This is a genomic window from Polynucleobacter sp. Nonnen-W13 (genome assembly GCF_018881735.1).
In the GTDB taxonomy this organism is placed as follows: Bacteria; Pseudomonadota; Gammaproteobacteria; order Burkholderiales; family Burkholderiaceae; genus Polynucleobacter.
In genome coordinates, this window is sequence record NZ_JACVPU010000002.1 from 399,818 (window position 1) to 456,219 (window position 56,402).

The following is a 56,402-nucleotide window of genomic DNA, read 5'->3' on the forward strand; positions in this document are numbered from 1 at the left end:
TTTTGTTTTGGGCAGAACTGAAGCTACTGCTAGGGCCGCTGAAGCTCCACAAATACCAACGGATCCACCCGCAATCAACCCAAAGTCTGTAGACAGCTTTAAGAATTTAGCCAGAAAGAATCCCAAGACTACCGTGGCAGCAACTGCAAACATCACCATTAATCCGGTATTCAAACCGATTGCACCAATATCGGCAAATGTAATCCGAATACCTAGAAACGCAACGCCCAAACGCAGGATCGTTTTGGCACAAAAATCAATCCCTGGCTTTACTGCCTCATTGAGGTATAGAAAATGAAGTGATAAACCAATCAGTAGCGCATATAACAACTGTGGGCCACCATAGTTCTCAGAAAGAAAACTGGTCGACATGGCAATAACCAAGCAAACCAAAAGTCCTGGAATATTCTTCCGAGTGGTGATCAACATAAAGCTAAGCGACTAACTCACTGAAATACTCATGTTGAGTAGTATTTAAAGTCGAGACACGCCACTCTAGAGGCTCATCCTGAATGCCCAGCGCCACCCTTCTGATCACCAGCACGGGAGAGTCTGGATTTAATCCAAGCCATTCAGCATGTTGCTTACCCGCTAAGCCAGCACGCAAACGCTCACTACTTCGCACAACGGTTTGACCGTATTCCATTTGATACATTTGGTAGATGCTACCTTTTCGATCAATAAAGTCCGCACGGGTTAATTCCTTGAACCGCTTTTTATCTAGGGTGATCTGATCAATCATGACGCACTGCCCTTCCAATGACAGGCGATTGGTAATTCTCCAAACGGGTGCGCCCTCTTTTATCGCCAGCTTACTCGCCTCTTCCTTATTGGCAGTAGCGCTATTTAAGGAGACTAGCTCAACTTTCGGATAAACCTTTTTCTCAGCATCGTGTTTAACAATGTGGAAAAAATAATATAAAAGTCTTTTGAGATCATGCTCAACAACATAGGTGCCCCTGCCTTGGCGTCGGACAACGATGCCCTCGGCAACCAACTCATCCACCGCTTTGCGCAGGGTACCTATAGATACATCTAATTCTTTTGATAAATCCTTTTCAGCAGGTAATGCCTGCCCCATAGGATATCGACCCCTGACCAAATCCTCGGTGATCTTTAGCTTGACTTCCTCGTAAGCGGTCAGGTTTCTCATACTGCAGTCTTATGCTGATTCGTATAAACGAGTCAATACAAACTCACGGTGACCGAGAATTTCAGAAGCTGTCAACTCACCATCGGCTGTACGCTTCAAGCAATCCAACAACTTATCTCCCGCCTGATCCATATTCTCTTCGCGACGCAATAAGCCAGACACATCAACGTCGATATGCTCACCCATAGTACGAACAGTCTTTGGATTAGCGCAAATCTTAATGACTGGAAGAATTGCATTACCGATCACATTACCCTGACCTGTTGGAAAGAAGTGGGCGGTAAAACCAGCTGCTGCGCACAAGGTGACCATTTCAGCGGCGGCTGATGATGAGTCCATAAAATGCAAACCAGGAATCTTTGGCTCTTCACCCTTATCCAGCACGCTATCCACAATACATTTTTTACCAATTTTTTGGATATTGCCCAAGGCCTTTTCTTCGATGGTTGTTAAACCACCTGCAATATTGCCTTTGGTTGGCTGAGAGTCAGACAGATCGCTCGTCTTATGACGCTCAATCACATCCTGGTAGCGATCAAACATCTCGCGGAACTTTTTCTTAACCTCAGGAGTACGGCAACGCGCTTCAACCAAATGCTCGCCACCAGTTAACTCAGTAGTTTCACCAAACACCATGGTTGAACCAATTGCATACAACTTATCAAAAGCATCGCCTACGGTTGGGTTTGCACCACATCCAGAAGTTGTATCGGATTCACCGCATTTGGTGGAAACCCATAGCTCAGATAATGGAGCAGAAACACGTTTTTGCTTAGATGCATGCTTCATCATGTTGTAAGCAGCTTTACTTGCGGAAGCAATGGTTGCTGTGTCTCCATTGCCTTCAATCCAGAATCCCTCAACTGGCTTGCCTGATGCCTTAATGCCATCAACGATAATTTTGGTCCACTGCGGCTCAATACCGATTACCACTACAGCAGCTACGTTCGGATTGGAACCTGTACCAATTAAGGTGCGAAAGTGTAAATCCAAGTCAGCTCCGAACTGTAAACGACCATAGGAGTGAGGGATCGCCATCGTTCCTTTGATATTGTTTGCTACTGCTTCACAGGCTGCATTGGATAAGTCATCCAAAGGCAAAATCAATACGTGATTACGAATACCCATGCGGCCGTTTTCACGGCGATAACCTAAGAAGGTCGCGTCTTTCAAATTAGTCATTTTTTATATCTTTCTCAATGAATAGGTAGGTCAGGTGCCGGATTACCAGCGCTTAGTTTTTACGTTTTGGACGTGAAGGTGCTCGCCTTTTTTGATTGGGGCTACTACCTTGCCAATATCAACGCCGTATTTCATTACCGTGTCACCTGGTTTGAAATCGTTCAATGAAATTTTATGACCAATAGGAATATCACTTTCAGACTTAATATTCAAAGTAAGGTCGCCATCCATGACCCAACCAATTAAGTCAGTTCCGGCCTTTACACCCTCAACTACTACTACACCTACGCCATCTGCTGGCTCATGCACGACAAAGTGGATCATTACTATCTCCTCAATAATCTCGTTTATAAAAAACTACTCAGTCCATGACTGGCGGATGCCAGTCTGAATTTCTTCCACAACCACATCTGAAACTGTGACACCACCCTTAAATCCTGCAGCACGCTGCTGAAAACGACGTTGCCCAGGAAGACGAATTCCTGCGTCGGCACTTAGAACATTGATGAAATCTTGAATGCGACTGGCAAAAACAGATTTACCTGCCAAGCCAGTATCCATAGTCAATATCAGCTGACCAATGCGCGGACGATTGCCTTGAGGATCAAAAAAGGAATCTGCCTCATAAGAAAAGCGGCTCCCTGAAAGTCCGACAACTAGTAATTCAACAATGAGAGCAAGCAAAGCCCCTTTATCACCACCCAAAGGAAGCATCAAACCCTTTAAGCCTTCTTGTGGATCAGTAGTTGGCTTGCCATCCGCAGTCAATGCCCACCCTTCTGGAATCGCTTGACCATTTTTTGCAGCAACCAGGAGTTTTCCGCGAGCTACAGCAGAAAGTGACATATCTATAACTAAAGGGTCGCTGCTAGCGGTGGGGAAAGCTGCGGCTAGAGGGTTGGTTCCAAAGATTGCTTTTGTACCGCCAACCATCGGCATTGCAGCTGGAGTGTTTCCAAATAGAAGAGAGGCATAACCTGCTCGGGCTGCAGCCTCAACATAATGCCCGGCAACGCCAAAATGATGGCTATTAGTTACAGCTACTAAACCAAGACCATTTTTGGAGGCTAGATTGACTGATAGGTCAGTTGCAAAACGAAGTGCAGGGGAAGCTAGGCCATCACTTGCATCGACCAAAGCAGCTGCCGTTTTAAATGGGCGGACCCTTAACTTGGGGTCTAGCTCGATTCGGCCATTTTTCGCATGCGCAGCATATTGTGAAACTCTCGCCAAACCATGCGAAGCCAAACCATCTAACTCCGCCAGCGCCAGAAACTGTGCAGTCTCATAAGCTGCTTTTGAATTGATCCCAGCAGCTTTGAGCCCTGAGTTTGCTAGCGCAAGAATCTCTGGATAGCTCAGATTCATGAATGCTCTCCACGAATAGGGTCGCTCAAAAGCAGGGTTTTCAGGGCTTGACTAGATCTAGCTTTAGGGAACAAAATAACTGACATATCTGAATCATATAGATGATTTAGATATCTTGCAATACCCAATTCGTGGTGCAGCGCAAGAAGTAGCTCGAAGCGCTGCAGGATGGATGGAGGAGGCGGAAGTAATGAATAAGCATATAACTATTAAATAGTAGACGAGTATATTTTTTTCATAGCTAACTAGCTAAGATATAAAGATTAAATTACCACTGGAGATCACCGATGTTTGAGAATAAAAAATATAATTTAAGTAGACGTTTAGTATTACTTGCAGGCGCACTTACCCTTGCATTACCTCAATTAGCAACAGCACAGTCCTGGCCAACAAAGCCAATTAAGTTAATTATTCCTTTTGCAGCTGGCGGAACCACTGATATTCTTGGCCGACTCTTAGCCCAACAGTTGACGAAAGATCTAGGACAAAACGTCATTGTTGAAAATAAAGGTGGCGCTGGTGGAAATATCGCTGCTGAATTTGTAGCTCAAGCTCCTGCAGATGGTTACACCATCATGCTGGCCTCAGGAAGTATGTTGACCGTGAATCCGAGTTTGTATAAAAAATTGCCGGTTAACTACAGCAAAGATTTTGTGAACATTACCAACGTTGCTAGCGGTCCAATGCTGCTATCTGTCAGCAGCAAAATCCCCGTTAAGAATTTAAATGAATTTATTACCTATGCAAAAACCAAGGATCTGAATTTTGGATCTGCTGGCATCGGCAGTCAGGTTCATATGGCCGCTGAAAACTTAACCTATTCCGCCAACATTCCGGCGACCCATGTACCTTACAAGGGTGAATCTGCTGCTATCAATGACTTAGTGTCAGGGCAAATAGACTTTATGGTTGGGAACCTCACAGCTGCAACGGGTTTTGCAAAAGCAGGTCAAATTAAGCCGATTGCCGTAACTAGCGCTAAACGCGTCAAGCAACTTCCCGATGTTCCAACAGTTGCCGAAAGTGGCATCCCTGGATTTGAAAGCACCGGTTGGTTTGGTTTGATTGCACCGGCCAATACTCCTAAGGTCATTACAGACAAAATCTATGACGCCACCGTTAAGGCAGTGAAGTCAGATGCCATGCAAAAGAGCTTGGAACTTAATGGCTTAAGCCCAGTGGTGAATTCTCAGAAAGACTTTGATGCCCAGATAAAAGCTGAATCAGCTAACTGGGAAAAAGTGATTAAAGGTCGCAATATTAGCGCCCAGTAGTAATTCAAAATGGCTGCAATTTATTGCAGCCATTTTTTTATCTGCAATTTCTTCGCCTTACTCCTTTGAGGACATGCTATGAAATCTACATTATCTTTCGCAATACGCCAAATCTTAACTGCAGCCGCATCTGTTTCTTGCATCATTTCAGCTCCTGCATTTGCTCAAAACTATCCTATTAAGCCCATTACCATCGTCGTGCCATATGTTGCTGGTGGAGATGCAGACCAGTCCGCAAGAAATTTAGCAGCCGTGGCGCAAAACTCTTTAAAGCAATCTATTGTTGTAATGAATAAAGGCGGAGCAAGTGGAGCCATTGGCTCGCAATTTGTTAAAGATGCAGCGCCTGATGGTTACACACTTCTGTTGGCACGGGTTGGTTCGCAAGCAGTGCTGCCAGCGATGAAATCTGATTTGAGTTACAAGTGGAATGACTTTACATTTATTGGCTTGCTGGAGTTAAATCCGGTTGTTTGTGTAGTGCACCCTGACTCACCCTACAAAACATTTGAAGAACTCACCAAGACAATTGTTAGTCAACCTGGAAAGCTCAATTACAGCTCCTCAGGGCCCGGCACTATCCTCAATTTTGCCCCACAGCTCATGTTGCAAACACTTAAATTAAAGCCTGATGCCGCAGTTAATATTAGCTACAAAGGTGGATCAGAAGCCGTGCTTGCTGTTTTAAGTCGTGAAGTAGACTTTAGTTGCGGGAACCTAACATCAGCTCTCACTCAAATTAATGCAGGAAAACTACGAGCTCTTGTTGTAACGACTCCTGAGCGGGTTAAAGAAATCCCTAACGTGCCCACCGCAAAAGAAGCGGGCATGACCTCGCTTGAAACCATCGTCGGATGGAGTGCGCTGTATGGCCCACCAAAAATGCCTCCTGAAATTGTTACCAAATGGACTGAGGTATTAGCCCTCGCAGAGAAAGATGCAGGTTGGCAGGCTGGTAATGTCCGTTATGGTGGTATTCCTCGAATCCTTTCGCCAGCCGATACAGAAAGATTTGCAGCTTCACAATACGCCTCGTATTCGCGCCTAAGCAATCAATTGGGCATCAAATAATTTTTGGACATATGATGAAAAATAATCAAAGTGGCGCCAGTGTTTTAGTTAAATCGCTTCAAATTGCGGGCGTCAAAAAAATATTTACCCTTTCAGGCAACCACATCATGCCTGTTTATGACGCAATTTTTGATTCGGATATTGACCTAATTCATACTAGGCATGAAGCAGCTGCAGTTCATATGGCAGATGCCTGGGCTAGATTGACAGGGGATGTTGGCATTGCCTTGGTCACTGGTGGGCCTGGCCATGCTAATGCAATTTCAGCCTTATACACAGCAAGCATGTCTGAATCACCAGTTGTTCTGCTATCAGGCCACGCCCCTATCAATCAATTAGGGAAAGGGGCATTTCAAGAGATGGCGCAGGCTGATATTGCAGCACCCCTCACCAAGGCTTCATGGGCTTGCCAGAAGACGGAAGATATTGCCTCAGACATAGCCAAAGCAATTCAAATTGCCAGGTCTGGTAGGCCTGGTCCAGTGCATCTTAGCCTACCAACTGATGTGCTGGAGTCACAATCGATAGAGGGCATCGCATTACCAAAGCTCTCAGACTTTAAAGCAAAGAAAATGGAAGTACCAGCTGCTGATATTTCTCAAATCATCACTAAGTTACAGAAAGCAAAAAAACCATTGGTGCTTACTGGACCGATGATGCAGTCAAAGACAGGCAGAGCGACACTCCTGGCATTAGAAAATGCATTGGGAGTTCCAGTGATCGGCATGGAAAGTCCACGCGGCATTGGCGACCCTGGCCTCGGGGCATTCTCGGAAATATTAAGCCAAGCAGATTGCATCTTATTACTTGGCAAGAAATTAGACTTCACGCTCAAGTTTGGTCAAAGCCCAGGCATCAACAAGGATTGCATCTTCCTTCAAGTGGATCCCGAGAAAGAAGAAATCGATAGAGTAAAGCGAGCATTGGGTGAGCGCTTAATAGGCTCCACGATCTGCAGCGTACCTGAAACCATCGAAGCAATTCTAAATTTCCCAGCATTACAAGCTGCCGCGCTGTCGGAATGGAATGCAGTTGTGAAATCCGCAATTAACCATCGCCCAACAGCCTGGGCAAGCTTAAGCTCTGAATCTGGAAAAATTCATCCTGTACAAGCATTTACACCCCTGCAAGTCATCTTAGATAGCAATCCAGACTCCGTATTAATTTGTGATGGTGGAGAAATTGGTCAGTGGGCTCAGGCCTGTCTAAGGGCTCCAAATAGAGTTCTTAATGGAGTTGCAGGATCGATTGGTGCAGGACTTCCTTTTGCTGTAGCTGCAAGCGTGGCTAAACCAAATGTTCCCATTATTGCGGTTATTGGTGATGGCACCTTTGGATTTCATAGCGCTGAAATTGATACCGCCGTTCGCTATCGACTGCCCTTCACCCTCGTAATAGGCAATGATGCAAAGTGGAATGCGGAGTACCAGATACAAGTTCGAGAATATGGAGAAGATAGAACCATCGGTTGTGAGTTACTACCTTCTCGCTATGAAAAAGTCTGTGAAGCTTTCGGGGGTTTTGGTGAATTAGTAATGGATGCGGATGAGATTCTTCCCGCAGCGCAAAGAGCCATGGAAAGCAAACTACCCGCCTGCATTAATGTCATGATTAATGGGCTAGCGGCACCCAATATTAAGCAGATTTAACTTGCAGTCAATAGACCCGTTTATTCGTCAGTGCCAAGAAATCATTGGCACTGACTATGTCTATATCTCCGATGCTGATAAAGAGCCTTATCTAATTGACTGGGGTAAGCGCTTTGTTGGCTCAGCTAAAGCGGTTCTCAAACCCAAGAGTACGCAAGAGGTTGCAGCCCTAGTAAAACTATGCCAAACGCATGACATCTCGATCGTTCCCCAAGGTGGGAACACTGGGCTATGCGGAGGGGCAACTCCAGACAACAGCGGAAATTCTGTTGTCATCAGCACTGCAAGGCTGAATGCAATTCGAAATATAGATCTAGAGAACTCCGCCATTACAGTCGAGGCGGGCGTAATTCTATCCCATGCTCAAGAGGCGTCTGTTGCGGCTGGCAAATTATTTCCACTGAGCCTAGCCGCCGAAGGAAGTTGTACCATTGGTGGAAATCTTGCAACCAACGCAGGCGGCATTCAAGTATTGCACTATGGAAATATGCGAGACCTTACTTTAGGTCTAGAGGTGGTTACACCTAGCGGAGAAATCTTTAATGGTCTTCGTAGCTTACGAAAAGATAACACTGGCTACGCCCTTAAAGATTTGTACGTTGGCTCAGAAGGCACCTTGGGAATCATCACTGCAGCAACTTTAAAACTGTATCCCCTGCCCCGCTCTAAGGCGACAGCTCTAGTTGGCCTAACGAGTATTGAATCTGCCATAGAATTTATTGAACTTTCCAGAGTGGCATGCAATGCAAACCTCACTGCATTTGAATTGATATCGACTCGAGCATTGAGTCTCATTCCCAAGACCACAAAAAACTTTGACTCGCTTCTAAATACCGCATCAGGCTGGGCAGTATTACTCGAATTCTCCAGTATGGAGGATGGTGTCAAATCCCAATCTCATATGGAGACACTGCTATCAGAAGCCTTTGAGTCAGACCTCATCACTGATGCAATCATTGCAAACTCGATACAGCAAAGCAAAGACTTGTGGTCTATTAGAGAGAGCATTCCCGAGGCGCAACTAAGGCTTGGGACTATTATTAAGCACGATATTTCCCTGCCAATTTCCGCGCTTCCTAGCTTTATAGCAAGTACAGGAATGCAGCTTGAGAAGCATTACCCCAACGCACACACCATCATTTTTGGTCACTTAGGGGATGGTAATTTACATTACAATCTCGCACCCAACTCCCCCGAACTGTCAGGATGGATTGAGGAAAATCGCACATCAATCAATCAACTAATACACGACGAAGTCTATCGATATTCTGGATCATTTTCCGCTGAACATGGTATCGGGCAATCAAAAAAAGATGAATTACCGCTCAGGAAAAGTGTCGTGGAAATTGAACTCATGCGAACTATCAAAAAAGCACTCGATCCAAAAAATATAATGAATCCAGGGAAAATTCTTTAGATAATCTGCTTAATTAATAACATCGAACCAGCAAACACTAATATTGACCCATAGGCGATACGCATAGAGGCATTGCTCAGCTTGGTGTGAACATGGGAGCCCGCCCAAATTCCCAAGAAAGTCACCGGCAATAAGCAAACCGCAAGACCAATTACATCCCAGCTCAAGATGAGTCCCGTAACTAGCATCAAGGTAAGCCGTAAAAAAGTCAGCATAAAAATAGCAAATGCCATAGTTGCACGAAGTACCTTGGGGTTGTTAATTCTTAAGCCAAGATAAGAGACGTATACCGGTCCGCCAGTAGCAAAAAGCGCAGTGAATACACCGCCAAAGAATCCAAATGGCATAGCCCACCATTTATTAATCGGATCGCGAGACTCGATATTCCTCTGAACCAAAACACGAATACCGTTAATAGCTGCAAATGTCCCAAGAATTAACAGTAAGGGTTCGCTTGGCGCCTTTATCAATAAAAAGATACCCAATACCATTCCTATTAAGCTAAAAGGAAAGAGCCATTTCAATTCTTGAATATTCGCATCACCGGATGACTTCCTGCCGACATAAAGTGAGGCGCAGATATCAATGATGACCATCATTGGAACCACAACCTTGAGAGGATACATCTGAACCAATAATGGCACAGATACTATTGATGAGCCAAATCCAGAAATTCCAAAGATGAAAAATCCGCAAAGAACTATTAAAGCTGCTAGCACAAATGAGGCTGGCTCAATCAATTCAAAAATATTAAGCCTCTACCAAAATAGTCTCACCAGGTTTAATCATCGTGAATTGAACTGGCCTATTTTTAATTTCTAAACCATCTTTACCTAGATGAGCAGCGGTAAAGTACGACTCCTCCAAAGAGCCGGGCTGAGGAAAATCATCACGATAATGAGCGCCTCTCGAGTTTTCTCGAGCAAGGGCAGCCTCTGTTACTGACTTACTCACTAAGATCAGGTTACTTAAATTCATCCAATCTTGCCAAGTAATGCTGTATTCCCTTTGGATATTGCCAACTCCCATTTGATGCAGTTGCCTATCTAGCTCATCGAGCTTCACGCGAGCACGTAACAAACTTTCCCTGGTTCTGGAGATACCCACGTCATCCCACATACATTCAGCTAGAGCATCACGAATCGATTCAATATCGCCCGCCGGTCTCTCTAATGGAGCCTCATGCGCCTTGATACTGGCGCGCACTTCTTCCATATTGCACTCTTGCAAATTCTGAGATACGACCCACTTCGCCATTTCTTCGCCGGCAATACCGCCAAATACAGTAGAGTTGGCCACACCATTTCCACCTAAACGATTAGCTCCGTGGACCCCTCCAGTATCTTCACCTGCTGCAAATAAACCTGGTAACTCGGTGCTGCAGTCCGCCTTAAAAATTAATCCGCCCATCATGTAATGCGCAGTTGGGACCACCTCTACTAGATCTCCCGCCAAATCAAAGCCACTGTCGGCACATCGCTCGACCATACCTTTGAATTGCTTGCGCACATTATCAGGACCAAGGTGGCTCATCTGAATGTAGACGCCGCCATTCGGGGTAGCTCTACCTGCCCTAATTTCAGAATTAATCGATCGCGAAACGATATCTCGAGTAGCGCGTTCATTACGAGGATCGTAGTTGCCCATAAAGCGCTCTTGATTGCCATTGAGCAAATATCCGCCTGCACCACGCAATCCTTCCTCAAGTACGGTTCCCGTCATCCTAGTGCCCGGCCCTGCTAATAATCCGGTAGGATGAAATTGCACCATCTCCATGTCGCGTAAAGTAAGGCCCGCACGAAGTGCCATAGCTAGGCCGTCACAACTCTTATCACCCGAAGGTGTGTGGTACTTGTACATTGTTGGTCCGCCACCTGTAGCCAACAGCACTGCTTTAGCTCGTACCAGTGTGAACTGACCAGTCGTCATATTAAGCATTAATACGCCAGCAAGTGACTTTCCATCAGCACTATGAATTAACTCGACTGCCCTATGCTCCTCAAGACGATGAATTCCTCTTGACCATACCTGCTCAGCCAGTCGACTGATAATTTCAATACCAGTCAAATCTCCCTTATGAACTGTTCGGTCAAATGTTTGTCCAGCAAACGCTTTTTGATGAACTGTGCCATCCGGATTGCGGTCAAAGAAACAGCCGAGCTCATTCTCAAGCTCACGAATACGTTCAACCGCCTTATTTACCAATGTCCAAGCCAACTCTTGATCCGACAACCATTTACCACCTTCGATTGTGTCCATAAAATGACGTTCAACAGAGTCGCCCTCTGCTAGTGCCACGTTATAACCACCTTGCACCATGCGAGTACAACCACATTTACCCAGCAGTCCCTTTACGGCAATGGTGATATGAAGATTTGGATTGGTTTGGTGTGCGTGCAGAGCCGCAAAAAGTCCTGCACCGCCAGAACCGAGAATGAGAATATCTGTTTCAAGCGTGGCGATATTCATAAGGAAATTCCTAAGCTCTTTAATACAGCCTCTTTATTGCGTGCAACATCACTTTTCACTTCTTGATAAATGCTGCCGCCATGACTATCCATTGCCACTAGTAAAGGGCCAAAGTCTTTGATCTTGAAACGCCAAAGAGACTCTGGATTGAGATCATCCATATCCACATCTTCAATTTGCTCAATCCACGTTGTCTCTAACGCCGCTGTACCCCCAATAATTGCAAGATATACGCCGCCAATTTCCTGAAAGGCTGCTGCAGAGTCTTCGCGCATACCGCCCTTACCTACAATCATTCGCACACCATTCTCGGTCATCAATGGACGAGTAAAACGCTCCATACGATCTGAGGTGGTTGTACCAATACAGATTGCTTGATACCCGGCTGGAAATTCTTCACTTACCGCTACCTTGCGCACATTCGGGGCCGTATGAATTACTGCATGACCATTAAGATCAAAGCGAGTCTTTCGACCCTTATCAAACATATGGATTTGCGTAGCATCCCGAATACCAAATAAGGTGTTTTGCAGAGTCACCGTGTCATTAATACGCAGCTTACGAATATCCGATTCACTAACGGGAGTTGGAAGGTTATAGTGGGCCATCTTGATTCCTAGAATCCGTAAGTCACACCATTAGGCGTGAAGGTTGCTCGCGCTCTACGCGCTGAGTGACACTGCATATTGACGGCTACTGGATTTAAGGTGATATGGGTATGGGCAAGTTCTACATGAACTGCAAAAGCCGTACCGTCGCCACCCAAGCCTTGGGGGCCAATACCCAATTTATTCACGGCAGCAGTTAATTCTTGCTCTAACTTAGCACCCTCTTCGTCGCTACAGATGCTACCTAATGCTCTTGTAGCGGCACGCTTGGCCATCGCAACACATTGCTCAGAGGTACCACCGATGCCAACACCAACAATCGTTGGCGGACAAGTTTTGCCTCCCGCAGACACAACGCTCTCGATCACAAAGGCTTTAACGCCATTAATTCCATCAGCAGGAATGGCCATCTTCAAAAAAGAATTGTTTTCTGAACCACTCCCTTTGGGAACCATCTCGATTTCAAGCATCTCATCATCATCACAAAAATCGATGCTGATTGCCGGCATATCAATGCCGCAGGATGTGTGATTATTCTTACGCGTAATCGGATGCACTACAGAGGAGCGCAATGGGTACTCAGTAGTTGCACGTTCGCAACCTTTACGAATCGCTGCCTTGAGTTCCATACCATCTAGTTGCACATTACGGCCAATCTTGACCTTATAAATTGGCAAACCAGTATCTTGGCAGAGTAGATTGTCCTCGCGCTCCGCAACGGTAATGTTCGTGATCATCGTTTTGAGAACCACCTGAGCACGTGCATCTGATTCACCCTGATTTAAGCGCTCAATGCCGGCTTTAACATCATCTGGAAGCACCTTTAAGGCGCGAATATAGAGCTCCTTGCAAGCCTCTTCAACTGCTTTCATTTGTAACTGCATAAATTACCCAATCAATTTGCCAAATACAAAAATAGAAGGCCGCAAGTAATACCGAACAAAATGGCTGCTTGGGTCCAAGCCTTACGCAAACCACGCCATGGACCAAACTCAATCATGATGAGCCGAATTCCGCCTACCAAATGGATCGCCAGCAAAATAACTAGCGCCCACTCACCGAATTTAAAAACCCAAAAGTCCGTTAGGCCTAGATAGCGCTCAAACCCACTAGCACCGCGCAAAGACTGCGAAAGCATCAAGAAATGCAAGGGGATGAAGCAAGCGAGTAGAAGCCCTGAGAAGCGATGGCATGCATAAGCAAAGTAAGAGAGGTGAGACTTTGCGCGTAAATCGAGCTTTGGTCTTGAGCTCATAGCGCACCTCCGGTGTAGACACCAACTACCGCGGTGGTTCCCAGAACAAGTATGAGGACTGCCAAGAGTGAAGATAGGGCTTTAGAAATAAATCCCTTAGAAAACGTTTCTTCAAGAATATTGGCCAAGCCAATAGGGGCATGTACAAAGCAGGCTAAAACAAAAATCTCATAAAAAATAGCAAAAGCAATATTGCCCTGAGTGCGCCCCAGAATCTCCTCAGCAGTTAAGCCGCCACGTATTGCATAGAAAATAATGACCAGGTGGATGCTGACGCAGATACCCAAAACCATGGCACTGATTCTTTGGGCATACCAAAGCTTTGCCTGCATTACAGCTTGACTCATAACTTGCCCCACTTGCTTCCTCGCACAGCAGCTCTTGCTACTAACTTTTTTAAACCAGCAATACTGGCTGTAGGTTCAAGCTTCTTAGGGCAACGCTCTGTGCAGGATCCCTGCGTATGGCATGCGTGGCAACCTTCATCGCCAGCAACGGCACGTAGGCGATCCAATTGCTGCACATCACGCACATCATTCGTTAAGGTCCAAGCACGATTCAAGGCGGCTGGGCCGAGATAGTTAGGGCGGCTCTGAACAACCTCGCAAGAGGAATAACAAACACCACAACCAATACACTCAATACCAGCATTGGCTAATTGACGTTCAGGTGACTGCGGCTCAACTCTTGCAAAATCATCGTGACGGGTTTTATCCCCTTTAAAAAAACCAACCGCACCCTTCCATTTATCAAAGAACTCTCGCATATCAGTAGCAAGGTCTTTAATGACTGGCAGATTATTCAGGGGGGCAATCTCTAGGGAATCCCCTTCAACAATCTGGGAAACGTGAGTACGACAGGTCCAGCGAGCAACGCCATTCACTGTCATGGCGCAAGAACCACACATACCTACTCGACAAGCGAATCGGTAGCTGAGGGTTGGATCTAGCTTGCGCTGAATAAAGGTAACGACATCCAGTACCGTTTGATTTGGATTGCGAGGCACCAAATACTCAACAAACTCACCCTCTTGAGCACCGCGCCAGACTTTTACTTTGAGATCTGAATTAGACATGGGGTCAATTATATCGATAGATAGTAAAAAATAAATCGAATATAATTTTCTTTCAGATAAAAAAATACTTTATATTAAATTCCATGTCCAGCATAAAAGTACTCAAGAATTTTTTAGCTATTTCTCGCCATAAGAGCGTGGCAGCCGCCGCACGCGAAATAGGCCTTACGGCTGCTGCTGCAGGACAGCAATTACAGCAACTAGAGGCCGATATTGGAGTAGAGTTATTTGATAGAACCAAACGCTCCATGACCCTTAATCACCATGGTAGATCCTTGGTTGAACCAATTCAGGAAATCATTGCGCGCTATGAGATGCTAGGATCGGGCCTTAAGTCTGAACTCAGTGGCACTATTGTCCTGGGCGCACTAGTCTCAACCTTAATGGGCGCCTTTGGAAATACCTTAAATGAGCTCAAGCAGAACTACCCAGAACTTGAAATTAAACTCATTGCCGGTCTTTCTAGCAACTTTCTAGAGCAAATAATTGAAGGTAGTTTAGATGCAGCAATAGTGACTGAGTCACCCTATGCATTACCCCAGAATGTTCAATGGACCGAGCTTTATACAGAGCCCATGATTGTGATTTACCCCGCAAGAAAAAATAAAAAAGGGTTTGCGCCAAAAGAGCTGGCTAGCGAATTTCCGTTTATCCGTTTTGAGCGAAACACTTGGACTGGCCATCTCGTAGATCAAACTATTCGGGCAAATAAATTAAACATTAAAGAGGGCATGGAGCTCAATTCAGTAGAGGCGATCATTGAGCTTGTAAGGCAGGGGCTTGGGTATTCCATTGTTCCCAAGCTAGCTAACGTCTCTTGGGAAAACGACCGCCAACTAAAGATATCCGAACTACCTGGAAAAACAATTTACCGAAAAGTTGGCTTATTAGAGCGAAAAAATAATAGTCGCAAAAATATTACTCAAGCAATCAAGCAGCACTTTTTATCCGGTCTATAGCGCCTCTCTGTAGAGAGCAGCAGCATCTGCAAGTTGAATTTCTCGTGGGCTATTCATCAAAAGACGGGTTTGCAACATAGCATCTTTCGCCAGTTGATCTATGTCCTTTTCAGCAATCCCAACATCTCTTAAGCGCGTATGTAGTCCCAATTCTCCAGCCAGAGAGCCCAGATAATCTACCAGTTGCTCGGCTTGTTGCATGGTTGAGCCTTGCAAACCAGGCTTGATAATCTGCCCAAGCTCGGCATACATCGCATGCGCCACCTTTAAATTGAAGCGCATCACTGGGGCCAGCACCAGAGAATTCGAGAGTCCATGGGGCACATGAAATCTTGCCCCTATTGGATAAGCCAAAGCATGTACTCCAGCGACTGGTGCATTGGTAAATGCCATTCCACCTAAACATGCTCCGAGCAGCATATTTTCCCGAGCTTCAATATCTCCCCCAGTGAAGACTGCACGATGCAGGTTTTTCGACAGCAATTGCAGCGCTTCTTTTGCAAGGCAATCGGCTATCGGATTTTTTAAATGCTTCGTTGTAAATGCCTCAATTGCATGCACCATCGCATCAATTCCAGTTGCTGCAGTGACATGCGCAGGAAGACCCAATGTTAATTCAGCATCTAAAAGCGCAAGGTCCGGCAATAGATGTGGAGACAGGACACCCTTCTTTTCACTCTCACTTACTGTCACTACCGAACTTTTAGTCACCTCTGATCCGGTGCCTGCGGTGGTAGGTACCAATATCAAAGGTAGCCTTGGCCCCTTAGCATTGCCGATACCGTAGATATCAGCTAACTTCTCATGGCCCAGTGATAGCAATGCAACTAGTTTTGCCACATCCATTGAACTTCCACCGCCAAAGCCCACAATGCAATCAACCTGATAGTCTTGCGCCGCCTTGACTGCCGCCTCAATGATTGAAACTGATGGATCAGCCTGAACTTCTGAAAAAATATGCACCGGAATATGCAGCGCCTCAAATTGAGGCAGCGCTTTTTCCAACAATCCTGCAGCAAGAACACCGGGGTCCGTAACAATCAAGACTTTGCTAGCGCCCTGTTTTCGAGTCATTTTTGCCAACTCGGTAGACCCTCCCCGCTGAACTAAGATGGACCGAGTCGAATGAAAATCAAATTGCATACGCAATCCTTTGGTAATAATTTAAAGCAATCAGCAGTGTTATTAGAATGGCTTCAGCAAAACCTTTGCAGCAGCAGTCTTACCAGCATGCAAATCCATAAATGCTTGGGGGCCATCATCTAAAGATCGCTTTTCTACCCAAGACAAATCTCCGAAAGCATTACGAGCCAGCAAATTGACTGTGGCCTGCAAATCAACCGTTGAGTAGGTATAAGTTCCTAATAGCGTAATCTCTGCGAGAGTTAATTTACGCATATCAATTTCGCTTGACCAGTCCTGTAGGCCGACATGCATGATCACGCCGCCAGGCTTGATAGCAGCCATAGCAGTATTGCGAGTGACAGCAGCACCAACACAGTCCATCACAAATTCATAGGCATTCTCAGTTATCTTCTCTTCAACTGGGTTGTAGGTTTTACAAGCAGCGTGGAGTTCAACTGCTTTTCTTCGTAATGGATTTACTTCAGCGACAGTCAAATCACCGACCCCGTAGTGCTTTAGAAGCAAGGCCGCCAACATACCAATCGCTCCACCGCCGATGATTAAGACGCGGCACTCCTGAATTGGTCGCTCAAGCGCACGCATCGATAAATTAATCGCATGAACCGCTGTTGCTGCTGGCTCAGTAAGCGCTGCTGCATCCAAAGAAAGGCCCTCTGGAATAGCAATCAAGGTACTTGCCGGAATACTCATGTACTCCGCAAATGCTCCCGGCCTAGTCATCCCCACCATCGTGCGGTTGGCACATAAATTATTTCTACCCTGCAAACAAAACTCACAAGAGCCACAGGTAATGAGCGGATTTCCTGTCACTCTTTGACCAGTAGAAAATAATGGGGTGCAAGCCTCTGCTATTGTTCCAGCAAATTCGTGCCCCAACACAAGGCCTGGCTTTCTTCTGGGGTCATGCCCATGAAAAGCATGCATATCACTACCGCAAATTCCAACCGACTCAATTTTTAAAATAACTTCTCCATCAGCCAAGATGGGATGTGGTCGATCTAAGATTTGCATCTCATTAGGTTGCGTATAAACCAAGGCTTTCATAGCTCTCTCCTTAGGATGCGGTGTAACCACCATCCAGCATGATAGTTTGACCAGTGATGTATGAGGATGCGTCGCTGGCTAAAAATATTGCCAAGCCATCGACATCTTTAATTTCCCCATTGCGACCAATAGCCGTTTTACTTGCGTGCATTTTGACTAGCTCTGGATCACCAAAGACTGGCGCAGTTAATGCGGTTGGGAAAAAACCGGGGCCAATAGCATTACAAGTAATACCAAATTTTGACCACTCCTGCGCAATCGCACGAGTCAACTGCACTATTCCACCCTTGCCTGCACCATAGGGAGCACTGTTTCCAAATGCTCTAAAGCTTTGCAGAGAGGCAATATTAATAATGCGCCCCCACTGCTGGGTTTTCATTTGGGGAGCTAAGGCCTGCGTCAAAAAAAATGGGGCGCCTAGGTGGACATTCAATTGCTCTTGCCAGCTTTTCGGAGAGACCACTGCAAATGGCTCGCGCAAATTCATACCAGCAGCGTTCACTAAAATATCGACCTTGCCCAACTTATTCAATACCTTCTGGGATAACTCTGTCGACTCCTCAAGCACACTGAGGTCAGCTCCAAACCAAGTCACCTCAACACCTTGCTTACCAAGACGCTTAGCAGCTGCAAGCAACTGCCCTTCTCTACGAGCTGCGATAGCAATCTTGGCACCAGCCAGACCGAGTGCCAAGGCGATACCCTCACCCAATCCACTACTACCGCCTGTAATGAGGGCAGTTTTTCCCTGCAAACTAAAGAGCTGATTGATCTTCATACTCATACTTCCACCGGTGTTCCAAGATCAAACGTTTCATTCGGGAAATACTTTTCCAAACGATCGTCGGCAGTCCGGGCATGTGCCTCCATGCCCTCTAGACGACTGATCCTAGCAGTCACCAAGGCCATCTCCTTGCTACCTTCGCGAGTCATCTTCTGCCAGGTGAGGGTTTTCATAAACTTATGAACCGATAGTCCACCCGAGTATCTAGCGGCACCTTTAGTAGGTAGAACATGATTTGGTCCACTAGTCTTGTCACCAAATGCGACGGTGGTCTCTTCACCCAAAAATAGCGATCCATAACAAGTCAAGTTACTTAACCACCAATCTAAATCTTTTGCATGTACCTCTAAATGCTCGCTGGCATATTTGTCCGATACCTGAGCCACCTCTTCGCGAGAACTGCAGACGATCACCTCGCCATAGTCACGCCAAGCACAAGCTGCCGCATCTTTTGCGGTAGGCGGCAATAAATCAATCATTTGCGGCACCAATTGCATCACTTCATGCGCTAGTTTTTCTGAAGTTGTAAATAGCCAAGCAGGGGATTCATGGCCATGTTCTGCTTGCCCCACGAGATCGCTGGCAACAATCTTAGGATCAGCCGTTTCGTCAGCAATAATGCCTATCTCAGATGGGCCAGCAAAAACATCAATACCCACCTTACCGAAAAGCGTACGTTTGGCTTCTGCAACAAATTTATTCCCAGGGCCTACAACAACGTCAGCAGGCTTTCCAGTGAATAGCCCGTAAGCCATAGTAGCAATCGCCTGAACGCCCCCTAAAGTCATAATTACATTGGCACCGGCGGCCTTAAAGGCATAAAGCACATAGGGGTGCATCCCCCCTCCACGAAATGGACTGGAGCAGGCAATAATATTTTTTACACCAGCAGCTTTTGCAGTAGCAACCGTCATATAGGCTGATGCGATATGGGCATATCGACCAGAAGGCGCATAGCATCCAACCACATTTACCGGCAACACCACTTGACCAGCTGTAACACCAGGATGCAAGGTTGTTGAAAAATTCTGAATACTATTTTTTTGAGCAATCGCGAAGTCGTAAACCTGCTTCACCGCAAAATCAATATCTTTCTTAACGTGATCAGGGACTTGTGACAGAGCTGCATTGATAGCTTCATCAGACATCACTATTTCACCAGACCATTTATCGAGCTTGGAGGCATATTCTTTAACGGCTATCTCACCACTCTTCTCAATATTCGCCAGCATTTCAGTCACTACTTGCTGCGCAGTGGATGTTTCAGTTTCTGGCGTCTTCGCAGCTTTTTTTAAATAGTTTGTAGACATTTTTTAACCTTCATTTTGTAAGCGCTTACAGATTGTTTTCTAAAAAATGAGGTTTCCCCCATTTTTTAGATTTACCAACTAACTACTACTTACTGTTATTTGCAAACTCTCGGAGTTTCTTGTCTGCGTTGACCATTTTCATAAACTCGTCAGTAATATATTCATTAGCTGGCGGAATAGTTTGAATGGCTCCAGTAGATTGCATAAATGCGGCTATGGAATTAAACCAACCGTCAACTTGTGAGGGCCCTTTAGAGCTGTCCATAATCTTCATTTCACCAGCAAGATCAAAAGTTGGACGAGTATCGAACTCTTTCTTCATTGATGCTTCAGAAATCGTTACGCCACCCTGCTCATAAAACTTTTTCATCATGGCAATAGCCTGTGGCTTATTAGCATTCATCCACTTCCAGGTACGCAAATAAATTGCCAAGAATTTAGCCACATTTTGTGGATTTTCTTTTGCATAATCACCACGCACAATCAAGGCTCCGGGTACGATTGCCCCGCCGTCTTTGCCGCTACAAATTACCTTAGCACCAGCCTTTTCTTCTAAGGTATAGATATTAGGTGCCCATACGCCACCAAAATCTGCGTTACCTGATGACATCGCAGAAATAATCTCGCCCTGGCCCATATTTTTAATGGTGACATCGGTTTTAGATAAACCATACTTCTTCAAGCAAGATTGGACAGCATAATCACCAGTCGAGTTGCCTGTAAGAACAATCGTCTGTCCTTTGAGTGACTGCGGATTCGCAGCAAAGGCTTCAGCAGCTTTTGGAGTTGCTAATAAAGCATTCCCCATGGACTCGTCATTAGAAAGTCCAATAGTCTTAATTCCGAAGCGCACATAGCCCAATACCGCCGGCACTGATCCAGTACCCCCTACATCCCAAGACTTTGAGGCGGAAGCAGCAATTTGAGGCACTCCGGCTGGAAAAGTACTGAATTCAGGCTTGAGGCCTAGCTCAGCCCACCAATTTTTCTCAGTTGCCACATAAAATGGCAACGCCCAATAAAGCGCAGGCTGATAACTCACCTTAATTTCCGTTAAGGCAGGCTTTGCTTGCGCCTGTACATGACTAATACTGACTGCCGTTAGGACAGTTACCCCCAAGATACTTGCTAATGTTTTTTTAAATTGCATTTTTGTCTCCCTCGTTATTTACCAAAATGAATTAATGATCAACGCCTAGGTTTTGCTCCCGTAACAACTTCCAAATCTGACTACGTAACTGCACAAACGAACTTAAATCCATTACATCCTCAATACGTGTATGGGTATCCCAGCCCTCTTGTTCACGAATAGGCTTAATTTCAATTACATCCCGAATCAGACCAGGCCTTCGCGACATCACCACTACACGATCCGCGAGATATACCGCCTCTTCAACTGCATGCGTAATAAATAAAACCGTTTTAGGATTTTTACGAGCAAGCCTTACGAGCTCTTCCTGCATCACTACTCGTGTTTGCGCATCCAATGCACCGAACGGCTCATCCATCAAAAGCACCTCAGGCTCGAGCACATAAGCGCGTGCAATGGCGACGCGTTGTTGCATGCCACCAGATAATTGATGGGGATAAGCCTTCTCATAACCCTCTAAACCCATTAAGGAAATCAATCGGGCCGTCTTATCGCGCTTTTCTTCAGCACCCATACTCATCGACTTCAAGCCAAACTCAATATTCTCTTGAACTGTCTTCCAGGGAAATAAGGCAAATTGCTGAAAAACAACTGCGCGATCGGGACCCGGACCTTTTACTTCTTTGCCGCCAACCAGAACACGCCCCTTAGTCGGCATCTCTAAGCCAGCCACCATACGCATGCAAGTAGTTTTACCGCAACCAGATGGTCCAACAATCGCCACGAACTCCTTGTCTTTCACTACCAAGTCAATACCGCCCACGGCCAAAAACTCTTTACCGCCTTGCTTGAAGCTTCTCTCCACGGAATCAAAAACAATATCTGCCATAAATTAAATTTCTTTATAGTGAACAGCAAACTTTTCGGCTTGCCTTAAAAGTACATCAATCAATAAACCGATCAGTCCAATTGCGATCATGCCGCTCATCACAATATCTGTTTGGATACTTGCCTGACCTTTAACCATCATGTAGCCCACCCCGCTAGATGCCACGATCAGTTCAGCACCCACTAAGGATTGCCATCCCAGTCCCGCAGAAATCCTTAGCCCAGCAATAATGGATGGAATGGCCGCAGGAAATAAAACCTCTGTCATCAAACGTAACTTGCCTGCCCCCAGCATTTTTGCAGCTTCAAGATATTTTTTATCGACGTGAATAGCGCCACGGTAGGCGTTAATTAATACCGGTGGAAATGCCCCCATAAAAATCACTAAGACAGGGCCACCAATACCCGTTCCAAACCAAAGCGCTGCAAATGGAACCCAAGCAATTGGCGCCACAAAACGAATGCTTTCAAAAAACGGGGTAATGAGTTGATTTGCAAACCGAGATAAAGCCATTAATAGACCAAGTGGCACGCCAATAACAACAGCCAACACGAAGCCGTACAGGAATCGTTGAAAACTAGAAGTAATATGCGTAAATAGCGTGTACCCAGAAAAGGGTTCTTGCATTAGATGAATGAATTTAAAAAGAACCTCATGAGGCATTGGTAGAAATTGCTTAGGCACAAGACCTAACATGGCTGAAAGATACCAAAACCCAATAAAACTAGCGACACCTAATCCAGTCCAAAATACAAATGCACCCTGGTTCAAACGCTCTTGGTGTGCCATCATGCTCTCCAAGGCATTGCAATGCGCTCAGCCTTAGCCAAAATCTGCGTCATTAACCATCCAGAAATTGCAACGCTAATCATGCCAACCAAAATCATAGCGGGATTGATATCTTGTGCCGCCTGATTCAAGATTGAGCCCAAGCCCAGTGTGGCGCCCACTAATTCCGCAGCAACTAAGGTAGTCCATGAAGCTTGAAGTGAGAGTCTTAATCCCGTAAAAATAAGTGGCAAAGCTCCAGGAATCAAAACCTCACGGTAATAAGCAAAGCGGCTAATCCCCAGCATAGCCGCCGCTTCACGCTGCGGAACTTCAATCGACCTCACACCGGTAAAACTATTAATAACAGCTGGCACAAAAGCAGCCACAAAGATCACCATGACCTTAGCTGAATTACCCAATCCCAGCCAAACAATTGCCAATGGTATCCATGCCAGAGGAGGAATAGGTCTTAAGGTTAAAAAGATAGGGTTTACAAAAGCTTCAACTTTTTTATTGGCCCCCATCAAAATTCCCAGCAGAATTCCCAAAGAAGAGGACACCAGAAATCCCGTGGTAACTAAGAGCATGCTTTGCAAGACATGCTGATACAAGTTGCCGTTGCCGTACCCCTGCAGCGCAATAATCCTGAATGAATTCCAGGTCTCGATTGGTGTAGGAAATCTCGCGCTCGATATAGCACCCGTCCATTCGGTCAGTCCAAACCAAACGAAAAGCAAAAGACCAAAAAATAAAAAGAGGGAAAAAATTCTGCTAAAAATTTCTAATTCCTTATAGAATCTCTAAAAATGTAAGCGCTTTCACAACTACCTTTAATTTACCAGCAATATAAAATCTGTATACACACTTGTTTAAGTATTTACCCGAACTAATGATAAAAAATCTATGAGCACGGTCACGATCCATGATGTTGCATCTGCAGCAAAAGTTTCTACTGCAACTGTATCGCGAGCCTTAAATCGCCCAGAAACCGTCAGCATCGCACTGAGGGAAAAAATTAACAGTGTTATTAAAAGATTGGGTTATATCCCCAACGCTGGAGCGCGCTCCCTGATGCTTAAGCGCTCAGGGACAATCGGTGCGATCGTGCCTACGCTTGATAACGCTATTTTTGCTCAAGGTCTTGCAGAGTTTCAGAAGCAATTGAATCAAGCCGGATATCAACTTTTAGTTTCAAGCACGAATTACGACCCCGTCATTGAATCAACCCAGATCAATAACCTCCTAGCGCGAGGAGTCGAAGGAGTGGTTCTTTTTGGGACCAGTCAGGAAAGAGACGCCCTCAAGCTATTAAAAACTCGGAATATTCCCTATATTCATGTTGGCTCGCTTTCAACCCCTTTTAATGGATTTGCATCAGGGTTTGATAATAAAGAGGCCATCAAGCTAGGTGTTAAGCACCTCCTGGAAATGGGGCATAAACATTTCGGCATCCTGACAGGCATTACCGCTGATAATGATCGCGCAAAAGATCGAGTCTTGGGAGTTCTAGAATTACTAGCTCAGAAAAAAATTTCCCTCAAACCTGAGTTGATCGTGGAATGTCACTACGAGCTGCAGGAAGCAAGGCTAGGATTGAAAAAGCTGCTATTGTCCGATCCCAAAATTACCGCCATTATTTGCGGGCAGGACGTACTTGCCCTAGGGGCGCTGCTTGAAGCTCAAAACCAAAACATTAAAGTTCCCAAGGATCTATCGATTATTGGCTTTGATGATCTAGAAATATCCAGGCACATATTGCCAAGCCTAACTACCATAAACATTGATGCAATTAGCATGTGGGCTCAGGCAGCCAATCATTTAATTTCGCAAATCAATGGCGTTAAAAATTTACCAAAAAAGATTAAGACTGGAGTTCATCTGGTAATCCGCGGATCAACAGCTACCGCTCCAAAATACAAGAAAATATAAGCTAAAGAAAAAACCACCCCGTAGGGTGGTTGAAAAAAATTCATGGAGGTACTACCTAAGAATGAACAACAACTTCATCGTATTCCATTGAAAGGCTCTCCCAATTTCGTATTGCTTACATAATGTGCGTGATGCCTCATATTGGTGCAATGGACGTTGGGGCTCAAGCTCCTACCGCTTGCAGGGATACTTTGCCCTAAAGAATCGGATCAGCGTCTTAGCTGCACGCTCTTGATTGAATTGGGGATTATTTTGATTCCAAGCCAAGAACTCCTGGAGAATAACTTCTCTTGTGCCAGCTTCCGATGAGAAACAAATACTCGGCTTTTGTTTTGCATTTCGGTTAGCAAGGTAGGCCTGATAAACGCCCTCACCAAAGCCAAAGCAAAAGTTCTGCGCATCCGCATCATTGAGGTTTTTGCATAGCTCAACCAATGCAGCAGTAGAGGCATCATTCTTTGGAAGCTCAGACTGAGCAAAAGTGTTTGCCTGCAACAGCAAGAATGCACTAATGATGAGTGAGATTATCCGAAATAGTTTCATAGTGTCTTCTTTATAAATTAGCGCCTAAATCCACCCATGCGGCCAGCACCAAAACCACCACGCCCACCAAATCGGTCATCATTCATTCGATCAGCACGTGCTTGCTCTCGCATCGCATTTTCTTGAGCAGCCTCACGATAGGTATTTGGATTGCTACGATCCTGCTGGTAATCATTTCTTGCCTCTTGATTTAGGCGGTCAGCTTGAGAGCGCTCTTGTGGCGTAGCATTTTTTTGAAAGGCATTATCAGCTCTCTGTCCAGCCGCTCTTGCCGCTTGTCGATCTTGCGGGCTCGCATTATTTTTCCAATCATTCAACAGTCGCTGTTGGTTCTGAATGCTACTCGGACCAATCAGCCCCCTATTCGTTCTTCCAGAAGAATTTGTATTGTTCACATTAATCGTGCCATCAGACCAGCTAGGCGAAGACCAAAATGCACCACCTACTGCCATCCCAAGTCCAAAAGACATCATTCCCCAGGCGGGGTTGTAAGCGGGATATGGCGGGTAATCTGGATAAGGCCAAGCGCCATAAACAACGGTGGGGTTATAGCTCGGCACGTAGACCACTTGAGTATTGGCGGGGCCAATTAATACGTTCGAGTTAGCGTCAGTGCTCACTGTAATTTGCTGATTTGACTTGAGAGTTCCAGCTTGAACGGCGCGTTTGCGTAAAACCTGCACCGCCTTCATCGTATCTGCTGGCTGTAGCTTGTAGGCATTGCCCAAATTTTGAGTCCACTGCAACTTACTACCCATCATATTGAATGCTTGCGGGAATGAGATCAGCGACTTCACGCTATCGTTCCACGATTGCACTTTGAGAGCATCTTGCAATGCAGCGCCATTTAGACTGGAGTTGCTATTACGCCAGTTATAGGCTTCAGCCATCTCTAGTGGATAAGTTGATGCCAATAGCATCAAGGACAGCAAGGAGTCTGGGTATAAGGCAATCGGAGAGAGTAAGGACTGCAACTGCTCTGATGAAATCAACTGCGGTGAACTGTTATAGCCACCACTTTGGGTATAGGATTGTGGATAGTCGATATTTTGATAGGGATCACTATTATTTGAACAAGCACTCAAGAGCGCTGTAAGCCCAATCAAATATCCTGCTTTATTCTGAATATTCATACACTCATTAATCCTCTTGTAGTTCTAGAGTGTAATACCGAGCCAGAAATTAGTGATTTTCTTTAGCGTGGTTAATGGAGTATTTCGGGATCTCAATGACTAGGTCCTGGCGCGCCACAATAGCCTGACAAGATAAGCGAGACTGGGGATTGAGGCCCCATGCACGGTCTAACAAATCTTCTTCATTCTCATCGGGCTCATTCAGACTCTGATAGCCCTCTTTCACAATCACGTGGCAAGTTGTGCAAGCACAGACCATATCGCAGGCATGTTCAATCGGAATATGGTTTTCTAGCAAGGCCTCACAAACGGAGGTGCCTGGAGTCACTTCAAGCACCGCACCTTCAGGGCAATACTCGCTATGGGGTAGAACAACGATCTGAGTCATTTGGGTAATTTTCTTTTCTTAGATTTCTGCAACATTCTTACCGGCCAAAGCCCTCTTAATGCTGGCATTCATGCGCTTTTGGGCAAACTCGTCGGTAGCCTTAGCGGCATGATCGACTGCTTTTCTGAGAATGGCGCTATCAGTTTCTTCTGTAAGCAACTTTTGCAAGACGGCCATTTCTTGATCAATCTCAGCCTGCTCTTGAGAATTCAATAATTCACGATCAGAATCTAAAGCAGTTTGTACAGCATCTAATAAACGCTGCGCATTCACTTGCTCTTCACGCAAAGATCTTGAAAGGAGGTCTATTTTGGCTGAGGCAAAACCATCTTGCAGCATGCGGGCAATCTCAGCATCAGTCAGACCATAGGATGGCTTAATATCTATTGAGGCTTGGACACCTGAACCCTGCTCCATGGCGCTTACAGAGAGCAATCCATCTGCATCTACTTGATAGGTCACGCGTATACGGGCAGCACCAGCAGCCATTGGCGGGATGCCACGCAATTCAAACTTACCTAAAGAGCGACAGTCTTGTGCTAACTCCCTCTCACCCTGCACTACCTGAATTGCTAAAGCAGTTTGGCCATCTTTAAAGGTCGTAAAATCCTGAGCACGCGCTACCGGAATAGGTGTATTGCGCGGAATAATTTTTTCTACCAAGCCACCCATGGTTTCAACGCCAAGAGATAGTGGAATGACATCTAAGAGGAGCCACTCATCATCCTTGCTTTGATTGCCAGCAAGTAAGTCAGCCTGCATTGCAGCGCCTAAAGCAACAACCTGATCTGGATTGAGATTATTTAAGGGTTTAGTGCCGAAGAGCTCGCCCACCGCACGTTGCACATGAGGCATACGAGTTGCCCCACCAACCATCACGACGCCTTTGACTTCATCAGTCTTAAGACCTGCATCGCGCAAGGCTTTCTTCACGGCAAGCAAAGTCTTGTTGATTAAGTTTTGCGTGATTTCAAAAAACTGCGCCTGGCTTACTCCCACATTAATCACAGTGCCATCAGCAAGAGTTTCATGAACACGTGCTAATGGGTTATGACTCAATTGCTCTTTAGCATGTCTGCAAGAGAGTAGGAGCTTGCGGTGATCCTGAATCGAGAGTGGTGAAAGCTTAGCTTGCTCAATCACCCAACAATAAAGACGATGATCAAAATCATCACCTCCCAAAGCAGAATCGCCGCCGGTAGAGAGTACTTCAAATACACCTCTGCTCATACGCAAAATGGAGATATCAAAAGTGCCGCCACCTAAATCGTAAACCGCGTAGATGCCCTCGGAGGCATTATCTAAACCATAGGCAATGGCAGCAGCAGTAGGCTCATTGAGCAGACGTAAAACTTCAATGCCTGCCAACTTCGCAGCATCTTTAGTTGCTTGACGCTGTGCATCATCAAAATAAGCGGGCACGGTAATCACCGCACCAACGATGTCGTCATTGACTGAGTCTTCTGCCAACTGGCGCAAGCACGCCAAAATTTCTGCTGAAACTTCAATGGGGCTCTTGTCACCTGCTACCGTTTTGATCTTTAACATCCCAGGCTCGTCAACGAAGTCGTAGGGAGTGCTTTCGATATTCTCTACATCAACAATACCCCGGCCCATGAAACGTTTCACAGAAACAATCGTATTTTTGGGATCAGAGACAATACTTTCGGCAGCCTCGAAGCCGGCTTGGGTTCTACCATTTGGGAGATAACGCACCACAGAAGGAAGTAACTCGCGCCCTTCTGAATCAGGAAGAACCTTAGGTAAGGCATCCCGCACAATTGCGACCAAGGAGTTAGTGGTACCCAAGTCAATGCCTACCGCAATCCGACGTTGATGCGGAGCAAGTGATTTACCAGGTTCGGAGATTTGTAATAAGGCCATGGGGTCTAGAGTGTAAAGCTATACCAAAGCTGAGATAGCATCATCTAGCTCTAGCGCAAACTTATCAATAAAAAGCAGACCTCTAAGCAACTCAGCTGCGCGCTCATAGTTCTGAGCTCCATCGATAGCCTGTGTAATTTCTACCAAGATATCTCGTTTAGCTTGATCAACCTCTTCAGCTAGAGCTTCGAGAGCACCGAGATCCTCATCTTGATCTTCGAGACTTTCACGCCATTCCATTTGCTTCATCAGAAAAGCAGCTGGCATGGCCGTATTGGTCTCAAGACGCGCATCCACTTTGTGGAGTTGGCAAAGGTAGAGCCCACGCTGAATGGGATTTTTCAAGGTTTGAAATGCAGTATTTGCCAGGGTAGCCATTTGCATTGCCAACCTTTGCTCGGTATCGCTACCGCGAGCATGGCGATCAGGATGCACTTCTTTTTGGATCGCTAAATAAGCTTGATCCAATGCAGACAAATCTAGGTTGAATTGCTGTTCTAAACCAAAGAAACGAAAGTAATTGTCAGACGCGGAAGGATTCACCACAACCACACTCATCTTTTACATTCGGGTTTTGGAACTTAAAGCCTTCGTTCAAACCTTCGCGTACAAAGTCTAATTCGGTGCCATCTAAATAGGCTAAGCTCTTAGGATCAATAAAGATGGTGATGCCATTAGATTCAAATTTCACATCTTCGGGAGCGGCCTCATCCACATATTCCAATTGATAGGCCAAGCCTGAGCAACCAGTAGTGCGAACACCTAAGCGTAAGCCGCAACCTTTTCCACGCTTATCTAAATTGCGCTGAACATGTTTCGCTGCTTTGTCGGTTAAGGAAATTGCCATGATGAAAGCCTTTTTATCTTTACAGGGCCGGATGCTTTTCTTTGTAATCAGCCACTGCTGCCTTGATGGCATCTTCAGCCAAGATAGAGCAGTGAATTTTTACTGGTGGCAAAGCCAACTCTTCAGCAATCAAGGAGTTCTTAATCTCTAAGGCCTGATCCAAGGTTTTGCCTTTAACCCACTCAGTGACTAATGAGGAGGATGCAATTGCAGAACCGCAACCATAGGTCTTGAACTTGGCATCTTCAATCACGCCCTGATCGTTTACACGAATCTGTAGCTTCATCACGTCACCACACGCAGGTGCGCCGACCATGCCGGTACCTACTTGGTCATCGCCTTTTTCAAAAGAACCCACATTGCGGGGATTTTCATAATGATCAATTACTTTATCGCTATATGCCATGGTATTTTCTCGCTATCTCTTTTATCTTTAATCTTGCTTCAATATATTTAATAACTCTTAGTGAGCTGCCCACTGGATGGTGCTGAGGTCAATACCATCCTTAAACATTTCCCATAAAGGTGAAAGTTCACGTAACTTTGCAATCTTCTCTTTAACCAATTTGATCGTGAAATCCACTTCTTCTTCAGTAGTAAAGCGTCCCAAAGTAAAACGAATTGAGCTGTGTGCTAATTCATCATTACGACCAAGAGCGCGCAATACATAAGAAGGCTCTAAGGATGCTGAAGTACATGCAGAACCAGAGGAAATGGCCAGGTCTTTCAAGGCCATCAACATCGACTCGCCCTCAACATAGTTAAAGCTGATGTTGAGGTTATGTGGAACACGATGATCCATGTCTCCGTTTACATAAACCTCTTCAATATCCTTCAAGCCATTTAGCAAGCGATCACGTAAAGCACGGATGCGAGCATTGCCCGAGGTCATCTCAAGGCGTGCGATACGGAAAGCTTCGCCCAAACCAACGATTTGATGGACAGCTAATGTGCCAGAACGCATACCGCGCTCATGACCGCCACCATGAATCTGCGCCTCAATACGAATCCGGGGCTTACGACGCACAAATAAGGCGCCGATACCTTTAGGGCCATAGGTCTTATGAGCAGAAAAGCTCATTAAATCCACTTTAGTTTTCTCTAAATCAATTTCAACTTTGCCAGTAGCTTGCGCTGCATCCACATGAAAAATTACACCACGTGAGCGGCATAGCTCCCCAATACGTGGAATGTCTTGGATCACGCCAATCTCGTTATTGACATACATCACTGACAACAAAATAGTGTCTGGCTTCATTGCCGCTTCTAGCTGAGCGAAATCAATCAGACCATTTGGCAGAACATCTAAGTAAGTCACTTCAAAACCTTCGCGCTCAAGCTCGCGACAAGTATCTAAAGTAGCCTTGTGTTCAGTCTTCACCGTAATGATGTGATTGCCACGATCTTTGTAAAAGTGCGCTGCACCCTTAAGCGCCAAATTAATACTTTCAGTTGCGCCACTAGTAAATACGATCTCCCTTGGGTCGGCATGCACTAACTGGGCGACTTCTGAACGCGCCCACTCAACTGCTTCCTCTGCAGCCCATCCGTAGGCATGGCTACGAGATGCAGCATTACCAAATTGCTCGCGCAAGTAAGGCAACATCTTATCTACCACGCGCGGATCAATCGGAGTAGTAGCCGAATAGTCCATATAAACCGGAAAATGCTTAGGACTAAACATCGGTATTGACTGCTGGGGAATGTCTTGTGGTGCGTTCATTTTTTGCTTATCGATTAACAGGTAAAGAGATTGATCTCTTGGATTAACTTTGCCGAGCTAGATTAAAAACAGAATTCACAAGAGGACGCTTCGGGGCATCTTCTTTCTTTGCTGCGACTGCTGGCGCTAGCTTTTCTGCCTTAACACTGTCAGCCTTGATTTTCTTGGGGCGTAAATCATGCAATACGATTCCGCGTCCAGATTGCTGGTGTACCAAGTCTCGTAATGACACGGAACTAAGGTATTCCACCATCTTGGCATTGAGGTTTGACCAAAGATCATGAGTCATGCAATGACCTTGATTTTCTTCATCGGTATGACAGTTGCCCTTACCGCCACATTGCGTTGCGTCCAGAGGCTCGTCTACGGCCACAATAATGTCGGCTACGCTAATTTCCTCAGATTTACGGGCTAGGGTGTAACCACCGCCAGGACCTCGAGTACTTTCAACGATATTGAAACGGCGTAACTTGCCGAATAGTTGCTCTAAATAAGAGAGGGAGATCTTTTGTCTTTGGCTAATTCCAGCCAAAGTTACAGGCCCGTGCGTCTCACGCAGGGCTAAATCGATCATTGCGGTTACTGCAAAACGGCCTTTAGTTGTAAGTCTCATATGTCACCTTGGTAATGGATTGTTATGGACAGCTAACAGTCGGGCGGGTAATACCCGACCATTCCGCTCAACTTTACCATATACCCCACTAAATTGCTCAGGCATTAACCCCTCAACTTTAAATGGCGTCCCGGGAACGCGCCCCAAATGCCATTTCCTTCACCTTAGTCAATCTATCGCGGGTAGATGCAGCCTTTTCAAACTCCAAATTCTTAGCCTCAGAGTTCATTTGCTTCTCTAAGCGCTTGATTTCACTCGCTAAATCCTTCTCACTCATATCCTCATAGCGTGCCCGCTCCTGCTCAACTTGCATCTCAGAGCGCTTCTCTTTAACGTCATAGACCCCATCAATGATGTCTTTAATACGCTTTTTAACGCCCCGTGGCTCAATACCATTAGCCTTATTGAAAGCAATTTGTTTGGTGCGGCGGCGCTCTGTTTCGCCCATTGCCCGCTTCATGGAATCGGTAATGCGGTCAGCATACAAAATCGCCTTACCTTTGACGTTTCGTGCCGCCCGACCAATGGTCTGTATCAAGCTACGCTCAGAACGCAAAAAGCCCTCTTTATCTGCATCCAAAATGGCGACTAAAGAGACCTCTGGAATATCTAGGCCCTCGCGTAATAAATTAATACCTACCAATACGTCAAAGACACCTAAACGTAAGTCACGCAGAATTTCTACTCGCTCCACTGTATCAATATCGGAGTGTACGTAGCGTACTTTTACTCCGTTATCCGATAAGTAATCCGTGAGTTGCTCAGCCATACGTTTTGTTAATACCGTTACTAAAACACGCTCATGGACTTTGACACGCTCATGAATCTGATTCAGCAGATCATCAACTTGAGTACTTGCTGGCAATACTTCGATTTCTGGATCGACTAATCCGGTTGGTCTTGCTACTTGCTCTACCACTTGTCCCGTATGCGTATTTTCGTAATCAGCCGGCGTTGCAGAGACAAACACGGTTTGACGCATCTTGGTTTCAAACTCAGTAAATTTGAGTGGGCGGTTATCCATTGCTGAAGGCAAACGGAATCCAAACTCTACTAAGGTATGTTTGCGAGACTTATCGCCGTTATACATCGCGTTGAGCTGACCTATGAGGACATGACTCTCATCTAAAAACATGAGTGCGTCATTGGGCAAGTAGTCCACCAAGGTAGGCGGCGCCTCACCAGGCATAGCGCCTGAGAGGTGGCGAGAGTAGTTCTCAATGCCCTTGCAAAAGCCCAACTCATTGAGCATCTCCAGATCAAAGCGGGTACGCTGCTCTAAACGCTGCGCTTCAACCAGCTTGCCATCTTTTACAAATTCATCTAAGCGAATGCGTAACTCTGCTTTGATGGTTTCAATCGCCTTGAGAACGGTGTCACGCGGCGTGACGTAGTGCGAGCTTGGATAGACGGTAAAGCGTGGAATCTTCTGACGAATCTTTCCAGTAAGTGGATCGAAGAATTGCAAGCTCTCAATAACATCATCAAACAGTTCAACGCGCACCGCTAATTCATTATGCTCAGCCGGAAAAATATCAATCGTGTCGCCCCGGACTCGAAAAACACCGCGCTTGAAATCGGTTTCATTACGGTCGTATTGCATCGCAATTAAGCGCATCAAAATATCGCGCTGACTCATCTTGTCGCCAGGGCGCAAAGTCATCACCATGCTGTGATAGTCACCCGGATTACCAATACCGTAAATTGCGGACACAGTGGCTACGATGATGACATCGCGCCTCTCCAACAAACTCTTGGTTGCAGACAATCGCATTTGTTCAATATGTTCATTGATTGATGAATCCTTTTCAATAAACAAATCGCGTGTCGGAACGTAGGCCTCCGGCTGGTAGTAATCGTAGTAACTAACAAAGTACTCCACCGCATTTTTAGGGAAAAATTCTCGAAACTCACTATAGAGCTGGGCAGCTAGAGTCTTGTTTGGGGCAAAAATGATGGCGGGGCGACCTGTCCTAGCGATCACATTAGCCATAGTGAAGGTCTTACCCGAGCCGGTAACACCCAACAGTGTCTGAAAGGTCAATCCATCCTCAATGCCAGCCACCAAAGCATCAATTGCGGCCGGCTGATCGCCTGCGGGCGGAAATGGCTGATAGAGCTGAAACGGGGAATCTGGGAAAGAAACGAATTTAGCTGGGTCTAAATCGTGGCCTACCTCGCCCAAAGGATCGGCTACAGGGGTTTTCTTGCTTTCGGCAACTTGGGAATTCGAGGAAGTTTTAGGCAACTTGGGGGGCATCTCAGCTATCATTTCAACTGTAAGTTTTAGTTCACAGCGAATTTTGTACAAACATCGATTTTGCCGTTTTTATTTGGAAATAGTTGAATCTAGCCTCAAAAACAGCCACTTAAAGCAAATTTAACTGAAATATCCCCTTATCCACCTTTTTTGACCATCAAATGAACCTTTTTACTTCAGTCCAGCTAGCCCCTAAAGACCCTATTTTTGGCCTCACAGAAGCCTATGTCGCCGACCAACGCGCAGACAAGGTCAACCTAGGTGTTGGCGTTTATTACACCGACGAAGGCAAGGTACCTCTTTTGAAAGCGGTGATTCAGGCTGAAGAGGCGATTGTTGCAAAGCACTCACCACGTAGCTACATTCCAATCGAAGGCCCAAATCCATACAACAGTGCAGTTCAGAACTTATTGTTCGGCACCGACTCATCCCTCATTAAAGATGGTCGCGTGGTTACTGCTGAGTGTCTTGGTGGAACTGGTGCATTGCGCGTTGGCGCTGACTTTATCAATCGCCTTAACTTAAATGCGCCTTGCGCAATTAGCAATCCAACTTGGGAAAACCACCGCGGCATTTTTGAATCCGCTGGCTTTGAAGTAGTTGAGTACACCTACTTCGATGGCAAAACCCGCGGCGTAGATTTTGATGGCATGGTGAAGTCTTTAGAGTCTTTCCCAAAATACACCACCGTATTGCTGCATGCTTGCTGCCACAATCCAACCGGTGCTGACATTACCGAAGCGCAATGGCGTCAAGTGATCGATATCTGTAAAGCAAAAGAACTCATTCCATTTTTAGACATGGCTTACCAGGGCTTTGCCGCTGGCATTGAGCAAGATGGTATTGCAGTTCGTTTGTTTGCTCAGTCTGGTATGTCGTTCTTTGTATCGAGCTCTTTCTCCAAATCGTTCTCACTGTATGGTGAGCGCGTTGGCGCTTTGTCTATCGTGACGCAAAGCAAAGATGAATCCACTCGTGTCCTCTCTCAATTGAAGCGCATAATTCGTACAAATTATTCCAATCCTCCAACTCACGGCGCTGCAATTGCTGCCGCTGTTTTGAATTCACCAGAACTCAGAAAGCTGTGGGAAGATGAATTAGCGCAGATGCGTGATCGCATTAAAGCAATGCGTCATGGTCTCGTAGAAAAATTGGCTGCTGCTGGCGTAAAGCAAGACTTTGCTTTTATTGAGGCTCAGCGTGGCATGTTCTCTTACTCTGGCTTAAGCGCTGAACAAGTTGAGCGACTACAAAAGGAAGATGGTATTTACGCCCTCTCCACAGGTCGTATTTGTGTAGCCGCCCTCAATACTAAAAATATTGATAAGGTAGCTAAAGCAATCGCTCGTGTATTAGCATAACAAGGCGTCATAAGCGGTTACACTGGATTATCAGGAGGCATCATGCTATATCAGTTACACGAATTTCAAAAAGCCTTACTTCAACCAATGAGCTCATGGGCTCGCGCTGCGTCTGAAGCTTTTATCAACGCTTCCAATCCAGCATCAAAGGTTCCGGGGTCTGAACGTCTAGCTGCAAGTTATGAACTTCTCTATCGTCTTGGTAAAGACTATAAAAAACCAGAATTTGGTATCCGCTCTGTACAGGCACATGGTCGCGAAGTAGCGATTCATGAAAGAACGATTGTTGCTAAACCATTCTGCAACCTCATTCGCTTTAAGCGCTTCTCTGACGATCTCGATGTCATCAAGAAACTGAAAGATGATCCAGTGGTGTTGGTGGTTGCACCCCTATCTGGACACCATTCCACCTTATTGCGCGATACAGTCCGCACACTCTTACAAGATCACAAGGTCTATATCACTGACTGGATTGATGCTCGCATTGTTCCTGCGGATGCTGAGGATTTTGGCCTAGATGATTACGTTCACTATATTCAAGATTTCATCCGCGCGATCGGTGCGGAGGACTTACATGTTATCTCTGTCTGTCAGCCAACAGTTCCTACCTTAGGCGCAATCTCATTGATGGCCTCGGCCGGAGAAAAAACACCGGCTTCCATGATTATGATGGGCGGCCCAATTGATGCACGCAAATCACCAACCGCTGTTAACAACTTAGCGGATCAAAAGTCTTATGACTGGTTTGAAAGTCATGTGATTTACAGAGTACCTCCAAGCTATCCTGGTGCAGGCCGCAAAGTCTATCCAGGTTTCTTACAGCACACTGGCTTTATTGCCATGAATCCACAGAACCATATGCAGTCACATTGGGACTACTTCCAAAACTTAGTCCGCGGCGATGAGCAGGACGCTGAAGCGCATATTCGTTTTTATGACGAGTACAACGCCGTGCTTGATATGGATGCGAAGTTCTACTTAGACACCATCAAAACTGTATTCCAAGACTATTCCCTGCCGAATGGTACATGGGCAGTATCTGGCGATCTAGTGAAGCCACAAGATATTAAAAAAACTGCGCTTCTCACTGTAGAAGGTGAGTTAGACGACATATCCGGTAGCGGACAAACTCGCGCAGCACATGCATTGTGTGCAGGAATTCCAAAAGCCGATAAGGATCACTACGAAGTTGCTGGCGCTGGTCACTATGGCATCTTCTCAGGTCGTCGTTGGCGCGAGAAGGTGTATCCAAAGATTAAATCGTTTATTCGTGAGCACCAAGGTGTTCAGAAGAAAACGCGTGCTAGACCTCCAAAACTAGAGGGTTCAAAGTCTGCATAAATCAGCGGCGCGACTTTCGGGTCGCGCTTCTAGTTTTAGGGCGTGCAAATTGCAATGAATATAAAGCAGACGAAAGAACTTGCAGATCGTCTCGAGGATATTCTTCCTCAAACCCAATGCACTAAATGCAGCTACCCAGATTGCCGAGCCTATGCGCAAGCGATGGCAACAGGTGAGGCCTTACCCAATCGCTGCCCTCCTGGCGGAATTGTAGGTATCGAGCGACTGAGCGCAATTCTGACACCCATCTTTCCTCAAGATGCGTTTGAACTACACCCTACAATCAATTCTGAATGTGGCTTAGAGCGCCCTAGACCTGTTGCATTCATCGACCCTACGACTTGTATTGGTTGCACGCTTTGTATTCAAGCTTGTCCTGTAGATGCGATTGTCGGTGCCTCTAAGCAGATGCATGTGGTCTTAAGTGATTGGTGCACAGGTTGTGATCTATGCATCCCTCCTTGCCCTGTAGACTGCATCACTATGCTTGATGTGACTGACAAAAAAACTGGTTGGGATGCCTGGTCTCAGGAATTAGCGGATTTGGCGCGTACAAGATATGCAACTCGTAATATCCGATTAGATCGCGAGCAACGCGACAATGATGAGCGACTTGCAAAGAAAGCTGCCGCTAAACTAGCTGTAGTGAATGCAGAGAATCCCGATTCAGAAGCTGCTCGAAAAGAGCAGGAAAGAAAGCGGGCCATCATTGCAGCTGCTATTGCGCGAGCTCAGCAACAGAAATGATGAATCTGGAAAAGCGCCAAGCTTTCTTTGAGCTACTCAGAGAAAACAATCCTCATCCAGAAACCGAATTGGAATATAGCTCTCCGTTTGAACTACTCATTGCCGTATTGCTATCGGCACAAGCAACTGATATTTCAGTAAACAAAGGTACGCGTCAGCTATTTAAGATTGCCAACACGCCACAAGCTCTCCTGGATCTGGGAGAGCAAGGTGTAAAGCCTTTTATTCAGCACATTGGCTTATTCAACTCCAAGGGCAAGCATATTCAAGAGACTTGTCGACTACTGCTTGAAAAGCATGGCGGTGAAGTGCCTCAAAATCGCGAAGAGCTAGAGTTGCTCCCAGGCGTTGGCAGAAAGACTGCGAATGTGATTCTCAATACCGCCTTTGGTCAACCCACTATGGCTGTCGATACCCATATTTTTAGAGTCTCAAACCGAACTGGTTTGGCACCGGGCAAAGATGTTATGAAAGTTGAAGAGCAGTTGCTCAAACGCATCCCGAAAGAGTTTTTAATGGATGCGCATCATTGGCTTATCCTGCATGGCCGATATACCTGTAAAGCCCGTAATCCGGATTGCGAGCAATGTATCGTTGAGCCTCTCTGCGGCTTTAAACAGAAAACTGGCAAAGGAAAAGTTCGTGGCAATATTTAATCCGACCCGCGAAGAAGTAAGGCGCTTTTTTTGTGATACCTGGAAGAAGAAAACCAGGGATCAAATTCTGACGCCAATGGAAACACTTGCAAGCGACTGGATGGTTGAGCACCCGGAATATCATAGTCTCCTAGCAGATCCAGAAGTCGCAGTTGCGCAAGACTACACGCCAGAGCGTGGCGAGACCAATCCCTTCCTACACCTCTCCATGCACTTATCGATTAGCGAACAAACCTCGATCGATCAACCCCCAGGCATTAAAGAAGTTTCTGAAAAGTTAGCAAAGAAACAGGGCTCTACGCATGAAGCTCATCACGCCATGATGGAATGCTTGGGACAGGTCATGTGGGAGGCGCAACGTGATGGACAGCCGCTCAGTCCCGAGAAATATCTTGAGGCACTACAGAAATTGATCTAGTGACTACGCTTTACCAGCATTCGCTTGCTCAGAATTACAGTAGAGACAACTAAAAAAGCAAAGATCATATTCATTAAGGTGATGCGATCATCCAAGAAAAAGCTCGAGGCCAGTAGCGTACAAAAAGGCTGAATCAATTGAACTTGGCTGACCCTTGCAATTCCGCCGATAGCAAGACCCTCGTACCAAAAAAAGAAGCCTAGATACATCGGGAATATACTCAGATAGACAAAGCTTGTCCAAGCAACTACATCAGCACCCCAATACGATGAAGAAAATGTGAAGTAAGTTGCCACGATATTAATAGGCAATGAAATCACTAGCGCCCAAGAAATTACCGTACGCGGATTCATCTTTCGGGATAACTCTCCACCCTCCACATACCCCACGCAAGCGCAAATGCCACCCAGCACGAGCAGAATATCTACATAGGTAAAACTTCCGGAACTTTTAAGCAAGGCATACATCATCACCAGTGCAGCGCCCAAAATGGATACAAGCCAAAAACCGATAGAGGGACGCTCCTTAAAGCGGATAACTCCGATCACAGTAGTCGCTAAGGGCATCATCCCCAAAATAACAGCACCATGAGAGGATGAGCCCTCCTTCATAGCTAGGGTAGTAAAAATTGGAAATCCAAAAACGACACCCAACGCAATCACAGCAAACTTCAATAAGTCAGTTTTACTAGGGAGCGGTACCTGCTTATACAAAAGATAGCTTAAAGCAACTAAACCGGCTAAGGAAGCTCTGCCAAATGCAATGAAGTAAGGATTGAAGCTTTGAACGGTAATTTTACTTACCGGCAAGGTTAGGCTAAAAACAAGAATGCCAATAAAGCCAATGAGCATTCCCTTAGTCTCTTTATTCACTATCACCCTTGGGAGAAAAAATACTGCTGAACAATTTTTAAGAAAGTGTGGCGATGGCAGCTTTAATTGCTGCAGGCAATTGACTGACAAGCTGCCGGCGTTCCGCTAGTTTACTGAGAGGTAATTCTTGAACTCTTTTTGACCACACAGATCCTGGGAAGAAAGCATCATCCTTATATCTGGGAATTACATGCCAATGTATGTGGGGAACCATATTGCCTAAGGCTGCAATATTGACCTTATCTGGACACATCACATGCCTGATCGATTCCTCTACTGCAAAGACTAGGGACATCAGGTGTTCTCGCTCACCATAAGTTAGATCGGTCATCTCAGCAATATGGCGATTCCAGATCACACGACAAAAGCCAGGCAGATCAGGATCATTTACTAAGATGACTCTGCAGTCATCCCCACGCCAGATCAATTGACCCTCTTCAGGTCTAAGCTCTTCTTTACAGAGTACGCAATTAGTCATGGGAAGAATGTAAACGAAAAAGGCATCTAAGTCACCCTTGTGGGGTAATTTAGATGCCGTGACAGTAAGACTGGATTCTTTTACTGTTCTATTGGGAACTACTGAGGGATTACTTAGTGAAACTGCTCTTCTTCTGTAGAGCCAGTCAATGCAGTGACTGAAGACTTGCCACCTTGAATTACTGTAGTGACATCGTCGAAGTAACCAGTGCCCACTTCCTGCTGATGCGATACGAATGTATAACCACGATCACGAGCAGCGAATTCTGGCTCCTGTACTTTCTCAATGTAAGCAGTCATACCGCGCTGCATGTAGTCTTGGGCCAAGTCGAACATGTTGTACCACATTGAATGAATACCAGCGAGGGTAATAAATTGATACTTGTAACCCATTGCACCTAATTCACGCTGGAACTTCGCAATTGTTGCGTCATCCAAGTTCTTCTTCCAATTGAATGATGGTGAGCAGTTGTAAGCCAACATCTTGCCTGGGAACTTCGCACGAATTGCTTCGGCAAACTTACGAGCAAAATCTAAGTCTGGTGTACCAGTTTCACACCACACCATATCAGCGTATGCGGCATATGCCAAACCACGGGAGATCGCTTGATCCAAGCCCTTACGTGTTTTGTAAAAGCCCTCTGGAGTACGCTCACCTGTCAAGAATGGCTTGTCATTTGCATCATAGTCAGATGTCAGCAAATCAGCAGCTTCAGCATCGGTCCGGGCCAAGATGATGGTTGAAACACCCATCACGTCAGCGGCTAAACGTGCAGAAATCAATTTTTGTACTGATTCTGCAGTTGGCAATAACACTTTGCCACCTAGGTGACCGCACTTCTTAACGGAAGATAATTGATCTTCGAAGTGAACTCCAGCTGCACCCTGCTTGATCAATGCTTTACTAAGTTCAAATGCATTCAATACACCACCAAACCCTGCTTCAGCATCAGCAACAATTGGCGCAAAATACTCGATATAGCCCGCATCACCTTTATTAATGCCTTTAGCAGTTTGGATTTCATCAGCGCGTTGGAATGAGTTATTGATACGTTCAACCATCTTCGGAACTGAATCTACTGGATATAAGGATTGGTCTGGGTACATCGCTGCATAGGAGTTACCATCAGCAGCAACTTGCCAACCTGATAAGTAGATAGCTTGAACGCCAGCCTTAACCTGTTGCATTGCCTGACCGCCAGTCAAAGCACCCAAACAGTTAACGTAAGCTTCGTTATTTACCAATTCCCAAAGACGCTCTGCACCATGCTTAGCCAAGGTGTGCTCAATCTTTAATGAGCCACGAAGGCGAACTACATCTTCAGCCGTATAACCACGAGTAATACCTTTCCAGCGTGGATTGGTATCCCAGTCTTTTTGTAGTGCTGCAATTTCTGCTTTGCGATCTGCCATGTTTTTCTCCCTAAGTTAAGCAAGTACATCCAATATTGAGACACTCAGTACAGACAATGAAGTCTTATGTCTTATATAAGAGTTTAAGTACCTGAGAAAAGCATGCAAGACTTATTTCAGGATGAGATAAAAATAATTAATCCAATTAATTCAATAACTTAAAATCAAATTTTTATAATATGAAATTAATCTACAAGGAGTGAAATAATGCAGAGCTTGAAATGTTGCACTGCATTTTGCGTATGGGAATGACTTTTCACATTGTGAAAAGACTTGGGTGTTTTAGCTAGCTTTGGGGGTGCTGATGCTCGCAACCTTAAATCCAGTCAAAATAATCAGGAGCTGGAACAAGGCGACCCCAATAAATAAGAACTTTGGCAAGCCTACATCCAAGAAGATTCCAAAGATCAATGGACTTAGTGCAGCGCCCAAATCAATACCTGAGTAAACAATACCGTAAACCCTGCCCGACGAGCCAGAGGGTGTTGCAGAGCGAATCATCAAGTCACGGGATGGTGCCGCTATTCCCAAGCCGAGTCCAATCACAATGAAAGCTATGATAATTAATTCGACTGGTACCAAACCTGTGGCCATTAAAAGACCCATTACGATGTTCACAGTAAAGCAAACCGTAATGATGCGTTCAGGCACTTTTAATTTGGTGGCCAAATAGCCACCTAATAGCATTCCTCCAGCGCCACCCAAAGACATAAGGGTTAAATAATAATTACCAGAACTCACGGCAATGTCGTAGATTTTAAAAAGCGCAGTTGGGGCAAATGATTGCAAGCCTGTAGTTGCTGCCATACTAAAAAAAAAGAAAATCCAGCAGAGCCAAACGACAGGCAACTTTAGAAAACCAAAAGTGCTCATGGGTGCGCCACCGGGATTGTTCGCAATATGACTAGCTTCTGATTCATCTCGCCTTGCCTGCACATCATCTACTAAACGAGCTCGACTCACCCAAAGAGTCGCCAAAATAAGAACCTCCAGCACCGCAGCCGACAAAAACGCAATACGCCAATCCGCTATGGTTGTGATGGCCACCATGAATGCTGGGGCAGCAGCCCAGCCGATATAGCCCGTTACCCCATGAATGGAGTAGGCGTAAGGCAAATTCGGCGGTGAAATTTTGTGATTAATCAGCGTGTAATCCACCGGATGGAAAACGCCATTGCCACATCCGGCAATCACTGCACCTAGTACTAACATGGCATAACCGTTACTTTGTGAGTAAGTAAGTGCAGCCAATGCAAGCAAAGCCACGCCAGCAAATAAGACGGGGCGAGAGCCAATACGATCTACTAAAAATCCAGATGCCGCCTGAACGATACAGGAGACCACAAAGAAGATGGTCATGAGCAAGCCAAGTTCAGCATAGTTAAAGCCGAACTCTACTTTCAACCATGGGAACATGGGCGGCAGAATTAAATGAAAGAAATGGGAGCTACCGTGAGCCAGGCTAATGAGACCAACAACCCGGACATCACTGGCGCGCCTATTTTTTAGAGCGTCAATCATGTACCGAGTTTACTGGCGCAGACTTATTTCTGCTGATTTTTTGATGAATTACTTACTAAAGCTAAAATCGCCGTTCTTATCAACACCTACAGGTACAGTGTCCTTAGGGCCAAACTTACCCTCCAAGATCATCTTAGACACTGGGTTCTCGATATATTGCTGAATTGCACGCTTAAGTGGTCTCGCTCCAAATACGGGGTCAAAACCAACTTCCGCAATCTTAGCTAAAGCAGCATCACTGACATCCATCTGCATATCGATCTTAGCTAAACGATCTGACAAGTTCTTCAATAAGATCTTTGCGATATTAGCAATATTGGCTTTATCCAAACCATGGAAGACTACGATCTCATCAATCCGGTTTAAGAACTCAGGGCGGAAATGACCTTTTAACTCTTCAAATACCGCCTCTTTAATTTCTAACTGCTTCTTACCAACCATCGACTGAATGAGATGTGAGCCAATATTGCTGGTCATCACAATCACGGTATTCTTAAAGTCTACGGTACGACCTTGACCATCCGTTAAGCGGCCATCGTCCAATACTTGCAAAAGCACATTGAAAACATCTGGATGCGCTTTTTCAATCTCATCAAACAAGATGACGCTGTATGGATGGCGACGTACTTGTTCAGTTAAATAACCACCCTCTTCATAGCCTACATAGCCTGGAGGCGCGCCGATTAAACGGGCAACACTATGCTTCTCCATAAACTCACTCATATCAATACGACTGAGGTGCTCTTCACTATCAAATAAGAAACCAGCCAAGGCTTTACAAAGCTCAGTCTTACCCACACCAGTAGGCCCTAAGAATAAGAATGAGCCATAAGGGCGATTCTCTTCAGAAAGACCTGCGCGGGAGCGACGAATGGCATCAGATACCGCACGAATAGCCTCCTCTTGGCCAACTACGCGCTGATGTAACAGCTCCTCCATCTTGAGTAACTTATCGCGTTCACCCTGCATCATCTTCGATACTGGAATGCCTGTAGCACGAGAAACTACTTCAGCGATTTCTTCTGCGCCGACTTGGGTACGTAAGAGCTTGTTCTTCACTACGCCATCTTTATTACCCTTTGCTTCAGCAGCGGCAGCGGATTTGAGTTTGGCTTCAAGCTCAGGTAATTTGCCATATTGCAATTCTGCAACTTGCTCTAACTTGCCATCGCGTTGTAATCTTGCAATATCAGCACGGACTTTTTCGATCTCCTCTTTGAGATGAGCGGCGCCTAATACAGCACCCTTTTCCGCTTTCCAGATTTCTTCTAAATCAGCATACTCAGCACCCAAGCGCTTGATCTCATCCTCAATCAAGCCAAGACGTTTTTGTGATGCCTCATCTTTTTCCTTCTTAACTGCTTCACGCTCAATCTTGAGTTGAATCAGACGACGCTCCAGCTTATCCATAACCTCTGGCTTGGAATCAATTTCCATGCGAATACGAGAACCAGCCTCATCAATGAGATCGATTGCCTTATCTGGCAAAAAACGATCGGTAATATAGCGATGAGATAGCTCTGCAGCTGCCACGATGGCAGGGTCGGTAATCTCAATACCATGGTGAAGCTCATAACGTTCTTGTAAACCTCGCAAGATAGCAATAGTGGCTTCAACACTAGGCTCCTCCACCATCACTTTTTGGAAGCGGCGCTCTAGTGCGGCATCCTTCTCAATATACTTGCGGTATTCATCTAGAGTGGTTGCGCCGATGCAATGTAATTCACCACGTGCTAGAGCAGGCTTGAGCATATTGCCAGCGTCCATTGCGCCATCACCCTTACCTGCGCCTACCATCGTATGAATCTCATCAATAAAGATGATGGTTTGACCTTCGTCCTTAGCAACATCACTCAGAACAGCCTTAAGACGTTCTTCGAATTCACCGCGGTACTTGGCACCCGCTAGTAACAATGCCATATCCAATACGAGGACACGCTTGTTCTTGAGGGTTTCAGGAACTTCGCCGTTGACGATACGTTGGGCTAAACCCTCAACAATGGCAGTTTTACCAACACCTGGCTCACCAATGAGGACCGGATTATTTTTACCACGACGTTGCAAAATCTGAATGGTGCGACGAATCTCATCATCACGACCAATCACAGGGTCGAGCTTACCCATACGAGCCCGTTCAGTTAAATCAATGGTGTATTTCTTTAAGGCTTCACGTTGACCTTCAGCATCCGCACTATTCACTGACTCTCCTCCGCGTACTAAATCAATAGCCGCTTCTAACGATTTACGATTTAAACCATTCTCACGAGCCATCTTACCGAGCTCACCTTTATCATCCGCCACTACTAGCAAAAATAACTCGCCAGCAATAAATTGATCATTACGCTTATTGGCTTCTTTTTCACATAAGTTCAGCCAGTTGCTTAAATCACGCCCAAGCTGAACTTCCCCACCAGTGCCCTGCACTTCTGGGAGATTAGCAACGAGCTTCTCGGTTGCCTTCTCAAGGCCCGGGACATTGACGCCGGCGCGTGTTAATAAACTCTTGGCGCCACCATCTGAGTCGCGCAGCATTGCTAGCAGCAAATGGGCTGGCTCGATATATTGATTATCTTTTGCCAAAGCAAGGCTTTGTGCCTCACTGAGTGCTTCTTGAAACTTCGTAGTTAATTTATCTATTCTCATTTTTAATTTCCATCTACTCTATCTATTTTTATGCGTTTATATCTATAGAATATAGGGGCATTTTGCATAATTTCAAGTCTGTTAGACCTCTTTTTAAGCGAATTGAATCCTATTTTGACCTGGCTTGTTTACCTCCTAGAATGCTCTGATGGCAGCTATTACGCTGGTATTACAAACCGCCTAGAACATCGTCTAGCAGCTCATAATTCAGGGGAAGGCGCTCGTTATACGAGGGCTCGCAGACCAGTCACCCTTTTAGCAAGCCAAGAGCACCCAGATCGATCTGAGGCGTCTAAAGCCGAGGCTAGATTAAAGAAACTACCGAGATCAGAAAAGCTGGGGTTTTTTAAAGCCTAGGTTTTTAGTGCTTTACGCAGTGTCTTTGACTACCAAAGGAATCACCTGACTCTTAAAGCTTCCAGCAAGTGCTTTTTTCAAGATCTTGTAAATATCTAGATCAAATTCAGACTCCCCTGAATCAGTCAACTCATAGAGCTCTTCCTCGTTGATCGCCGTACCTAAATAACGCCAACGATCCACCACGTGCATGTGACCACCTTCTTTTATTGCCACTGGTCCAGGATATGGCCAGACTTGCACCTGAAATAATTGCAGAGCAGTTTTAAGCTGAAGATTATGCAAGTCGATGGGAGAACTCCCAATACAGGCACCTCCGCATTGCTTTACTTGATAACCAAAACAAGCTTTGCCTTCAATGCGCTTCTCCAGACCGAGTAGCGCTTCACAGAGGTGATATTTTTTTGCAATCGCTTTAAGGTAAGCATTGGCCTCTCGCTTGCTATAGAACAAGCCAAATAAATTTTCTTGAATGCCAGGGTCTAGTTCACGATGACCTACCAAATAAGGAGTGAGCACACCATCCTCAGTACGCTCCAGCTTCCAGGCGCAGAGATCCTTTGAGCGGCGTAATTTAATGTTCATGCTGGGCATGCGCTCTTTAATGAGTCGCGATTCTAAAATCAATGCACCCAACTCTCCGCTAGTCTCAATCCAATCGATGTCTCTGACTTGCATCGAGAGCTTCATTTCCTTACGCTGAGTAAGTGCCCCTTGAAAATGACCCATTACCCTACTACGTAGAGAAATACTTTTACCGATATACAGCGGGATTTGATTCTCGCCATAAAAAATGTAGCAACCCGGCTTTTCTGGAATCGAATCCACGAGTGCTTTATCAATATTGGGCGGTAAGCTCGGATTACCAATGAGTTGATTTACCGCTTTGAGAAGCGCCTCACGCCCCAACTTTTCTTCACAAACCCGCCAGAACTGAAGTAATAAATCAGCGTCACCCAATGCACGGTGTCGTGCGCTAATTTTGAGACGGTGGGCGCTAATGATGGTGTCAAGATTGTGTCTAAGCTGATCTGGAAATAGCAAACGAGAGAGCTTTACGGTACAGAGTACTTTGGGCTTGAAGTCGATGCCCACCCGCTTAAAGGATGCCTTCAAAAATCCATAATCAAAACGGGCATTGTGGGCTACAAAAATCTTTCCCTCAAGCTCGCGAGCGATTTCTGTTGCCAAGCCCTCAAAGGCAGGCTGCTGACTCACCATCTGAGGCCTAATGCCCGTCAAATTTTGAATGTTCTGCGGAATAAATGTCTGGGGATTAATGAGGCTTTCCCAAGTCTTTACCTGATCATGAATCAGCGATTTGATGCCAACTTCTGTAATGCGATCGCGCTCGAAGTGAGAGCCCGTAGTCTCGATGTCAACAAATGCTAATGGGGGATATTCATGACCACTTGATGACATGAGAGCTGAAGAATTACTTTTTACCTTGATACTTAGCAATACTCGCCTTCAGGTCACTGTACTCTTCACAACCAAAGAGGCAGGCCTTATCAAGTCTTGCTAACATCGCCTCTGCTCCAGACAAGTCTTTCTTCATCAAAAGTAACTCGCCGTAATACTCCAAAGCTGATCTATGACTTGGATCAATTTTCAATGCTGCCTGGTAATACTTTTCAGATGAAACCAAATCTGGCGGCTGCTTTTTACGCAAACTGTATCCCATCAGGTTGTTCCACTCCGCGGAGTTCACTTCATTTGCAGACTGTAATTGCTTTAATGCCTGCTCATAATTATTGGATTTGATACTGGCGCGGGCATCCGTTAACCAAGCTGGGTCAGATTTAGTTGGGGCGCTATCAGCAGCCACGGAAACTACCCACGGTGCTGTTGCCAGCAAAATAGATGCCAATAGTTTGCTAGCGAAATTCCATTTCATTGCCTGCATCATGAATATCCTTATTGTTATCTTGCTTTATGTAGGTAGTCACCAAAACTAAAAATGGAGTTTGGGCCTAAAGGTACATCCTCCACCTTCTTAAATGGCGCCTTGATTACTCTTTGCACTTCCCCTTTGGATGGCTTTTCAACCCTGAAGTCGGAGTAAACAAAAGCCTGGCGCTCAGGAGCAGTTTTAGCTTCGCTAAATCGCGGCACATAATCTTTGATCGCATCGGAGAGGTTCAAATTAGCCATGCAGTTGAGCATATACGTCTCCAAGGATTGGTAAAGCTCACTAGCAACATCGCAAGCCTCAACTTTGCGCTTTTTAATGTAATTCATTGCTAGCACTACATCTTTGATGGTGACCATGCGGGGATCCTGCAAGAGGATGTAACCCCCATTGCGACCTTTTGTACCCTTCACGATTCCAGCTGCACGTAATGCACTCAGAAGTAACTCTATTCTGCTCAACGATAATTTTTGGCGCTGTGCTAGCTCTAAGCCAGTAACTGGCTGAGCACCGTTGGAATGAGATGCAATATCAACCAGCGTGTTGAGGGCGGCTTTTACTGCTGTATTGACGTTCATGATAGATTTAGCGAATATATTGAATTAAGTAAAGTATCGGCTTGAATCCATATTTCTGCAGAGTGCCAAGCTTTAACCCTTTTAAACCTATGGTTGAAATTAACCTAGGTAAGGTTTCAACTCAGCGATAAGACTCTTAAATTGCTCACGCCTGAGAAACTGGCCCACTTCAACTCTCTGACCAGTCTGCTCAACAAAAAATACCTTTTGATGCTCTTCTAGATGCGACAGTTTGACCCAGCGAGTATTAAATTCAGTGACCGACTCTTTGTAGGCAATAAATTTCCGAACTAACAAGCGGGTACCACTGATTTCTATCTCCTCATAATCCAGGGCATGTCGGCAGTAGATCAAAAAGCCAGCGGTGACTGCGGTCAACTCTATTGCGGTAAAGATCAGGATCATTTTTACGCCGACCAATAAAAAACCCGTTGCTACGGTTAATGAAAGGCAAACCAAGGCGATATAGAACTTGAGCAACTGACTTGGAGTCAATGCACAATTTCGCCTCATCTTCCAGATTTTCATTATCGGGCGTGGGTCTCAGTCAAGCCGACAGCCTAGTGCTTGGCAGATTGAGCTTGCTTAGCCTTTTCCAGCTGATCCGCACTACGCTGCTGAAAATCAACCATAGAGTGATAGCCCATTTGATAGCAAGGGCAATGTCTACCCAAAATCCAGCGTGCGAGCTTAACCCGTAACTTTTGCATCATGTTAATTCTCCTGTGAACGGGTATATTTTGGCCGAAATTCAGGATTACTGCTGAACACAGCGCTATTTCGACTACTCAGCAAACTAAACGCAAATCCTTTAAATTAAACGCATGACAACTTCCTTTTTGACAGCCCCCTGGATTCCGCTTTTTCCCCTGGGAACCACCCTCTTTCCAGGTGGCGTAATTGCCCTCAAAATCTTTGAGGCGCGTTATTTAGACATGATGAAGCGTTGCCTTCGCGAAGATACTCCTTTTGGGGTTATCAGCATTCTCGATAACAAGCCAATTGAGTCAAATGCCGATGCAGTTGCTAACTTTTCAAATATTGGCACCTTAGCAAAATTAGAAGAGTTTGATCCAATTCAACCTGCGCTTTATATGACTAAGTCTTATGGAACGCAACGCTTTAAAGTACTGCACATCAAACAAGAGTCTGATGGCTTATGGATGGGCCAAGTTGAACTCATGGATGCTGATCCAGAGATACCATTAGCAAAGGAACATGAAAAAGTAGCCGCGCTTTTGAATGAAATTATTTCTGTTATCAAAAGCGAAGATTTGCTGGGTGAAGATGCGTTCAAAATGCCGATGAACCCAGATGATTGTGGTTGGGTATCCAACCGATTGGCTGAGCTCTTACCACTCCCCCCGGCTCAGAAGAACCACTTACTTGCTCAAAGCAATCCCAGAATCCGGCTCGATTTAATTTCAGAAATCATTGAGGATGATGGCTTACGCAATATCGTAATTCATTAGCAAGATGATTGATGAACTCATTCGTCGGTCAATTCGAGAAATGGTGGGAGGCGGCGGTCCTCCCGTAGCATTTCTGGAGCCCGCTGGTGACAGAGGCTTGTTTGGCCCGGAGTCTATCGCATGGAAGGTACATGCGGATTTTATTTCTATGATGATCGGCGGCATTAGCTCGCTAGTACTTCAAGCGCTTCACCCAAAAGCGCTCGCTGGCGTATGGGATCACTCCAGCTTCAGGCAAGACCTTAAGGGCAGATTAGGGAGAACAGCATTCTTTATTGCCGCAACTACCTATGGCTCTCATGACATGGCCAATAGCGCTATCAATCGCGTTAATCAAATTCATCAAAAGGTTACTGGGTTTGATGAATTCAATCAACCCTACAGGGCAGATGATCCCGAACTACTCGCATGGGTTCACTTAACAGAAGCTCGGAGTTTTATGTGCTCTTATGAGTCATACCGAAGTGAAACTTTGAGCACGAAGCAAAAAGATCAGTATTTTGCAGAAATGAAAATGCTGGGGGAGAGATTGGGGGCAATTGATCTCCCAGACACCTATGCCGACACGGAGCAAGCCATCAGGCAATACATCCCCCAGCTTCACTACGGCGAGAGAGCTAAAAGTATTATTGGGATGCTCGATCATTTTCCCAGCAATCTCACTGCCAAACCTTTTGTAAGAATGATCAGTCGGGCAGGCTTTCTGAATTTACCTGATTGGGCATATCCGATTATTCAACGACCCCAACCAAGCCGGCTGGAGCGATTAGCCATGCAATCCACTATTCGACTGATGGCAATTCCTGTGAGAGAGGCGCTGAAAGATGGCGTAGCTGCTCACTCGCTCCGAAGAGTTTATGGAGCAACTAAATAAGAAGGTGGCAGAGCAGTCTGCTAGTCAAGCGTGATTTAAGTAAGCTTAAGATTCAGGTTTAGGATTTTCAAGTTCAGAGTCAGTAGACTGACTTTTTACTGCCATCAGAGGTGGCGCACTCATTTTTTCGCCATCCCATACTTGGCCACACCAGCATTCTCCTGCCTCATTAATAATGCAAACCCCTGAGCCGCAGCAACGTTTATCGGGTGCTTTCATAATCAACCTCTTAGTCCTGAACAATTCATAATGCAGTCTATTCTAGTTTTTTTATTGAAATAACGTACAACCCTCGCTTTATTAGTAAAAAATGCAAAGTCCCTTATTTGACTTCCCAGAATCTTCCGATCCAATCCACTTATTGGAGAAAGATGGTCGAGCTGATTACTTCAGTCATTTTTGCAAAGCGGATGAATCTGATCATTTTTTTGAAAGCTTACTCAACTCACTCACTTGGAAAGCAGACCAAATCAATATGTTTGGTAAGTTGGTAACCACGGCAAGAAAAGTTGCCTGGGTGGGAGATCCCCAATGTAGCTATACCTATTCTGGCGTTGAAAAAATTCCTCAAGACTGGACGGAAGAGTTGCTGCAAATTAAGTGTCAACTTGAAGAAATGACCGGCTATAGCTATAACTCTTGCTTACTCAATCTGTATCACAACGGCGATGAAGGTATGGGTTGGCATAGTGACAATGAAAAAGAGTTGGATAGCTCAACCCCGATCGCATCAATCAGCTTGGGTGCTCGACGTAAATTTGCATTTCGTCACAAGCAGGATAAAACGACTGTGTCAGTATTTCTTGAGCACGGTAGCCTTCTCATCATGCATGCCCCTATTCAAGATCACTGGCATCATAGCCTTCTGAAAACCAAGACTGTGATGAGTCCACGCATCAATCTCACTTTTCGCAACATAATTCCCAGAACATGAATAGCAGCAAAGCAATTAATCGGGTAGCAATCATTGGCGCAGGAATTGCAGGCCTTGTATGTGCAAGGGAGCTTGAATCACACGGTGTATCAGTAGATGTCTTTGAAAAGAGTCGTGGTCCTAGTGGACGTATGAGTACACGTCGCGCACAAGACTGGTCTGCCGATCATGGCGCCCAATACTTTACTGCCAGAGATCCTCGTTTTATTGAGGAAGTGCAAAGTTGGCTTCAGGCAGGAACTGCTGCCATCTGGGAGCCCACACTCAAAGTTTATGAAGCCAAGACATGGCGTGAAAGTCACTCACAAGATATTCGCTATGTTGGCACCCCTCATATGAACTCACCAGGCAAGCATCTTGCCGAAGGGCTCACCATTCAATATGAGAGCACCATTTCCCAATTGGAACGTAGGGGTGGTAAGTGGCATTTGCAGTGCAGTGAAGCCAATGAAATTACGACACCGTATGATTTTGTCGTATTAGCTACACCCGCTCCTCAGGCAAGTGCCCTACTTAAAAGTTTTGACAGTAGAGCCACTGATATCGCCGACTCGGCGCAGATGAAGGCCTGCTGGACCATGATGGCAAACTTTCCGAATCAACTCAATGTAGATTTTGATGCAGCATTTATCAACCAAGAAATCATTAGCTGGATTTGTCAAAACGGATCAAAACCCATGCGTCAGGGAAGTACGTGGACCATCCACGGAAGCCCAAACTGGAGCCAAGATCATGTTGAATTAAGCAAAGAAGATGCTCAAGAGCAGATGGTGCAGTGCCTCACATCACTGGGCTTTAATTGTGAGGGCGGGAATATCAGCATGCACCGCTGGCGCTATGCCAGCGGGGGTTTAGAAAATTCAATTGGCTTTCTTGCGCTAAAAGACATCGGATTAGGGCTTTGCGGAGACTGGCTCAATGGTGGCCGAGTTGAAGGCGCTTGGCTCAGTGGTTTTAATCTAGCTCTAGCACTTAAAAAGATATAAAACTAAATTAACTCCAGCGCGCCATTGCAGCATCATCAGTCACGCGGGCGTCCACCCACTTGCTACCTTCTGGTGTTTCTTCTTTTTTCCAAAATGGTGCTGCAGTTTTTAAGTAGTCCATGATGAACTCACAAGCAGCAAATGCTTCGCCTCTATGGGCACTAGTAACCGCCACTAGAACAATTTGATCCTCAGGTAGAAGTGGTCCTACCCGATGGATGACTAGCGTCTTATAAAGATCCCAGCGGGTTCTAGCTTGCACGATGATTTCTTCCAGAGATTTTTCTGTCATCCCAGGATAGTGCTCTAAAGTCATGCCCTGAACTTGACTGCCGTCGTTCAAATCCCTGACGGTGCCCACAAAAGTGACTACTGCACCCACACGAGGATCATCCTTGCGCAGCACCTTTACCTCGGTTGTTAGATCAAAGTCAGCTTCTTGAATGCGGATGAAATCATTCTGCATCTTAGCCGCCAGTAACCGGTGGAAAGAATGCAACTTCGGCCCCTTCGACCAGAGGAGTGGAATCACTCACCATCTCTTGATTTAATGCGCAACGAATCACTTTGCCGCTTGCTAATACTTCAGCCCAAGGATTGCCTCGCTGAACCAGGTAACTCCTTAAGTCAGCAATCGTTTTTAATTCTGGTGGGACAGCAATACTCTCACCAGAAAGCCCGAGGCCCTCTCTTAAGGAAGCAAAGAATCGTAATTCGAGTTTCATAACAGAATCGTAATACGACTAGGAAAGAAGTGCATTAAATGGAATGTAATTCACCATATCGCCAGACTTCAATGCTTTGCCAGGCGGACAATCTACTAAACCATCTCCCCAAGAGGCGCTAGTAAGTACCCCCGAGCTTTGATTGGGAAAAAGATCCAAACCACCCTGCGCATTGATCTTGACCCTCAGAAACTCGTTACGACGATCGGCTTTAAGCCAATCAAAGTCAGCGCGCATAGGGTAAGACTGCGGTAAACCTGCGTCCCGACCTTGTAACTTGAGAATGAATGGCCGTACAAATAATAGGAAAGTCACAAAACTCGATACCGGGTTACCAGGCAAACCGATAAACCAAGTTTCAGCTTCGCTTGTATTGCTATTGAGGTTATCTGATTTGCGTACAGCGCCAAAAGCCAAAGGCTTGCCAGGCTTCATGGCGATCTGCCAAAGATCCAATCTACCTTCAGCAGTTACTGCAGGCTTAATGTGATCTTCCTCGCCAACGGAGACGCCGCCGGATGTAATGATTAAGTCATGGTCTTTGCTAGCCTTACGAAGAGTTTCTCTAGTAGCAGCCAGACTATCAGGAACAATTCCAAAGTCAGTGGCATCGCAGCCCAAGGATTTGATACATGCCAATAAGGTGTCGCGATTCGAATTGTAGATACCGCCTGGTTTGAGTGCTTCACCCGGCAGAGAAAGTTCGTCACCAGTAAAAAATGCAGCAACCCTCACTTTACGTCTTACAGTCAAATGCGTTAAGCCAGCAGAGGCAGCAACTCCAAGCTCTTGCGGCCGCAGAAAAGTACCCGCTGTAAGAGCTGTTTTACCCGCAGTCAGATCCTCACCTCTACGACGAATCCATTGACCTGATGTTGGTGCGATATTAACCTGCACTTGATCGCTTGCCCCCTCTGGGGTCGAGCAGTCTTCTTGCATTACAACGGCATCAGCACCTGGGGGGACTGGCGCACCCGTGAAGATTCTGGCAGCAGTGCCTGGCTTGAGCTCAGTTCCCATGGATCCCGCCGGAATACGTTGTGTAATCGCGAGTATTTGGCCCGGAGTATTGGTATCCCTTGTTCGCACCGCATAACCATCCATTGAGGTGTTATCGAGTGGAGGTACATCTACAAGGCTGCTTACACTTTCTGCAAGTACACGGCCTAAAGCAGTCTGCATCGCAAGTGTTTCAGTTTCGTGCACGGGCTTTGCGTGAGAAAGCAGGTGGTCCAAAGCCTGCTGAGCAGTCAACATCGGAGGCTTAGTCATAGCAATTTATTTCTGAGTTAGTTGGTGTGAGCAGTAATAAAGTTTTTAACTTGATTGACGTCTGCGTCGATATTTTCAACGCGCTGTGGCTTTGATTTGATGTCCTTGAATGCTGCTGGACATTCTGCTGGACGCCCTAATGCAACCTCAATCGTTTCTTCAAACTTAATAGGTAAAGCAGTTTCCAAAACAATCATCGGAATGCCTGCCTGCAAATGTTCGCGCGCAACCTTCACACCATCCGCCGTATGCGTATCAATCATCACACCATACTGCGCATCAATATTGCGAATCGTTTCTAGACGATTTTCATGGGTGCTGCGGCCAGATTGAAATCCATAATGTGCAATGTCTTTAAAGACGGCATCTTTAGAAATATCAAAGCCACCAGCTTGATCGACTTGTTTGAACATAGCCGCAGTGGCCTTGCCATCCTTACCCATAAAATCAAATACAAAGCGCTCAAAGTTGCTCGCCTTAGAGATATCCATAGACGGGCTAGAGGTGTGCAAAGTTTCAGCAGACTTACGTGCCCGATAGACACCGGTGCGGAAGAACTCATCGAGAACATCATTCTCATTGGTAGCCGCAATCAGATGGGCGATTGGCAAACCCATCATGCGGGCAATATGACCAGCACAGATATTGCCAAAGTTACCTGATGGCACAGTGAATGACACTTTTTCATCGCTCGATTTTGTGGCCAGTAAATAGCCTTGGAAGTAATAAACCACCTGAGCAACTACACGACCCCAGTTAATGGAGTTAACCGTACCAATTTGGTGGTTCGCTTTAAAGCTATGATCATTACTCACTGCTTTAACAATATCTTGGCAATCGTCAAATACACCAGCAACTGCTAAATTAAAGATATTAGGATCTTGCAGAGAGTACATTTGGGCAGACTGGAATGAGCTCATCTTGCCACGTGGTGAAAGCATAAATACTTTTACACCCTCTTTGCCGCGCATTGCGTATTCAGCAGCACTTCCAGTATCTCCAGATGTCGCGCCCAAAATATTGAGTTTTTGACCATTCTTTTTTAAGGCGTATTCAAAGAGGTTGCCGAGCAACTGCATCGCCATATCTTTAAACGCCAATGTGGGCCCATTGGATAGACTAAGTAAACCAATACGTGCGCCCTGTTCCTCACCCAACCAATGCAGTGGAGTGATGTCTTTGGCATTGTCTTCAACGCGCCCATTACAGTAGACCTGCTCTGTATAGGTCTTACGCAATAGAGCACGTAGATCTGCCTCAGGAATGTCGTCACAATAAAGGCTTAAGACCTCATAAGCGAGATCGGCATAGGGCATACCACGCCAAGCATCTAACTGCGCTTTAGTAACTTGCGGGTACTCTGTCGGAAGATACAGGCCACCATCTGGCGCTAATCCGCCAAGCAGAATTTCTAAAAAGGATTGCTGTGGGCTATTACCCCGGGTGGATTGGTAACGCATGATTTGTATTAGGACAGGTTTTCTAAACGGATCTTCACCACTTCACCGGCAACAGTTTTCAGATTCTGAATTTCCTGTATCGCTGCCAGCATGTGCTTTTCTTTAGTCTCGTGAGTCAGTGCAACCAAATCAGTTTGGCTTTCACCTTCATCGGCTTCTTTTTGCAAGAGGGCATCAATAGAGATGCTATGAGCCGCCAAGATCTTGGTAATGTCAGCCAATACACCGGCTTGATCTGCTACGCGCAAACGCAAGTAATAGCTCGTGGTAATTTCACCCATTGGCAATACGGCAATATCGCGAACTGCATCCGGCTGAAACGCCAAATAAGGGACGCGACTCTCTGGGCTTGCACCCAATAAACGCGTGATATCCACTAAGTCTGCAATCACAGCAGAAGCGGTTGGCTCTGAGCCTGCACCCTTACCGTAGTAAAGCGTAGTACCAACAGCGTCCCCGAATACCTGAACAGCATTCATGGCGCCTTCAACGTTTGCAATGAGACGCTTCGTTGGAATTAAGGTTGGGTGCACGCGCAACTCAACGCCA

Annotated in this window: 62 protein-coding genes (2 of these 62 running past the window's edge); 16 read left to right on the plus strand and 46 right to left on the minus strand. The window is 45.7% G+C overall.

What is annotated here, in order from left to right; genetic code table 11:
- The 5 genes in view from ICN27_RS07315 to ICN27_RS07335 are tightly spaced (at most 42 nt apart) and all read right to left on the minus strand, a layout consistent with a single transcriptional unit that may run on beyond the window.
- Positions 1 to 429, minus strand: partial view of a YeiH family protein gene (locus ICN27_RS07315; RefSeq protein WP_216269519.1) — the beginning only. It extends 564 nt beyond the left edge of the window; only the first 429 of its 993 coding nucleotides appear in the window; it begins with the start codon at positions 427 to 429; its stop codon lies off the left edge, out of view.
- A gap of 4 nt (positions 430 to 433) precedes the next feature.
- Positions 434 to 1,153, minus strand: coding sequence for a GntR family transcriptional regulator (locus tag ICN27_RS07320; protein WP_216269520.1), 720 nt, complete (start codon positions 1,151 to 1,153; stop codon positions 434 to 436).
- A gap of 9 nt (positions 1,154 to 1,162) precedes the next feature.
- Positions 1,163 to 2,335, minus strand: coding sequence for a UxaA family hydrolase (locus tag ICN27_RS07325; protein ID WP_215307912.1), 1,173 nt, complete (start codon positions 2,333 to 2,335; stop codon positions 1,163 to 1,165).
- 42 nt (positions 2,336 to 2,377) lie between these two features.
- On the minus strand, positions 2,378 to 2,659 hold the full coding sequence (locus ICN27_RS07330; protein ID WP_015421504.1) for an SAF domain-containing protein: 282 nt from the start codon (positions 2,657 to 2,659) through the stop codon (positions 2,378 to 2,380).
- 33 nt (positions 2,660 to 2,692) lie between these two features.
- Positions 2,693 to 3,703: an Ldh family oxidoreductase gene (locus tag ICN27_RS07335; protein ID WP_216269521.1), complete on the minus strand. Its 1,011-nt coding sequence runs from the start codon at positions 3,701 to 3,703 to the stop codon at positions 2,693 to 2,695.
- A gap of 287 nt (positions 3,704 to 3,990) precedes the next feature.
- Here ICN27_RS07335 and ICN27_RS07340 point away from each other — a divergent pair, with 287 nt between their 5' ends.
- The 4 genes from ICN27_RS07340 to ICN27_RS07355 all read left to right on the plus strand — a co-directional run bounded on the left by ICN27_RS07340 (position 3,991) and on the right by ICN27_RS07355 (position 9,114).
- Positions 3,991 to 4,977: a tripartite tricarboxylate transporter substrate binding protein gene (locus ICN27_RS07340; RefSeq protein ID WP_216269522.1), complete on the plus strand. Its 987-nt coding sequence runs from the start codon at positions 3,991 to 3,993 to the stop codon at positions 4,975 to 4,977.
- Between the two features lie 78 nt (positions 4,978 to 5,055).
- Positions 5,056 to 6,048 carry a tripartite tricarboxylate transporter substrate binding protein gene (locus ICN27_RS07345; protein ID WP_216269523.1) on the plus strand — a complete coding sequence of 331 codons (993 nt, stop codon included), beginning with the start codon at positions 5,056 to 5,058 and terminating at the stop codon, positions 6,046 to 6,048.
- 11 nt (positions 6,049 to 6,059) lie between these two features.
- Positions 6,060 to 7,697, plus strand: coding sequence for a thiamine pyrophosphate-binding protein (locus ICN27_RS07350; RefSeq protein WP_255535067.1), 1,638 nt, complete (start codon positions 6,060 to 6,062; stop codon positions 7,695 to 7,697).
- Between the two features lies 1 nt (position 7,698).
- Complete coding sequence (locus ICN27_RS07355) at positions 7,699 to 9,114, plus strand: FAD-binding oxidoreductase (protein ID WP_216861257.1); 1,416 nt, start codon at positions 7,699 to 7,701, stop codon at positions 9,112 to 9,114.
- Here ICN27_RS07355 and ICN27_RS07360 read toward each other — a convergent pair.
- The 7 genes from ICN27_RS07360 to ICN27_RS07390 are packed head-to-tail and all read right to left on the minus strand — an operon-like array spanning position 9,111 to position 14,521.
- Positions 9,111 to 9,833 (minus strand): sulfite exporter TauE/SafE family protein, encoded by a 723-nt coding sequence (locus ICN27_RS07360; protein WP_370624499.1) that lies wholly within the window; start codon positions 9,831 to 9,833, stop codon positions 9,111 to 9,113. The genes ICN27_RS07355 and ICN27_RS07360 overlap by 4 nt on opposite strands.
- A gap of 31 nt (positions 9,834 to 9,864) precedes the next feature.
- On the minus strand, positions 9,865 to 11,583 hold the full coding sequence (locus ICN27_RS07365) for an L-aspartate oxidase (RefSeq protein ID WP_215307920.1): 1,719 nt from the start codon (positions 11,581 to 11,583) through the stop codon (positions 9,865 to 9,867).
- Positions 11,580 to 12,191, minus strand: a complete 612-nt coding sequence (locus ICN27_RS07370) for a fumarate hydratase C-terminal domain-containing protein (protein ID WP_215307922.1) — start codon at positions 12,189 to 12,191, stop codon at positions 11,580 to 11,582. Before ICN27_RS07370 ends, ICN27_RS07365 begins: the two co-directional genes overlap by 4 nt.
- Before the next feature lie 8 nt (positions 12,192 to 12,199).
- Positions 12,200 to 13,075 carry a fumarate hydratase gene (locus tag ICN27_RS07375; protein WP_216269525.1) on the minus strand — a complete coding sequence of 292 codons (876 nt, stop codon included), beginning with the start codon at positions 13,073 to 13,075 and terminating at the stop codon, positions 12,200 to 12,202.
- Positions 13,076 to 13,086: 11 nt separating this feature from the next.
- The gene (gene sdhC / locus ICN27_RS07380) at positions 13,087 to 13,446 is read right to left on the minus strand and encodes a succinate dehydrogenase, cytochrome b556 subunit (protein ID WP_216269526.1); all 360 of its coding nucleotides are present in this window, start codon (positions 13,444 to 13,446) and stop codon (positions 13,087 to 13,089) included.
- Entirely contained in the window at positions 13,443 to 13,793 is a 351-nt protein-coding gene (locus ICN27_RS07385; protein WP_216269527.1) for a succinate dehydrogenase, read from the minus strand. The genes sdhC and ICN27_RS07385 overlap by 4 nt, the downstream gene beginning before the upstream one ends.
- The gene (locus ICN27_RS07390) at positions 13,790 to 14,521 is read right to left on the minus strand and encodes a succinate dehydrogenase/fumarate reductase iron-sulfur subunit (protein ID WP_215304660.1); all 732 of its coding nucleotides are present in this window, start codon (positions 14,519 to 14,521) and stop codon (positions 13,790 to 13,792) included. Before ICN27_RS07390 ends, ICN27_RS07385 begins: the two co-directional genes overlap by 4 nt.
- An 83-nt stretch (positions 14,522 to 14,604) precedes the next feature.
- On the opposite strand from ICN27_RS07390, the gene ICN27_RS07395 reads away from it, so the two are divergent.
- Positions 14,605 to 15,480, plus strand: coding sequence for a LysR family transcriptional regulator (locus ICN27_RS07395; RefSeq protein ID WP_216269528.1), 876 nt, complete (start codon positions 14,605 to 14,607; stop codon positions 15,478 to 15,480).
- Here the strand turns inward: ICN27_RS07395 and ICN27_RS07400 are convergent.
- From ICN27_RS07400 to ICN27_RS07435, 8 genes are all read right to left on the minus strand, one after another.
- Entirely contained in the window at positions 15,475 to 16,623 is a 1,149-nt protein-coding gene (locus tag ICN27_RS07400; RefSeq protein ID WP_216269529.1) for an iron-containing alcohol dehydrogenase, read from the minus strand. The genes ICN27_RS07395 and ICN27_RS07400 overlap by 6 nt on opposite strands.
- 42 nt (positions 16,624 to 16,665) lie before the next feature.
- Positions 16,666 to 17,670 carry a galactitol-1-phosphate 5-dehydrogenase gene (locus ICN27_RS07405; protein ID WP_216269530.1) on the minus strand — a complete coding sequence of 335 codons (1,005 nt, stop codon included), beginning with the start codon at positions 17,668 to 17,670 and terminating at the stop codon, positions 16,666 to 16,668.
- Between the two features lie 10 nt (positions 17,671 to 17,680).
- Entirely contained in the window at positions 17,681 to 18,448 is a 768-nt protein-coding gene (locus ICN27_RS07410) for an SDR family NAD(P)-dependent oxidoreductase (RefSeq protein ID WP_216269722.1), read from the minus strand.
- A gap of 2 nt (positions 18,449 to 18,450) precedes the next feature.
- Complete coding sequence (gene hisD, locus ICN27_RS07415) at positions 18,451 to 19,764, minus strand: histidinol dehydrogenase (RefSeq protein ID WP_216269531.1); 1,314 nt, start codon at positions 19,762 to 19,764, stop codon at positions 18,451 to 18,453.
- Between the two features lie 85 nt (positions 19,765 to 19,849).
- Positions 19,850 to 20,914 carry an ABC transporter substrate-binding protein gene (locus tag ICN27_RS07420; RefSeq protein ID WP_216269532.1) on the minus strand — a complete coding sequence of 355 codons (1,065 nt, stop codon included), beginning with the start codon at positions 20,912 to 20,914 and terminating at the stop codon, positions 19,850 to 19,852.
- A gap of 31 nt (positions 20,915 to 20,945) precedes the next feature.
- Positions 20,946 to 21,743, minus strand: coding sequence for an ABC transporter ATP-binding protein (locus ICN27_RS07425; protein WP_215327622.1), 798 nt, complete (start codon positions 21,741 to 21,743; stop codon positions 20,946 to 20,948).
- A gap of 3 nt (positions 21,744 to 21,746) precedes the next feature.
- Positions 21,747 to 22,535, minus strand: a complete 789-nt coding sequence (locus tag ICN27_RS07430; protein ID WP_255535070.1) for an ABC transporter permease — start codon at positions 22,533 to 22,535, stop codon at positions 21,747 to 21,749.
- Positions 22,532 to 23,101 (minus strand): ABC transporter permease, encoded by a 570-nt coding sequence (locus ICN27_RS07435; RefSeq protein ID WP_255535071.1) that lies wholly within the window; start codon positions 23,099 to 23,101, stop codon positions 22,532 to 22,534. The genes ICN27_RS07430 and ICN27_RS07435 overlap by 4 nt, the downstream gene beginning before the upstream one ends.
- Positions 23,102 to 23,417: 316 nt before the next feature.
- Between ICN27_RS07435 and ICN27_RS07440 the strand changes: the two genes are divergently transcribed.
- On the plus strand, positions 23,418 to 24,443 hold the full coding sequence (locus ICN27_RS07440; protein WP_216269533.1) for a LacI family DNA-binding transcriptional regulator: 1,026 nt from the start codon (positions 23,418 to 23,420) through the stop codon (positions 24,441 to 24,443).
- Between the two features lie 171 nt (positions 24,444 to 24,614).
- On the opposite strand, the gene ICN27_RS07445 is transcribed toward ICN27_RS07440, so the two are convergent.
- The 10 genes from ICN27_RS07445 to uvrB form a co-directional block, all read right to left on the minus strand.
- Positions 24,615 to 24,986: a Rap1a/Tai family immunity protein gene (locus tag ICN27_RS07445; RefSeq protein ID WP_216269534.1), complete on the minus strand. Its 372-nt coding sequence runs from the start codon at positions 24,984 to 24,986 to the stop codon at positions 24,615 to 24,617.
- A gap of 17 nt (positions 24,987 to 25,003) precedes the next feature.
- The gene (locus ICN27_RS07450) at positions 25,004 to 26,119 is read right to left on the minus strand and encodes a DUF3300 domain-containing protein (RefSeq protein ID WP_216269535.1); all 1,116 of its coding nucleotides are present in this window, start codon (positions 26,117 to 26,119) and stop codon (positions 25,004 to 25,006) included.
- 49 nt (positions 26,120 to 26,168) lie between these two features.
- Positions 26,169 to 26,507, minus strand: a complete 339-nt coding sequence (gene fdx / locus ICN27_RS07455) for an ISC system 2Fe-2S type ferredoxin (RefSeq protein WP_215307942.1) — start codon at positions 26,505 to 26,507, stop codon at positions 26,169 to 26,171.
- 18 nt (positions 26,508 to 26,525) lie between these two features.
- Entirely contained in the window at positions 26,526 to 28,391 is a 1,866-nt protein-coding gene (gene hscA, locus ICN27_RS07460) for a Fe-S protein assembly chaperone HscA (RefSeq protein WP_216269536.1), read from the minus strand.
- Positions 28,392 to 28,409: 18 nt separating this feature from the next.
- Positions 28,410 to 28,949 (minus strand): Fe-S protein assembly co-chaperone HscB, encoded by a 540-nt coding sequence (hscB, locus tag ICN27_RS07465; protein WP_215307946.1) that lies wholly within the window; start codon positions 28,947 to 28,949, stop codon positions 28,410 to 28,412.
- The gene (gene iscA, locus ICN27_RS07470; protein ID WP_215307948.1) at positions 28,915 to 29,238 is read right to left on the minus strand and encodes an iron-sulfur cluster assembly protein IscA; all 324 of its coding nucleotides are present in this window, start codon (positions 29,236 to 29,238) and stop codon (positions 28,915 to 28,917) included. The genes hscB and iscA overlap by 35 nt, the downstream gene beginning before the upstream one ends.
- Positions 29,239 to 29,257: 19 nt before the next feature.
- Positions 29,258 to 29,644 (minus strand): Fe-S cluster assembly scaffold IscU, encoded by a 387-nt coding sequence (gene iscU, locus ICN27_RS07475; RefSeq protein ID WP_046330506.1) that lies wholly within the window; start codon positions 29,642 to 29,644, stop codon positions 29,258 to 29,260.
- A gap of 57 nt (positions 29,645 to 29,701) precedes the next feature.
- Positions 29,702 to 30,961, minus strand: coding sequence for an IscS subfamily cysteine desulfurase (locus tag ICN27_RS07480; protein ID WP_370624494.1), 1,260 nt, complete (start codon positions 30,959 to 30,961; stop codon positions 29,702 to 29,704).
- A 43-nt stretch (positions 30,962 to 31,004) separates the two neighbouring features.
- A complete protein-coding gene (locus ICN27_RS07485; RefSeq protein ID WP_215307950.1) occupies positions 31,005 to 31,574 on the minus strand; it encodes a Fe-S cluster assembly transcription factor in 570 nt (189 codons plus the stop codon).
- A gap of 118 nt (positions 31,575 to 31,692) precedes the next feature.
- Positions 31,693 to 33,846 (minus strand): excinuclease ABC subunit UvrB, encoded by a 2,154-nt coding sequence (gene uvrB, locus ICN27_RS07490; RefSeq protein WP_255535072.1) that lies wholly within the window; start codon positions 33,844 to 33,846, stop codon positions 31,693 to 31,695.
- A 149-nt stretch (positions 33,847 to 33,995) separates the two neighbouring features.
- Between uvrB and ICN27_RS07495 the strand changes: the two genes are divergently transcribed.
- Genes ICN27_RS07495 through ICN27_RS07515 form a run of 5 tightly spaced genes read left to right on the plus strand, consistent with a single transcriptional unit; the run spans position 33,996 to position 38,357 of the window.
- Entirely contained in the window at positions 33,996 to 35,195 is a 1,200-nt protein-coding gene (locus tag ICN27_RS07495; protein ID WP_216269537.1) for an amino acid aminotransferase, read from the plus strand.
- Between the two features lie 42 nt (positions 35,196 to 35,237).
- Positions 35,238 to 36,536, plus strand: coding sequence for a polyhydroxyalkanoate depolymerase (locus tag ICN27_RS07500; protein WP_216269538.1), 1,299 nt, complete (start codon positions 35,238 to 35,240; stop codon positions 36,534 to 36,536).
- Positions 36,537 to 36,590: 54 nt separating this feature from the next.
- Positions 36,591 to 37,283: an electron transport complex subunit RsxB gene (rsxB, locus tag ICN27_RS07505; RefSeq protein ID WP_215307956.1), complete on the plus strand. Its 693-nt coding sequence runs from the start codon at positions 36,591 to 36,593 to the stop codon at positions 37,281 to 37,283.
- Positions 37,283 to 37,939: an endonuclease III gene (gene nth, locus ICN27_RS07510; protein ID WP_216269727.1), complete on the plus strand. Its 657-nt coding sequence runs from the start codon at positions 37,283 to 37,285 to the stop codon at positions 37,937 to 37,939. The genes rsxB and nth overlap by 1 nt, the downstream gene beginning before the upstream one ends.
- Positions 37,932 to 38,357: a DUF1841 family protein gene (locus tag ICN27_RS07515; protein ID WP_216269728.1), complete on the plus strand. Its 426-nt coding sequence runs from the start codon at positions 37,932 to 37,934 to the stop codon at positions 38,355 to 38,357. The genes nth and ICN27_RS07515 overlap by 8 nt, the downstream gene beginning before the upstream one ends.
- Here ICN27_RS07515 and ICN27_RS07520 read toward each other — a convergent pair.
- The 5 genes from ICN27_RS07520 to clpB all read right to left on the minus strand — a co-directional run bounded on the left by ICN27_RS07520 (position 38,354) and on the right by clpB (position 45,283).
- Positions 38,354 to 39,229, minus strand: coding sequence for a DMT family transporter (locus ICN27_RS07520; RefSeq protein WP_215307959.1), 876 nt, complete (start codon positions 39,227 to 39,229; stop codon positions 38,354 to 38,356). The genes ICN27_RS07515 and ICN27_RS07520 overlap by 4 nt on opposite strands.
- Before the next feature lie 37 nt (positions 39,230 to 39,266).
- Positions 39,267 to 39,707, minus strand: a complete 441-nt coding sequence (locus ICN27_RS07525; protein ID WP_216269539.1) for an HIT family protein — start codon at positions 39,705 to 39,707, stop codon at positions 39,267 to 39,269.
- A 113-nt stretch (positions 39,708 to 39,820) separates the two neighbouring features.
- Entirely contained in the window at positions 39,821 to 41,119 is a 1,299-nt protein-coding gene (aceA, locus tag ICN27_RS07530; RefSeq protein ID WP_215307964.1) for an isocitrate lyase, read from the minus strand.
- A gap of 282 nt (positions 41,120 to 41,401) precedes the next feature.
- Positions 41,402 to 42,640, minus strand: a complete 1,239-nt coding sequence (locus ICN27_RS07535) for an MFS transporter (RefSeq protein ID WP_216269540.1) — start codon at positions 42,638 to 42,640, stop codon at positions 41,402 to 41,404.
- Between the two features lie 48 nt (positions 42,641 to 42,688).
- Positions 42,689 to 45,283 carry an ATP-dependent chaperone ClpB gene (clpB, locus tag ICN27_RS07540; RefSeq protein WP_216269541.1) on the minus strand — a complete coding sequence of 865 codons (2,595 nt, stop codon included), beginning with the start codon at positions 45,281 to 45,283 and terminating at the stop codon, positions 42,689 to 42,691.
- 114 nt (positions 45,284 to 45,397) lie between these two features.
- Between clpB and ICN27_RS07545 the strand changes: the two genes are divergently transcribed.
- A complete protein-coding gene (locus ICN27_RS07545; RefSeq protein ID WP_082091914.1) occupies positions 45,398 to 45,640 on the plus strand; it encodes a GIY-YIG nuclease family protein in 243 nt (80 codons plus the stop codon).
- A gap of 12 nt (positions 45,641 to 45,652) precedes the next feature.
- Here ICN27_RS07545 and ICN27_RS07550 read toward each other — a convergent pair whose 3' ends face one another.
- The 5 genes from ICN27_RS07550 to ICN27_RS07570 form a co-directional block, all read right to left on the minus strand.
- Entirely contained in the window at positions 45,653 to 47,062 is a 1,410-nt protein-coding gene (locus tag ICN27_RS07550) for an exonuclease domain-containing protein (RefSeq protein ID WP_216269542.1), read from the minus strand.
- A 13-nt stretch (positions 47,063 to 47,075) separates the two neighbouring features.
- Positions 47,076 to 47,537, minus strand: a complete 462-nt coding sequence (locus ICN27_RS07555; RefSeq protein WP_216269543.1) for a tetratricopeptide repeat protein — start codon at positions 47,535 to 47,537, stop codon at positions 47,076 to 47,078.
- A 26-nt stretch (positions 47,538 to 47,563) separates the two neighbouring features.
- A complete protein-coding gene (locus ICN27_RS07560) occupies positions 47,564 to 48,130 on the minus strand; it encodes an Rrf2 family transcriptional regulator (RefSeq protein ID WP_215307974.1) in 567 nt (188 codons plus the stop codon).
- A 99-nt stretch (positions 48,131 to 48,229) separates the two neighbouring features.
- Complete coding sequence (locus ICN27_RS07565) at positions 48,230 to 48,643, minus strand: DUF2244 domain-containing protein (protein ID WP_255535073.1); 414 nt, start codon at positions 48,641 to 48,643, stop codon at positions 48,230 to 48,232.
- Positions 48,644 to 48,690: 47 nt separating this feature from the next.
- Positions 48,691 to 48,843: a hypothetical protein gene (locus ICN27_RS07570; protein WP_216269544.1), complete on the minus strand. Its 153-nt coding sequence runs from the start codon at positions 48,841 to 48,843 to the stop codon at positions 48,691 to 48,693.
- A gap of 111 nt (positions 48,844 to 48,954) precedes the next feature.
- On the opposite strand from ICN27_RS07570, the gene ICN27_RS07575 reads away from it, so the two are divergent.
- Positions 48,955 to 49,602, plus strand: a complete 648-nt coding sequence (locus tag ICN27_RS07575) for an LON peptidase substrate-binding domain-containing protein (protein ID WP_216269545.1) — start codon at positions 48,955 to 48,957, stop codon at positions 49,600 to 49,602.
- A gap of 4 nt (positions 49,603 to 49,606) precedes the next feature.
- Positions 49,607 to 50,476, plus strand: a complete 870-nt coding sequence (locus ICN27_RS07580) for an oxygenase MpaB family protein (RefSeq protein ID WP_216269546.1) — start codon at positions 49,607 to 49,609, stop codon at positions 50,474 to 50,476.
- Between the two features lie 45 nt (positions 50,477 to 50,521).
- On the opposite strand, the gene ICN27_RS07585 is transcribed toward ICN27_RS07580, so the two are convergent.
- A complete protein-coding gene (locus ICN27_RS07585) occupies positions 50,522 to 50,695 on the minus strand; it encodes a hypothetical protein (protein ID WP_216269547.1) in 174 nt (57 codons plus the stop codon).
- Positions 50,696 to 50,786: 91 nt separating this feature from the next.
- Between ICN27_RS07585 and ICN27_RS07590 the strand changes: the two genes are divergently transcribed.
- Together ICN27_RS07590 and ICN27_RS07595 are read left to right on the plus strand one after the other, a co-directional pair.
- Positions 50,787 to 51,410, plus strand: coding sequence for an alpha-ketoglutarate-dependent dioxygenase AlkB (locus tag ICN27_RS07590; protein ID WP_216269548.1), 624 nt, complete (start codon positions 50,787 to 50,789; stop codon positions 51,408 to 51,410).
- Complete coding sequence (locus ICN27_RS07595) at positions 51,407 to 52,396, plus strand: NAD(P)/FAD-dependent oxidoreductase (RefSeq protein ID WP_216269549.1); 990 nt, start codon at positions 51,407 to 51,409, stop codon at positions 52,394 to 52,396. The genes ICN27_RS07590 and ICN27_RS07595 overlap by 4 nt, the downstream gene beginning before the upstream one ends.
- Positions 52,397 to 52,403: 7 nt before the next feature.
- On the opposite strand, the gene moaE is transcribed toward ICN27_RS07595, so the two are convergent.
- The 5 genes in view from moaE to ICN27_RS07620 are tightly spaced (at most 32 nt apart) and all read right to left on the minus strand, a layout consistent with a single transcriptional unit that may run on beyond the window.
- Entirely contained in the window at positions 52,404 to 52,862 is a 459-nt protein-coding gene (gene moaE, locus ICN27_RS07600; protein WP_215307990.1) for a molybdopterin synthase catalytic subunit MoaE, read from the minus strand.
- Position 52,863: 1 nt separating this feature from the next.
- Positions 52,864 to 53,121, minus strand: coding sequence for a molybdopterin converting factor subunit 1 (gene moaD / locus ICN27_RS07605; RefSeq protein WP_216269550.1), 258 nt, complete (start codon positions 53,119 to 53,121; stop codon positions 52,864 to 52,866).
- A gap of 18 nt (positions 53,122 to 53,139) precedes the next feature.
- A complete protein-coding gene (glp, locus tag ICN27_RS07610) occupies positions 53,140 to 54,378 on the minus strand; it encodes a gephyrin-like molybdotransferase Glp (RefSeq protein WP_216269729.1) in 1,239 nt (412 codons plus the stop codon).
- Between the two features lie 32 nt (positions 54,379 to 54,410).
- The gene (thrC, locus tag ICN27_RS07615; protein ID WP_216269551.1) at positions 54,411 to 55,853 is read right to left on the minus strand and encodes a threonine synthase; all 1,443 of its coding nucleotides are present in this window, start codon (positions 55,851 to 55,853) and stop codon (positions 54,411 to 54,413) included.
- An 8-nt stretch (positions 55,854 to 55,861) separates the two neighbouring features.
- Positions 55,862 to 56,402, minus strand: the 3' end of a protein-coding gene (locus ICN27_RS07620; RefSeq protein ID WP_215307996.1) for a homoserine dehydrogenase. The gene runs 770 nt beyond the window's last position; the window shows 541 of its 1,311 coding nt (coding positions 771-1,311); its start codon lies off the right edge, out of view — the gene reads right to left on this strand; the stop codon is at positions 55,862 to 55,864.

Coding starts and splice junctions, on each gene's coding strand:
- ICN27_RS07555 (WP_216269543.1), bottom strand. CDS start 47,537: ATGAAATGGAATTTCGCTAGCAAACTATTGGCATCTATTTTGCTGGCA.
- ICN27_RS07595 (WP_216269549.1), top strand. CDS start 51,407: ATGAATAGCAGCAAAGCAATTAATCGGGTAGCAATCATTGGCGCAGGA.
- sdhC (WP_216269526.1), bottom strand. CDS start 13,446: ATGAGCTCAAGACCAAAGCTCGATTTACGCGCAAAGTCTCACCTCTCT.
- ICN27_RS07330 (WP_015421504.1), bottom strand. CDS start 2,659: ATGATCCACTTTGTCGTGCATGAGCCAGCAGATGGCGTAGGTGTAGTA.
- ICN27_RS07335 (WP_216269521.1), bottom strand. CDS start 3,703: ATGAATCTGAGCTATCCAGAGATTCTTGCGCTAGCAAACTCAGGGCTC.
- aceA (WP_215307964.1), bottom strand. CDS start 41,119: ATGGCAGATCGCAAAGCAGAAATTGCAGCACTACAAAAAGACTGGGAT.
- ICN27_RS07445 (WP_216269534.1), bottom strand. CDS start 24,986: ATGAAACTATTTCGGATAATCTCACTCATCATTAGTGCATTCTTGCTG.
- ICN27_RS07345 (WP_216269523.1), top strand. CDS start 5,056: ATGAAATCTACATTATCTTTCGCAATACGCCAAATCTTAACTGCAGCC.
- ICN27_RS07560 (WP_215307974.1), bottom strand. CDS start 48,130: ATGAACGTCAATACAGCAGTAAAAGCCGCCCTCAACACGCTGGTTGAT.
- ICN27_RS07585 (WP_216269547.1), bottom strand. CDS start 50,695: ATGAAAGCACCCGATAAACGTTGCTGCGGCTCAGGGGTTTGCATTATT.
- ICN27_RS07400 (WP_216269529.1), bottom strand. CDS start 16,623: ATGCAATTTGATTTTCATTCGACTCGGTCCATCTTAGTTCAGCGGGGA.
- thrC (WP_216269551.1), bottom strand. CDS start 55,853: ATGCGTTACCAATCCACCCGGGGTAATAGCCCACAGCAATCCTTTTTA.
- ICN27_RS07440 (WP_216269533.1), top strand. CDS start 23,418: ATGAGCACGGTCACGATCCATGATGTTGCATCTGCAGCAAAAGTTTCT.
- ICN27_RS07405 (WP_216269530.1), bottom strand. CDS start 17,670: ATGAAAGCCTTGGTTTATACGCAACCTAATGAGATGCAAATCTTAGAT.
- ICN27_RS07420 (WP_216269532.1), bottom strand. CDS start 20,914: ATGCAATTTAAAAAAACATTAGCAAGTATCTTGGGGGTAACTGTCCTA.
- hscB (WP_215307946.1), bottom strand. CDS start 28,949: ATGAGTGTGGTTGTGGTGAATCCTTCCGCGTCTGACAATTACTTTCGT.
- iscU (WP_046330506.1), bottom strand. CDS start 29,644: ATGGCATATAGCGATAAAGTAATTGATCATTATGAAAATCCCCGCAAT.
- ICN27_RS07370 (WP_215307922.1), bottom strand. CDS start 12,191: ATGGCCCACTATAACCTTCCAACTCCCGTTAGTGAATCGGATATTCGT.
- hisD (WP_216269531.1), bottom strand. CDS start 19,764: ATGTCTACAAACTATTTAAAAAAAGCTGCGAAGACGCCAGAAACTGAA.
- ICN27_RS07410 (WP_216269722.1), bottom strand. CDS start 18,448: ATGAAGATCAATCAGCTCTTTAGTTTGCAGGGAAAAACTGCCCTCATT.
- ICN27_RS07365 (WP_215307920.1), bottom strand. CDS start 11,583: ATGAATATCGCCACGCTTGAAACAGATATTCTCATTCTCGGTTCTGGC.
- fdx (WP_215307942.1), bottom strand. CDS start 26,507: ATGACTCAGATCGTTGTTCTACCCCATAGCGAGTATTGCCCTGAAGGT.
- ICN27_RS07375 (WP_216269525.1), bottom strand. CDS start 13,075: ATGCAGTTACAAATGAAAGCAGTTGAAGAGGCTTGCAAGGAGCTCTAT.
- glp (WP_216269729.1), bottom strand. CDS start 54,378: ATGTTGACTGCTCAGCAGGCTTTGGACCACCTGCTTTCTCACGCAAAG.
- ICN27_RS07565 (WP_255535073.1), bottom strand. CDS start 48,643: ATGAGGCGAAATTGTGCATTGACTCCAAGTCAGTTGCTCAAGTTCTAT.
- moaE (WP_215307990.1), bottom strand. CDS start 52,862: ATGCAGAATGATTTCATCCGCATTCAAGAAGCTGACTTTGATCTAACA.
- ICN27_RS07500 (WP_216269538.1), top strand. CDS start 35,238: ATGCTATATCAGTTACACGAATTTCAAAAAGCCTTACTTCAACCAATG.
- ICN27_RS07590 (WP_216269548.1), top strand. CDS start 50,787: ATGCAAAGTCCCTTATTTGACTTCCCAGAATCTTCCGATCCAATCCAC.
- ICN27_RS07385 (WP_216269527.1), bottom strand. CDS start 13,793: ATGAGTCAAGCTGTAATGCAGGCAAAGCTTTGGTATGCCCAAAGAATC.
- ICN27_RS07580 (WP_216269546.1), top strand. CDS start 49,607: ATGATTGATGAACTCATTCGTCGGTCAATTCGAGAAATGGTGGGAGGC.
- ICN27_RS07390 (WP_215304660.1), bottom strand. CDS start 14,521: ATGTCTAATTCAGATCTCAAAGTAAAAGTCTGGCGCGGTGCTCAAGAG.
- hscA (WP_216269536.1), bottom strand. CDS start 28,391: ATGGCCTTATTACAAATCTCCGAACCTGGTAAATCACTTGCTCCGCAT.
- ICN27_RS07485 (WP_215307950.1), bottom strand. CDS start 31,574: ATGAGACTTACAACTAAAGGCCGTTTTGCAGTAACCGCAATGATCGAT.
- ICN27_RS07320 (WP_216269520.1), bottom strand. CDS start 1,153: ATGAGAAACCTGACCGCTTACGAGGAAGTCAAGCTAAAGATCACCGAG.
- ICN27_RS07495 (WP_216269537.1), top strand. CDS start 33,996: ATGAACCTTTTTACTTCAGTCCAGCTAGCCCCTAAAGACCCTATTTTT.
- ICN27_RS07425 (WP_215327622.1), bottom strand. CDS start 21,743: ATGGCAGATATTGTTTTTGATTCCGTGGAGAGAAGCTTCAAGCAAGGC.
- uvrB (WP_255535072.1), bottom strand. CDS start 33,846: ATGATAGCTGAGATGCCCCCCAAGTTGCCTAAAACTTCCTCGAATTCC.
- moaD (WP_216269550.1), bottom strand. CDS start 53,121: ATGAAACTCGAATTACGATTCTTTGCTTCCTTAAGAGAGGGCCTCGGG.
- clpB (WP_216269541.1), bottom strand. CDS start 45,283: ATGAGAATAGATAAATTAACTACGAAGTTTCAAGAAGCACTCAGTGAG.
- ICN27_RS07350 (WP_255535067.1), top strand. CDS start 6,060: ATGATGAAAAATAATCAAAGTGGCGCCAGTGTTTTAGTTAAATCGCTT.
- ICN27_RS07525 (WP_216269539.1), bottom strand. CDS start 39,707: ATGACTAATTGCGTACTCTGTAAAGAAGAGCTTAGACCTGAAGAGGGT.
- ICN27_RS07395 (WP_216269528.1), top strand. CDS start 14,605: ATGTCCAGCATAAAAGTACTCAAGAATTTTTTAGCTATTTCTCGCCAT.
- ICN27_RS07550 (WP_216269542.1), bottom strand. CDS start 47,062: ATGTCATCAAGTGGTCATGAATATCCCCCATTAGCATTTGTTGACATC.
- ICN27_RS07480 (WP_370624494.1), bottom strand. CDS start 30,961: ATGAACGCACCACAAGACATTCCCCAGCAGTCAATACCGATGTTTAGT.
- ICN27_RS07430 (WP_255535070.1), bottom strand. CDS start 22,535: ATGATGGCACACCAAGAGCGTTTGAACCAGGGTGCATTTGTATTTTGG.
- iscA (WP_215307948.1), bottom strand. CDS start 29,238: ATGGCAATTTCCTTAACCGACAAAGCAGCGAAACATGTTCAGCGCAAT.
- ICN27_RS07570 (WP_216269544.1), bottom strand. CDS start 48,843: ATGATGCAAAAGTTACGGGTTAAGCTCGCACGCTGGATTTTGGGTAGA.
- rsxB (WP_215307956.1), top strand. CDS start 36,591: ATGAATATAAAGCAGACGAAAGAACTTGCAGATCGTCTCGAGGATATT.
- ICN27_RS07435 (WP_255535071.1), bottom strand. CDS start 23,101: ATGCTCTTAGTTACCACGGGATTTCTGGTGTCCTCTTCTTTGGGAATT.
- nth (WP_216269727.1), top strand. CDS start 37,283: ATGAATCTGGAAAAGCGCCAAGCTTTCTTTGAGCTACTCAGAGAAAAC.
- ICN27_RS07325 (WP_215307912.1), bottom strand. CDS start 2,335: ATGACTAATTTGAAAGACGCGACCTTCTTAGGTTATCGCCGTGAAAAC.
- ICN27_RS07340 (WP_216269522.1), top strand. CDS start 3,991: ATGTTTGAGAATAAAAAATATAATTTAAGTAGACGTTTAGTATTACTT.
- ICN27_RS07535 (WP_216269540.1), bottom strand. CDS start 42,640: ATGATTGACGCTCTAAAAAATAGGCGCGCCAGTGATGTCCGGGTTGTT.
- ICN27_RS07450 (WP_216269535.1), bottom strand. CDS start 26,119: ATGAATATTCAGAATAAAGCAGGATATTTGATTGGGCTTACAGCGCTC.
- ICN27_RS07575 (WP_216269545.1), top strand. CDS start 48,955: ATGACAACTTCCTTTTTGACAGCCCCCTGGATTCCGCTTTTTCCCCTG.